This window comes from Nonomuraea sp. NPDC003214 (assembly GCF_053590035.1).
Genome location: NZ_JBSFSX010000010.1, coordinates 1 through 56,464, shown reverse-complemented (window position 1 = coordinate 56,464; position 56,464 = coordinate 1). Strand labels below are relative to the sequence as shown.

Genomic DNA, 56,464 nt, shown 5'->3' with positions numbered 1-56,464 from the left:
TGGGCGTTCGGGCCGGGCGGTGCTGGGTCGGCGAGCACGGGTGGGGCGGTCGCCAGGGCGGCGCCGGAGGCGGCCAGCAGGACGGCCGCGATGCGGGTGAATGCCATGGAAGCAGCTCCTATGTCGATGAAACTCCTCCTTGCATCGCATTTCCGACCCCGGACGGGAATGCGCCGCACAGCCGTATGACCGAATGCGGGTCCACGGCTTACCCGCACACATGAAAGCGAGGACACCGGAGATGATCCGGCGCCCCCGCGTTAGCTCTGCCCGGAACCCCGGGCCGAGATGATCGGTTTACCAGTGGCCACCGTGGTTGTGGCGGATCTTCAGGCAGCCGCGACGGTGCACGGAGCGGACCTTGTCCTCGGCCAGGTTGAGGAACACCTTGACACGGTTGACGTAACGGCCGTGGCCGTGACGGTGGCCGTGGTGGCCCCAGCCCCAGCCGTGGCCGTGGCCGCGACCCCAGCCGTGGCCGTGGCCCCAGCCGTGGCTGCGGTGCCAGCGGCACCAGCGCGGGTGAGCGACGAAGTTGGAGACGTTGGTGGCCGCGCCGACGCTGGTGGAGGCGTTGGCGGTGGTGGTGGCGGAGGCCGCCTCGCCGACACCCACCATGCCGCCGGTGAGGGCGGTGGTCAGCGTGGCGGCAGCCATCATGGTCTTGAGCTTGGACATTGTGCTTCCCCCTGAACGGTTCCTTGCACTTGCGGCAATTTCCGTGATGACGGAGAGTGCCTGAGATGTCACGCTGGGTGTCATCTGGTTGTCATACTTTCCGGGGGTTGCAGGCCATAAACGGCGATCAAGTCCTTTTGCCGCACGCTTGGCCTGTCGTTAGATCAATTAGAGATGTATGAAGCGATATAAGCTGAAATGTCCAGAAACCCGTGTGTGAGGAGGAGGCATGGCAGAGCCGGTCCCGCACTGGCCGGGGCGCATGGTCGGTGACGTCCACGTCAGGTCCACCCCGCTCGGCGCCCCCGAGCAGGCGGTCTTCGTACACGGTCTGGCAGGGGCGGCCACCAACTGGACCGACCTCATGGACGAGCTGAAGGACGACGTCACCGGGCACGCGATCGACCTGCCGGGCGCCGGGCACTCGCCCGCGCCCGCCGACGGCGACTACAGCGTGGCCGCGCACGCGGCCGCGGTCGTCCGGCTGCTGGAGCAGGTCGGCCCGGCGCACCTGTTCGGCAACTCGATGGGCGGGGCGGTCTGCGTGCGCGTCGCCGCCGGACGCCCCGAGCTGGTGCGCTCGCTCACGCTCATCTCGCCGGCGCTGCCGGACCTGCTGCCCCGCTCCGGCCCGGTGCGGGTGGCCGCCGCCGCGACGCCCCGGCTGGGCGAGTGGGTGGCGAGCCGGCTGAAGCTGATCCCCGCCGAACAGCGGATCAACGCCTCGTTCGCGGTGGTCTGGGCGGACATGGCCGCCGTGCATCCGGTACGGCTGCGCGAGGCGATCGAGGAGCAGCGGCGCCGCGACGAACTGCCGTACTCCACGGCCGCCATGATCGGCTCGGCCCGGGGCATCGTGGCGGAGTACTTCCGGCGCGGCGCGGACAACCTGTGGCGCCAGGCCGAGAAGGTCCAGGCCCCCACGCTGATCATCCACGGCCGCCACGACCGGCTCGTCCGGCCCGCGATGGCCGCCAGGGCGGCGCGCGCGTTCCGTGATCTGAGACTGGTGCTGCTGCCCAGGGCCGGGCACGTGGCGATGATGGAGGTGCCGCGCGTGGTGGCCGCCGAGGCGCGCCGTCTGATCCGTGAGACGCGATTGGGGAATGCCCCACTGCCCGGCTAGGTTTCACATGGAGATAGAGACCCCCTGAAACGGGAGCGTAGAAAGTGTCGTTGCCACCGCTGGTAGAGCCGGCCGCCGAGCTCACCGTCGACGAAGTGCGCCGTTACTCGCGTCACCTGATCATTCCCGACGTGGGGATGGCCGGGCAGAAGCGGCTCAAGAACGCCAAGGTGCTGTGTGTCGGCGCCGGCGGTCTCGGGTCGCCGGCGCTGCTCTATCTCGCCGCGGCGGGTGTGGGCACGCTCGGCGTCGTCGACTTCGACGTCGTGGACGAGTCCAACCTGCAGCGCCAGGTCATCCACGGCCAGTCCGACGTGGGCCGGCTGAAGGCCGAGAGCGCCGCGGCGTCCGTCCGGGAGATCAACCCGCTGATCGACGTCGTGATCCACAACACGGCGCTGACCACCGAGAACGTCATGGAGATCTTCTCCGGCTACGACCTGATCCTCGACGGCACCGACAACTTCGCCACCCGCTACATGGTGAACGACGCCGCGGTGCTGCTGGGCAAGCCGTACGTCTGGGGCTCGATCTACCGCTTCGACGGCCAGGCGAGCGTGTTCTGGGCCGAGCACGGCCCCTGCTACCGCTGCCTCTACCCGGAGCCCCCGCCTCCCGGCATGGTGCCGTCGTGCGCCGAGGGCGGCGTGCTCGGCGTGCTGTGCGCGTCGATCGGCTCCATCCAGGTCAACGAGGCGATCAAGCTGCTCACCGGCATCGGCGACCCGCTCGTCGGCCGCCTGATGATCTACGACGCCCTGGAGATGAAGTACCGCGACGTCAAGGTCCGCAAGGACCCCGAGTGCGTGCTGTGCGGCAAGAACCCGACGGTCACCCAGCTCCTGGAGGACTACGAGGCGTTCTGCGGCGCGATCTCCGACGAGGCGGCCGAGGCGGTCAGCGGCTCCACGATCACCGCCCAGGAGCTCAAGGCCATGCAGGACAACGGCGAGAACATCTTCCTCGTCGACGTCCGCGAGCCGAACGAGTACGAGATCGTCTCCATCCCGGGCGCCACGCTGATCCCCAAGGGTGAGTTCCTCAACGGCTCGGCCCTGGAGAAGCTGCCGCAGGACAAGCGGATCGTGCTCCACTGCAAGTCCGGCGCCCGTTCGGCGGAGGCGCTCGCGGTCGTCAAGAACGCGGGCTTCGCCGACGCCGTCCACGTCGGCGGTGGCGTGCTGAGCTGGGTCAAGACCGTCGACCCGAGCCTGCCGTCTTACTGAGTCTGCTTTCCGACGGATGACACGGGGTCGCCCGCATTAAGGTCGATCCCGTGGACAACGCCCGCCTCTGGCCTTCCCTGCTGGTGGCCTCCGCGCTGACTCTGGTCTGCGCGGTGGCCGCCGGGGTCGCGGCCGGTTCGGCGAGCGGCGAGCTGACCCGGGGTCCCACCGCGGCCGAGCTCAGGGCCGCCGCCGAGCGCGAGGTCGCCGAGCGCTGGCGCACCTGGGCGGCCGGGCGCGTCTTCCCGTCCAGCCTCGCCTACTCGGCCGAGCAGGGCGGCCGCGAGCGGGCCCGCCGGATCGGGATCTCGCCGCGCACCGCCTGCCACGACGCCGTCGACGCCGAGGCCGCCGCCGCGCTGGCCGCCGCGGGCTGCCGCGCCGTGCTGCGCGCCACCTACATCGACGCCCTGCGCGGCGTGCTCGTCACCGTGGGCGTGGTCGCGCTGCCCGACGAGCCGCGCGCCGCCCGCGCCAGGTCCGCCTTCCCGGGCAGCGGCGCGCCCGTTCCCGGCCTGCGCCCGCTGGCCTTCCGCGGCACGGTGTCCGACCGGTTCACCCCCGCCGTGCGGCAGTCGGGCTCGGTACGGCAGGCGGGCCCGTACCTGGTGCTGACCACGGCGGGCCAGGTCGACGGCCGGCCGGCGAGCAAGTCGGGCGAGCAGCGGCCGGCGGTCTTCGCCTTCGCGACCGAGATCTCCGAGCGCGTCCTGGCCGACCTGAGCAGGCCCCGGATGCCCAACTGCGCGGCCGAGGAGTGGCGGTGCTGAGCCGCGGGCCGCTCGTGCGGGCGGCGCTCCTCGCCGGGCTGCTGCCGGCGGTCACCGCCCCGGCGTGGGCGGACGAGGTACGGTCCGGGCAGGAGCGGGTCATCAGGACGCTGGACCTGACCAAGGCGTGGCGGATCAGCGAGGGCGACGGCGTCACCGTGGCCGTGCTCGACTCGGGCGTCGACCCGGGCCACCGCGACCTGGCGGGCTCGGTCACCGTCGGCCGCGACTTCACCGCGGGGGCGAACCCGCCGGGCGTCGCGCCCCGCCGCCTGCACGGCACGTACATGGCCTCGCTGATCGCCGGGCACGGGCACGGCCCGGACCGGAAGCGGGGCGTCATCGGGGTCGCGCCGCGCGCCCGGGTGCTGTCGGTGCGGGTGATCCTGGAGGACGAGGAGCCGGGGTTCCGCACGTTCAACACCGACGAGCGGTTCGAGAACGTGGTCGCGCGCGGCATCCGCTACGCCGTCGACCGCGGGGCCGACGTGATCAACCTGTCGATCTCCAAGGAGCTGGCGACCCGCCAGGACCGGGCGGCCGTGCGTTACGCGGTGTCCAAGGGGGTCGTGGTGGTCGCGGCGGCGGGCAACGAGGGCACCCGCGAGGTCGAGGGCGGCGGCGCGGCGCCGTACTCCTACCCGGCGGCCTTCCCCGGCGTGGTGTCGGTGGGGGCGACCGACGGGAGGCTGCGGCGGGCGACGTTCTCCAACTGGAACTCCTCGGTGGTGGTGGCCGCGCCGGGCGTCGACATCATGGGCGCGGGGCCGGGCGACGCCTACTGGGTGGGCCGGGGGACGTCGCAGGCGACCGCGCTGGTGTCGGGGGTGGCCGCCCTGATCAAGGCCGAGTATCCGGACCTGTCGCCGCCGCTCGTCGTGCGGGCGCTCGCCGCCAGCGCCGACGACCGGCCGCCGGGCGGCTACGACACCGGCACCGGGTTCGGCGTCGTCAACGCCGCCAGGGCGCTGGCCGAGGCGGAGCGGCTGGCCGGGCACACCGAGACCGCGGCGGGCGCGCAGGCGGCCGACCCGGACAGGCCGCTGGGCCAGGCGCCGCCCGCCCCGATCCAGGTCGTGCACCGCGACGGCGCGCACATCCTGCTGCACGGGAGCCTCGCGGCGGCGCTGGCCGTGGTGGCGCTGGGATCGCTGGGAGCCATCGTCGCCCTGGTCAGAAGGGGCCGACGCCCACACAATGACCAAGAGGCATGATCCGCCCCGTTAGGGGGACGAAATAGACACGAAGCCGAGCTGGGAACGAGGCGGTGGTGAAGGCACGTAGGCCCACCTCAGGACTACCGCGCGTCGGGGGACGATCCACGCCGGGACGGAGCAATCCGCTCGGCGCCACCACCGGCCGCCGGTCGCGCGTGCGCGACTGGCCCACGGCGGGCATGCGGAGCAGGCGGGCGGCGGCCGAACGCGCCGAGACCGACTCCCTCCAGCAGGGCGTCCGCTACCGCCGCATGTTCGTCGCGCTCCTCACCGTCATCGTGGCCGTCTCGGCCGTCGTCGTGCTGCTCGGCACCGCCGGCCTGTTCAAGGAGACCCGGTCGCGCCCGCTGACCGCCGAGGAGCAGAACCGCTACAAGCAGGAGGAGATCGCCCGCCGCTGGCAGGCGTGGCCCACCACCGGCGTCTTCCCCGAAGAGGTCAAGTACCTCGGCCTCGACCGCGCCCAGCAGTACGCCAGGCGCGTCGGCATCGCCCCCGAGACCGCCTGCCGCGACGCCGTCGACCCGTCCGTGGCCGGCATCCTCGACGAGTACGGCTGCGTCTCCATGCTGCGCGCCACCTACGTCGACCAGACCTCCACGTTCGTCATGACCGTCGGCGTGGCCGTGCTCAAGGACGAGGCGGCCAGGGCGTCCGTCACCGACCAGCTCAGCCAGGACGACCGGGTCGGCGTGCTGCCCGTCGCCTTCCCCGGCACCGTGACCGAACGGTTCGGCGTGCAGCAGCGCCAGCGCACCGGCTGGGTGGGCGCCGGGCCGTACATCGTGTTCTCGACCGCCGGCTACGCCGACGGCCGCACCCGGGCCGCGGTCCCGCCCGAGGAGATCCTGCACCCCGAGCTCTGGCCCGCCGCCAAGTCCGTCGGCAACCAGATCGCCTACTTCCTGGCGGACCCGCCCAAGGTCCCGCCCTGCACCCAGGGGAACGTGTGCTGACCGTCGTCCGCGTCCTCACCGCCGCGATGCTGGCCCTGCACGCCCCCGCCGACCCGCCCATCCGCGAGCAGCAGCAGTGGGTGCTCGACGCGCTCAACGTCGAGCAGGCGTGGAACGTCACCAAGGGCGCCGGCGTCACCGTCGCCGTGATCGACAGCGCCGTCGACACCCGGGTCAAGGAGCTGCGCGGGCGCGTCACCGTGGGTCCCGACATGAGCTCGGGCGCGGCCCGCCCGCGCGAGGTCGAGCCCGGCGAGCACGGCACCGCCATGGCCGCGCTGATCGCCGGGTCGGGAGCCGGGGACGGGTTCGTCGGCGTCGCCCCGGAGGCCCGGGTGCTGTCGCTGCCGCTGGCCCTGGACGAGAACCCCGAGGACCAGATCGCCCCGCCGCTGCTCACCGACCCCGGCGCCACCGAGAGCCCGCTCGCCCGCGCCCTGCGCTACGCCACCAACCACGGCGCCAAGGTCATCAGCATGTCGATCGGCAACTACGGGCCGCACAAGTCCGAGCGCGAGGCCGTCTCCTACGCGCTCGGCAAGGGCGTCGTCCTCGTCGCCGCCGCGGGCAACGACGGGCAGACCACCTACACCAAGGACAACGAGACCTCCTACTGGAGCTTCCCCGCGGGCTACCCGGGCGTCATCGGCGTCGCGGCCGTGGACAAGACGAGCAAGCCCGCCCCGTACAGCAGCGACAACCTGTCCGTGCTCGTCGCCGCGCCCGGCTCCGGGGTGCCCGTGGTCCAGCGCGGCAGCGGCTACGCGCTGTCCGACGGCACCAGCTCGGCGGCGGCGCTGGTGGCCGGGGTGGCCGCGCTCGTCAAGGCGCGCTACCCCGACCTGCGGCCCGAGCAGGTCGCGCAGGCGCTCGCCACCGGGGCGCGGGGCCGTCCCGCCGCCGGGTACGACGACAGGACCGGGTTCGGCGTGGTCGACGCGGGCGCTGCGCTGAACGCCGCCGAACGGCTCACCGGCCACAAACGCCAGGTCCCCGTACCTGCTGACCAGCACTTCGGGCAGGGCGAGGACACCCCGCAGCCGTCGGCCCCCGGACCCGACCCGTGGCGGCTCTGGCTGTACGGGATCGGCGTCCTGGTGGCCCTCGTCATGTTCTGCGGGGCCATCGTGCTCCTCAATCAGCGGAGGGAGTAAAGATCCGCTATGGTCCCCCGTCATGGGATACGAGCTACGCGTGGTTCGTGAGGCGCCGCTGGCCTTCGCGGAGGTCGCGAAGGCGATCGCGCCGGCGGGTTTCGAGCTGCGCGGATCGCACGAGATCGTCGCCAGGCACGGCGACGGCACGCACGCCGTGGGAGCATGGCGTGAGCAGGTGATCGGGGCGCCCGGCTCCGACTGGCAGGTGGCCCAGCTCGTCCGGCTGGCGGGCGTGCTCGGCGCCCGGCTCATCGGCGAGGACGGCGAGGTCTACGGGCTGCGTGAGGGCGTGGTCGAGGTGGTCGCCGACGGGTCGGTGATCGAGCTCGGCAAGCTGGACGAGATGATCGACGCGGGACCGGCGGCGTGGAGCCGCTGAAGCCGTTCGCCGAGCGCGTGCTCGACCTCGTCGAGCGCATCCCGCCCGGCAAGGTCATGTCCTACGGCGACATCGCCGAATACCTCGGCGAGGGCGGCCCCCGGCAGGTGGGACGCGTGATGTCCGTGTGGGGCGGCGGCGTCCCGTGGTGGCGCGTGGTGCACGCCGACGGCAGCGGTGTGGCCCCTGACCACCTGCAACGCTGCCTGGCGCACTGGCGCGAGGAGGGCACCCCGTTGCGGGGGGAGCGCGTGGACATGCGCGGCGCCCGCTGGGACGGGCGTTCAGCCGATTCTCAGGAAGGCCGCTGACCTGCCGGTTCCCTGAATGGGCGATTTGGTAGTAGGTGACTCCTATTACCATGGGCAGAACACTGACGGCAGCCTGAAAGGCGGTGCCTCCCCGATGGCTACCGGCGTAACTGCCCAGAGCCCGGGCGGCGATGCGGTCCCCGACCGACTCAAGGCCGTCCAGGACCTCTGCGACCGTGGCGAGCCACTCGACGCGGTCATGCGCGCCGTCGGGCCGGGCGGCCGCGACGCGGCGTTCGACGCCGAGGTGCTCAGCGGGCCGCTCGGCGCGCGGATGGACCTCGCGGTCAAGCGCGGCGCCGCCCGCAGGCGCGAGCTCGTCGACCTCGTGCGCCCCTACCTGGCGGGCGTCGCCGCGGGGGTCAAGCGTGAGCTGCCCGTGGCCCGCCGCCTCATCTGCCACCTGATCGAGCACCGCCCCGACGACGAGCTCGTCGAGGGCGAGACCCTCGCCAAGGTCGTGGCGGCCGCCGCCGAGCCGTCCAAGCGCATCCGCAAGGGCCTGCGCTGGTACGCCGACCTGCCGTTCCGCGACGAGCTGCCCGCCGAGCTGTTCCGGCTGCGCCGCGCCGACCTGGTGCCCGTCACGCACATCGACGACATCGTGTGGGTCGACGGCAAGCTGCGCATCACCGGCTTCGCCTACCTGGCCGGCCTGTCGGTGCGCAGCCGCCGCTTCAACCGCGCGAGCGTGGTGCTGCGCGGCCCGCGCTGGCTGCCGCCGGTGCGGCTGCGCACCCGCCGCGTGCTCGCCCCCGAGGCCACCCACGGGGCCCGCGAGCCCGGCTGCAACTACGACTGGTCGGGCTTCCACGCCGAGCTGAGCCCGTGGGCGCTGCGCTGGCGCGGCGCCGTCCGCGGCCTGGTCTCCGGCGTTCGCCGCCGCCTGCGCCGCCGTCCCGCCGTGCGCGACACCACCACGTGGCGGGCCGAGATCGTGTTCTGGAGCCGGGGCGCCCGCGCCACCGGCCTGCTGCGCGGCGCGTCCATCGGCCGCAGCGAGCGCCCCGCCGGCCGCCAGCTCAAGCCCGGCTGGTGGGCCCGGCCCGTCTGGACCTCCGACCGCGCCCTCCAGGTGGTGCTCCAGCCCAACCGGGCCGAGCTCACCGGCGTCACCGTCGACGACGAGCGCCTCCAGCTCAAGATCCACCTGCCCGACCGCGTCGTCACCAAGGGCCATGCCCGGCTGGGCGGCCACCGCATCGCCGCCGACTTCAGCCCGGCGGGCAAGGGCACCGACGTGCTGCTCACGCTCGCCGTGCCCGCGCTGCTGCAGGAGAAGGACGGGCGGCGGCTGTGGGTCGAGCCCAAGGGCGACCCGGCGGCCTCCGTCATGCTCGGCGACCTCAAGGGCACCAGGGCCGTGGCCGGCGACCGCGAGATCACCGTGCTCGGCGACCGCCGCGACCGCGTGGTCGTCTCCGCCCACCGCATCCGCCCGGTGATCTCCTCGGCCGTCTGGGACGGGCCCACGCTCGTCCTGCGCGGCCACTACCCCGACGCCGAAGGGCCGCGCTCGCTCACCCTGCGCCACCGCTCCGGCCTGGCCTACCAGGTTCCGATGGAGCGCGCGGGCGAGGAGTTCACCGTGCGCGTCCAGCCGGGGTTCATGGACCGCTTCGGCGAGGCGGTGCCGCTGTCGTCCGGCACCTGGCAGATGTCCGTACGGCACCCGTCCGGCGAGATCGTGCCCGTGCGCATGGACCACGCCGCGCTGGAGACCCTCGACGAGGACCCGCGCGTGCTCGGCGGCCACTCCTTCCGCATGGTCTCCACCCGCTTCGACGTGCCGGTGGTCGTCTCGGAGGAGGAGCGGCCCGCCGCCGAGAAGGGCGTCGCCGGCACCCACGTGCTGCGCCGCGTCTTCTACCCGGCCCAGCGCACCGAGCCGCTCGACGAGGCCACCGTCTACGTGGTCAACGACGGCCGCCTGTACGCCGACAGCGTCCGCGCCATCTACGAGGAGCGGGTGCGGCGCGGCGACGACCGCCCGCACATCTGGATCGTCAAGGACGGCGCGTTCACCCCGCCCGACGGCGCCACCTCGGTGCGCGCGGGCAGCCGCGAGCACCACGCCGCGCTGGCCCGCTCGCGCTACATCGTCACCAACGCGTTCCTGCCCGTCTGGTTCCGCTCCCGCGAGGGCCAGGTCGTCGTGCAGACCTGGCACGGCACCCCGGTCAAGCACATCGGCAACGACCAGGCCCACATGCGGCGCGACCCCAAGCCGCCGGTCTGGCACCGCCAGGCCGCCGAGGTGCGCGGCTGGGACGTGCTGCTGTCGCAGTCGCCGTGGGCCACGCCGGTGCTGCGCAAGGCGTTCGGCTACCAGGGCGAGGTGCTGGAGAGCGGGCTGCCGCGCAACGACGTGCTCACCTCGCCCGACCGTGACGAGCTCGCCGCCGCCGTGCGCGAGCGGCTCGGGCTCGCCGAGGGCAAGCGCGTGGTCCTGTACGCGCCCACGTGGCGCGATTACGACCGCAAGAACGCGATGGTCAAGCTCGACCTGGCCAAGGCGCGTGAGGCGCTGGGCGCCGACCACGAGCTGCTGGTACGGGCGCATCCCATGCAGGCCATGCCCGCCGTTCCCGACATCGCGCGTGACGTCACGACTTATCCGGATATCGCGGATCTGCTGCTCGTGGCCGACGTCCTGGTGACCGACTACTCGTCCGTCATGTTCGACTTCGCGGTCACCGGGCGGCCGATCGTCCTGTACGGCTACGACCTGGCCAAATACTCCGCCAAGCGCGGCATCTACGTGGACCTGCCCGAGGTCGCCCCCGGGCCGGTGCTGTCGACCTCCGGCGAGGTCATCGAGGCGCTGCGCTCCATCGACGAGGTCGCGGCCGCCCACGCCGACCGCTACGACGCCTTCCGGGCCACGTTCGCGCCGCGCGACGACGGCAAGGCGACGGCCCGCGTGGTCGACCACGTTTTCTGAGCGCGTACTGACGACGGCGTGTCGGGGCAAATCCTCTAATTTGCCCCGATTGGCCCCGATAACGTGGGCGTCCGCGCGGGGAGACCGGGCAACTCGGCACGATCTACCCCTGTGGTCTGGTGGAATCTAGTGCTGTGAGTGGTCAGACCTGGCGATTGGTGCGCCGCGGCAGCGGGAGGCCTGTTGAGGCCCCTGTGCTTGATGAACATCAGCGCGCCGTGGTCGAGCACCCCGGCGGCCCCCTGCTCGTCCTCGCCGGGCCCGGCACCGGCAAGACGACCACGATCGTCGAGAGCGTCGTCGACCGCATCGAACGACGCGGCGCCGACCCCGAACGCGTCCTCATCCTCACTTACAGCCGCAAGGCCGCCGGCGAGCTGCGCGAACGCGTCACCGGCCGGCTCCGCCGCACCACCCGCACCCCGCTGGCGCTCACCTTCCACTCCTACGCCTACGCGCTGCTGCGCCGCGAGGCCGTCCTCGCCGGCGAGCCGCCGCCCCGCCTCCTCACCGGCCCCGAACAACTCCTCGAAGTCCGCCGCCTCCTCCACGGCGAACTGGAGGACGGCGCCCTCGACTGGCCCGAAGACCTGCGCGAACCGCTCAAGACCCGCGGCTTCGCCGAAGAGCTGCGCGACTTCCTGTCCCGCGCCGCCGAACGCGGCCTCGACGGCGAGCGCGTACAGGAGCTCGGACGGCAGCACGGCCGCGCCGACTGGGTCGCCGCCGGCCGCTTCGCCCAGCGCTACCAGCTCCGCTTCGACCTCGACCCCGACCCGGCCATGGACTACGCCGAGCTGATCCGCACCGCCGCCGGACTGCTCGCCGACCCCGACGTACGCCGCCGCGAACGCGCCGCCCACGACGCGCTGTTCGTCGACGAGTACCAGGACACCGACCCCGCCCAGGAGTTCCTCCTCCAGCAGCTCGCCGGCGACGGCCGCGACCTGGTGGCCGTCGGCGACCCCGACCAGTCCATCTACGGCTTCCGCGGCGCCGACGTACGCGGCATCCTCGCCTTCCCCCAGCGCTTCCGCACCCGGTCCGGCCACGACGCGCCCATCGTCGCCCTGCGCGTCTGCCGCCGCAGCGGCGCCGACCTCCTGGAGGCCTCCCGCCGCGTCGCCGACCGCCTCCCCGCCACCCCCGCCCCCTCGGCCGGCCCTCCCGCCGACGGCATCCCCCGGGCGCGCGGCCACCGCGACCTCGTCCCGCTGCCCGACACACCCTCCGGCGAGGTACGGGTGCTGCTCGCCGACAGCACCAGCCAGGAAGCCGCCGTCGTCGCCGACACCCTGCGCCGGGCCCACCTCATCGACGGCGTGCCCTGGCACCGCATGGCCGTCCTGGTCCGCTCCGCCACCCGACAGGTGCCGCTGCTGCGCCGCGCCCTCGTCACCGCCGGGGTCCCCACGATGATCGCCGGAGACGAGGTGCCCATCGCCCAGGAGCCCGGCGTCCGCCCCCTCCTCACGCTGCTGCGCGTCGCCCTCGACCCCGCCGCCCTGGACGAGGGCGTCGCCGAGGAGCTCCTCACCGGCCCGCTCGGCGGCACCGACATGATCGGCGTCCGCCGCCTCCGCCGCGCCCTGAAGATCGCCGAAAACGAAGCCCACACCGCCCTCACCCCGCACCCGGCAGACCCTCCGGCCTCCGCAACCCCGGAAGGTGACGCCCCCCAACCTGGCGCCCAGGCCGGCGCGCCCCAGGGCGACCCGCAGCCCGGCACCCTGGCGGACTCCAAGGCGGCACCGGGCCGCGAGCCCACCGCGCCGCCACCGGGTGAGCCGCAGGACGGCCCTCTGGCTCCGGAGGCCGGTGCGCCACAGGACGGCGTCCCGGCCGCCCCCGAAGCCGCGCCGGCGCGCGCGTCTGGTGCGGCGCAGGACGGCCCTCTGGCTCCGGAGGAGGAGCCGCTGCCCACGGACGCCCCCCGTGCCGCCGTGGCGGAGGTCGCGCCGCAGGGCGGCCCGGGCGGGCCCGGAGCGGCGGCGGACTCTGGGGAGGGGGTGCGGTCGTCGGGCGAGTTGCTGGTGGCGGCCGTGAACGACCCGCGGGAGCTGGTGCGGGTGGAGCCGCACGTGGCCGTTCCGGCGGAGCGGGTGGCGAGGCTGCTGGCCACGGCGAGGGAGGCGCTGCGGGAGGGCGCGACGGCCGAGGAGGTGCTGTGGGCCGTGTGGCAGGCCAGCGGCCTGGCGGAGCGGTGGACGGACCTGAGCCTGAGCGGCGGCCAGCGGGGCGCGCAGGCGGACCGGGACCTGGACGCGGTCGTGGCGCTGTTCGACCATGCGGCGAAGTTCGTGGACCGGATGCCGAAGGCGGGCCCGGAGGTGTTCCTGGACGATCTGGCGTCGCAGGAGATCCCGGGTGACACGCTGGCGGAGCGGGCGCCGGACGGTGACGCGGTGCGGGTGTTGACGGCGCACCGTTCGAAGGGCCTGGAGTGGGACGTGGTGGTCGTGGCGGGCGTCCAGGAGGGCGTCTGGCCGGATCTGCGGCTGCGGGGCACGATGCTGGGCGTGGAGGACCTGGCGGAGGTGGCCGAGGGGGGCAGGCCGAGTGCGGCGTCGCTGGCGTCGAAGCTGCTGGCGGAGGAGCGGCGGCTGTTCTACGTGGCGGCGACGCGGGCGCGGCATCGGCTGGTGGTGACGGCGGTGGGCGGTGAGGACACCGACGAGCGGCCGTCGCGGTTCCTGTCGGAGCTGATGCCGGGCGCGGTGGACGAGGCGACGGTGGAGGACCGGTCGCGCTGGCTGAGCATGCCGTCGCTGGTGGCCGATCTGCGGAGCGCGGTGACGGATCCGACGAAGCCGGCGTCGATGCGGCGCAGGGCGGCCAGGCAGCTGGCGAGGCTGGCGGCGGCGGGGGTGCAGGGCGCGCATCCGAACGACTGGTACGCGTTGACGACGATGACCGATGACCGGCCGTTGAGCTGGCCGGACGACGTGGTGAGCATCTCCCCGTCGGCGGTGGAGAGCTTCACCAAGTGCGGCCTGCGCTGGCTGCTGGAGACGGCGGTGGGCGCGGCCGGGACGAGCACGGCGCAGGGGCTGGGCACGGTCATCCACGCGCTGGCGGTGCTGGGCGCCACGGATCTGTCGGACGAGAACGCGCTCGGCGACCGCCTGGACGGCATCTGGAACGAGCTCGACTTCGGTGGCGTATGGTTCAACCGCAAGCAGCGCCGGGTGGCCGAGCAGATGATCGGCCGGTTCCTCCGCTGGCAGCAGGACAACCCGCGGGAGCTCGTCGCCCTGGAGGAGGCGTTCGTCGCCATGGTGGGCGACGGCGTCCAGATCAAGGGCCGGGTCGACCGCGTGGAGAAGGATGCGGAGGGCCGGGCGGTGATCATCGACCTCAAGACGGGCGGCTCGAAGCCCAAGCCGGGTGAGCTCGATCGCCATCCGCAGCTCGGTGTCTATCAGTTGGCGGCGCTGCTGGGCGCGTTCGCCCGGCACGGCATGGCGGAGCCCGGCGGGGCGGCGCTGGTGCAGCTCGGCAAGGCGGCGGGCAAGACGGCGGCGGTGGAGCAGAAGCAGGGTGCGCTGGCCGACGACGCGAACCCGGGCTGGGCGCGGGATCTGGTCGACACGGTGGCGATCGGCATGTCGGGCCCGTTCTTCCAGGCGAAGGTCAACGACGGCTGCCGTACGTGCGCGGCCAGGGCGAGCTGCCCGGTCAACGACAGCGGGGGACAGGTGTGCTGACCCCGGTCGAGCTGGCCGGCAAGCTCGGCATCCTGCCGCCCACCCGGGAGCAAGCCGCCGTCATCGAAGCGCCGCTGGAGCCGATGGTCGTCATGGCCGGGGCGGGTTCGGGCAAGAGCGAGACCATGGCCGGGCGGGTGGTCTGGCTGGTGGCCAACGGTCTGGTGAAGCCGTCGAACGTGCTGGGTCTGACGTTCACCCGCAAGGCGGCGGCGGAGCTGGCGACGCGGGTGCGGGAGCGGCTGGCGGGGCTGGCGGAGGCGGGCCTGGTGGAGCCGTCGATGCTGGACGAGGAGCCGACGGTCTCCACCTATCATGCGTACGCGGCCCGCCTGGTCACCGATCACGCGCTGCGTGAGGCGCTGGAGCCGACGATGCGGCTGGTGACGCCGGCGGTGTCGTGGCAGCTCGCGTCGCGGGTGGTGGCGATGTACGACGGGCCGATGGACCGGGTGGAGCTGGGCCCGCCTTCGGTGACGGCGGCGGTGCTGGAGCTGGCGGGTGAGCTGTCGGAGCATCTGCGCGCCCCGGGTGACGTGCGGCGGGTGGGGGAGTGGCTGGACGAGCGTCTGGCCGAGCTGCCGGGCCGCACGGTGCAGGCGCAGCGCAAGCCGATCGCCGTGCAGGCGGCCAGGGAGCAGTTGCTGCCGCTGGTGGAGGCGTACGAGAGGTTGAAGCGGCGGCGGGAGGTCATCGACTACGGCGACCAGATGTCGCTGGCGGCGAGGATCGCCGCCAATCACCGCGAGGTCGGTCAGATCGAGCGGGAGCGGTTCGCGGTGGTGCTGCTGGACGAGTATCAGGACACCAGCCATGCGCAGCTGGTGTTGCTGCGTTCGCTGTACGGGGGCGGCCATCCGGTGACGGCGGTGGGCGACCCGTGCCAGTCGATCTACGGCTGGCGGGGGGCGTCGGCGGGCAACCTGCGCCGGTTCGCCGAGGACTTCCGGACGGGGGCGGGCGATCCGGCTCCGGTGCGGCAGCTCAGCGTCAGCTTCCGCAACGGTGACCGGGTGCTCGACGTGGCCGCCCGGGTGCAGCTTCCGCTGCGGATGGAGGCGCGTGAGGTGCCGGTGCTGGTCCCGGGCCCGAACCGGGTCGACCGGGGCCGTGTCACCTGTGCCTTCCACGAGACGGCCGAGGACGAGGCGAAGTGGGTCGCCGACTGCGTCGCCCGGCTGCTCGGCCAGGAGGTCGCCCCGGACGGCCTGCCGTGGGGGGACAAGGAGCGCAAGAAGACTCTTTCGCTGCAGCCGCAGGACGTGGCGATCCTGGCGCGCAAGCGGTCGCAGTTCCCGGCGTTGCGCAGGGCGCTGGAGGATCGTGACATCCCGGTCGAGGTGGTCGGGCTGGGCGGGCTGCTGACGGTGCCCGAGGTGACCGACATCGTGGCCACGTTGCGCGTGCTCTACGACGCGACGGCGGGTGACGCGCTGGCCAGGCTGCTGGCGGGGCCGCGCTGGCGGATCGGCCCGGCGGACCTGCGGGCGCTGGGGGAGTGCGCCCGCGAGCTCAACCGGGAGATGCGTGACGGGCAGCGCGTGCAGGACCCGCTCGACCAGGTGGTGGCCGATCTGGCGGAGGAGCGCGGCAGCCTGGTCGACGCGCTCGACGAGCTGCCCGACCGGGAGGAGTGGCTGGAGGCGTTCTCGCCGCTGGCCGCGACCCGGCTGGTGGCGCTGGCCCACGAGCTGCGCCAGCTCAGGGCGCACACGGCGCAGCCGCTGCCCGACCTGATCAGCGAGGTGGAGCGCAAGCTCGGCCTGGACGTCGAGGTGGCTGCGCGGGGCGGCACGGTGAGCGCGTTCGCGGCCAGGGCCGATCTCGACGCGTTCCTCGACGCGGCGTCCCGGTTCGCGGGCGACGCCGAGGATCCGACGCTGGGCGCGTTCCTGGCCTATCTCCAGGCGGCGGAGAGCGAGGAGTTCGGGCTGGAGGCGGGCCGGGTCGGCGACAGCAACAGCGTCAAGCTGATGACCGTGCACGCGTCCAAGGGCCTGGAGTGGCCGGTCGTGGTGGTGCCGGGCCTGTCGCAGCTCCTCAACACGAAGGGCGCGGTCGCGACGGGCAGCGTGTTCCCGGCCACGCCGGTCATGAACAGCCGCTGGACCGACAACCCGCGCAAGCTGCCCTACCCGCTGCGCGGCGACGCCGCCGACCTGCCCCGGCTGACGGGGTTGAGCAAGGACGAGCTGGCCGCGTTCGACGAGCGGTGCCGCGAGCGCGACCTGATGGAGGAGCGGCGGCTGGCGTACGTGGCGGTGACGCGCGCCCACTACCACCTGATCGCCTCCGGCTACCGGTGGGGCAGCGCGTCCAAGCCGCTGGAGCCGTCCGACTTCCTGCGGGAGATCGCGCAGAGCGCCGACCGGATCGCGGTCTGGGCGCCGGAGCTCGCCGAGGGCGCCACCAACCCGCTGCTGGCCGAGCCGGCCGCCGCGGTGTGGCCGGTCACGCCCGAGGGGCTGCGGTACGAGTCCGTCCTCGACGGCGCCCGCCTGGTGGAGGACGCGCTGGCGGGCACCCTGGAGGACGACGAGGAGGAGCAGCCGCTGCGCGCCTTCGAGGAGGAGCGGGTGCGCGCCTGGGACCGCGACACCGAGCTGCTGCTGCGCGAGCGGGAGCTGCACCGGCGGCGCGGCTCCACGACCGTAGAGCTGCCGTCCAAGCTGACCGTGTCGTCGCTGGTCACGCTGGCCACCGATGCCCGCGAGCTGGCGCGCAGGATCCGCCGCCCGGTGCCGGTCAAGCCCGCGCCGCTGGCCCGCCGGGGCACCTCCTTCCACAAGTGGCTGGAGACGCGCTGGGACCAGCAGCGGCTCATCGACGACTTCGACCTGGACCTGGAGCACGAGCCGGAGGAGGCGGACGTGCGGCTGGCGGAGCTGCAGGAGCGCTTCGAGGAGAGCGAGTGGGCCGAGCGGCGTCCGGTGGACCTGGAGGTGCCGTTCGAGACCATGATCGCCGACCGGCTGGTGCGCGGCCGCATGGACGCGGTGTTCGAGCTGCCCGGCGGACGTTACGAGGTCGTCGACTGGAAGACCGGCGACCCGCCGACCGGCAAGAAGGCCAGGGCCGCCTCGGTGCAGCTCGCCGCCTACCGGCTGGCCTGGTCGCACCTGGCGGGCGTGCCGCTGGAGCGGGTGAGCGCGGCCTTCCACTACGTGCGCGCCAACCGCACCGTGCGCCCGGTGGACCTGCTCGACGCCGACGGCCTGGTGGCGCTCATCGAGGCGGTGCCGGAGGTCAGTCGCGCAGATGGTGGAAGCCGGGCTTCGGGTGCATGAGGAAGTCGTGGTGTGAGATGTTCCAGGCGTAGGCCCCGGCCATCCCGAACACCACCGTGTCCCCCACCCGTACCGTTGTCACGATTTTTCGTGCGAAGACGTCTTTCGGCGTGCAGAGCTGCCCGACGAGCGTGACCGGCTCGTCCGCCACGCCCGGCCCGTCGCCCGTGGGCAGCACGGTGAAGGGCTGGTCGTGGCCCTTGGTCACCGGGGTCCGCAGGTGGTGGGTGCCGCCCAGCAGGACGGCGTACGCCTCCCCGCGCACCCGTTTCACGTCTACGACCCGGGTCACGTAGAAGCCGCAGTAGGCGGTCAGCGCCCGCCCCGGCTCGATCCTGACGAGCTGCCCCGGCCGCCGCAGCCGCGCCAGCCCCGCGCCGTAGGCGGCCCAGTCGAAGCGCTCCGGCGAGCCGTAGGAGACCGCCATGCCGCCGCCCAGGTTCACCTCGGGCTGGCCGGTGTCCAGCAGCACCGCCGCCAGCCGCAGCAGCTCTGGCGCGGCCAGCCCGCTCGCCAGGTGCGTGTGCCTGCCGCGCAGCCGCACCCGGTCCGTGAACAGCGGCAGGCACTCCTCGACCCCCGCCTCGTCCATCCCGAACGGGCCGCTCATGGTCAGCGCCGCGCCCTCCACCGCCAGGTCCGGGCTGACGCGCAGCAGCACGTCCGCCTCCAGCCCGGTCGCCACCAGCCGCCGCAGCTCGTACGGGGACTCCACGTGGATGCGGTGATGCGGCAGCCGCAGCTCGGCGTCGGTCTTGCCGGGGCCGCCCAGGGCCAGCGGCCTGCCCGGCAGCAGCGCCGACACGTGCGCGTGCTCGCCGCCGGACGACACCTCGAACCCGTCGACGTGCGCGTCGAGCACCCGCAGCAGCTCGGCGTCCGGATTGGCCTTGACCGCGTAGTACAGCTCGACGCCGGGCAGCGCGGCCCGTACCGCGGCCGCGTGCTCGTCCAGGGCGGGCAGGTCGTACAGGTAGGCCGGGGCGGCCAGGCGGGGGGCGGCCTCCAGGACCCTCGCGGTGATCATGCGAGCGGGTTCGCGATCGGGACGTAACCGGCGGACCGGTCGGCGGCCCTGGCCCAGCGGACGCCCAGGTTGGCCTTGGCCGGCAGCGGCGCCCCCGCGAGCAGGTCCGACAGCGGCACCGGCCCGCCCAGCTCGGCGGCCTGCTTGGCGAGCACCTCGCGGGCGGCCCGCCACAGCTCGCGCAGCAGCCCGTCGTCGCCGTCCGAGACGGTCGCCGCGATCTCCACCAGGTGGTTGACCAGCAGGCAGTAGACCACCCGGGCCCAGCCGCGCTCGGCGTCGTAGGACATGGCCTCCGCGACCCGGGCCGGCACGCCGCCGAGGTCGTGGCGGCCGGTGACGAGCTTGGCGCCCTCCAGGTCGCGGAAGACGGCCTCCACGGGCAGGCCGGAGCCGTCGAGGCCGACGAGCACGTTCTGCAGGTGCGGCTCCAGGATGACGCCGTGCGTGAAGTACAGCTCCAGCACCGGTGGCGCCACGGCCGTCACGTACGCCGTCCACCAGGCGAGCGGGTCGGGCGGCGGCGGCCCGGCGGCCAGCGCCCCGGCCAGGATCGGGGTGACGCCGGGCGAGCAGGCCGCCCAGGGGCTCTCGCGGACGATCACGCCCAGCCCCTCCAGCAGCGGCGTCGCGGAGCGGTAGCCGGGCTCGGGCAGCCACCGGGCGCCGGGATGCTTGGCGGCCACCTCGGCGAACACCGGCGCGAGCCGAGAGGTCAGCTCCACCGCCCCGGCCAGCTCGTACCAGGCGTTCTTGCGCACGCAGTTGGTGATCCGCACGTCGAGGCTGAACTTCAGGCACGCCCCGGCCGCCGGGGCGTACACGGTGCGCACCGACGAGGTCGGCATCACGACCGGCCCCGGCCCCAGGTCGATCAGCTCGCCGCCCAGCCGGGGCCGCAGCAGGCCGAGCTGCCACGGGTGCGCCGGCAGCAGCCGGTGGCCGGGCGGCGCCTCGCCCAGCGCGTCGAGCGCGCGCACGTCGCCCTCCTCGGCGACCGCGTCGTCCCGCACGCCGAGCAGCCGCAGCGGGAACTCGGCGTGCGCCTCGGGCGCGTAGGCCAGCCAGCCGTCGCCGCCGCGCGCCTTCGGGCTCGGATGGAACGGGTGCCCGTACACCAGCGCCTGCTCCGAGGCCAGCCACGGATCGGCGGGCGGCACGGCCTCCGCCCTGGCCCGCAGGATCGCGGCCACCGCCTCCCGGCTGGCGGCCACCTGCCCGGCGAACTCGTCGTTGCGCCCCGCGCCCAGCTCCGCCTCGGCCAGCCGGACCAGCTCCGCGGACGTCAGCGGATGCCAGGCGCCCGCGTCGAGCCGTTCGGGACGGCCGTCGAAGCGCAGCGCGGCCCCGCCGTGGGTGCGCACCCGCAGCAGCGTGCCCCCCACGCGCAGCAGCAGCAACGGCGGCGCCGGCCAGACCAGGCCGCGCGGCCCGGCCACCTCCCGCACGCAGCAGCGCAGCAGCGCGGCGAGCGTCGCCTCCTCGGCCGGCCCGGCAGACGAGGTGAGGGCCAGACCGTGCATTCAAGCTCTCCTCAGGTAGTTGGGCCCGCTGGTGCCGTAGAACTTGTTGATGTCACGCGCGCCCGACCGCTGCTTGGCCACGAGGGTCCCGGCGGTGACCATCGACTTGCCGGTGAGCCTGGCCGCCTCCAGCGTCCGGGCGCGCAGCAGCCTGGCCATCGGGTCGTCGCCGTAGGGCTCGAGCGCCGCGGCCAGCGTGTCGCGCAGCAGCGCGGACGCCTCGGCGTGGGGCAGCGCGCCGAACGTGATCGCGGCCGCCGCCAGGTGCAGCGTGATCGTCACGAACACGTCGGCCAGCGCGTGCGGGTCGTCGGTCAGCATCCGCGCGTCGCCGAACGCGGGCACCGCCACCCCGGCCGCCGCCAGCCTGGCGGGGGAGGCGAGCAGCCCGTCGTTGTCCTTGACCAGCAGCTTCATGGCGCCGTCGGCGAAGACCAGGGCCAGGTTCTGCTGGTGGGCCTCCAGCGCGACGCCGTACTCGACGAACAGCCGCACGTTCCAGCCGAACAGCAGCCGCAGGTAGGCGGGCAGCACGTCGCCCAGCTCGGCCAGCACCCCGGGCACGGCCAGCGCCGCCACCGGGACGATCTTGCCGGGCGGCAGCCTGCGGACCATCCAGGCCAGGTACTCGTGCCCGGCGTGCGCGTACGCCTGCTCGTCGGCGATCAGCACGTCCGGGCCGGCGAGCTCGCGGAGCAGCAGCTCGGCCCGCGCGCCGTCGCGCAGCGTGCCCGGCCTGATCGAGCGCCGGTTGCGGGTGCCCAGCGTGGCCGTGGGCAGCGGCAGCTTGAGGTGGACGCGCGGCCCGACCTCCACCGTCCGCATCGACAGCGTCGGGCGTACGGTCACGCGCGGCTCGTCCAGCACCCGCACCCCGTCGATCTTGGCGACCTCGGCGACGGTCAGCGGGTGCACCGGGAACAGCCCCTCGCCGTCCGGCAGCACGTCGGCGGGCAGCGGCGACGACCCCGCCATCAGCAGCTCGCCGGGCACCCGCGCCCACCGCAGCGGGAACGACGGCGCGAACTCCGGCGCGTACGCCAGCAGGTCCGCCTCCGACAGCCCCGTCCGCGCCCGCGCCGTCGGGTAGACCGGGTGGTCGGTGAAGGCGGCCAGCGACTCGTACGACGGCTTCCTGGCCAGCACGCCGGGCAGATGGGCGTCGTGCAGCTCCAGGGCGGCCAGCGCGGCCAGGCACTCGTCGAAGAACGCGGCCACGCCCTCGGCGTCCGCCGGGTCGGCGATCTCCGCCAGCGTCTCCAGCACCTGTTCGAGGCCCAGCAGCTCGCCCGGCGCCACCACGAAGTCCTGGAAGAGCGATCCGGGAGCCAGCCGCACCAGCCGCCCGTCGGCCATCGTCAGCGCGACGCCGTCGCGGTCGCGGGTGACGCGGGAGGAGAGCCTGCCGTAGTCCTCGCGCAGCAGCGCGTTGAGCACCCGGGCGGCCAGGTAGGAGTCGCGGGAGCTCATCCGACGACCCACGGCCTGGACGCCCGGTAGCCCTCGACGGCGGCCTCGACGCGGGCCCGGTCCGGCCCGACGGCCCTGATCACGCCCAGGTAGTCGCGGTTGGTGTGAGTCAGCTCCACCCGCTCGCCGGCCTGGCGCAGCGGCCGGTGCCACAGCGTGACGCCGTCGTGCTCGGTCTCCTCGGCCCCGGGCGCGGTCAGGATCGTGCCCGGCCGGTCGGCCACCAGGCTGACCGCCGTCCCATACCTGGAGGATTCGGGCATCGAGGGCATGGGTTCGCCCAGGTGCACGCGCAGGATCCACTCGAACAGCGGCACCCCCAGCACGTCGGCCAGCAGGAAGTCGCAGTGGTCGCCGATCACCCGGTAGTTCACCTCGACGATCCGGGGCCCGGCCGGCGTGACGACGTACTCGGTGTGGCACGCGCCGAACCCCGCCCCGATCGCCCGCAGCGCCGCCAGCACGTGATCGTGCGGCCCCTCGGGCGCCCAGTCGAGACGCTCCTCGACGAAGTGCGGCAGCGGCCCGAGCGTCGTCGCGAACCCGCCCAGCACGCCGATCCGCGAGCCGTCGCCCAGCGTCTCCAGCGTGCGCAGCGGCCCTTCCAGGTACTCCTCGACCACCACCGCCTCGCCGGGCCGCCGCGCCCGGACCGCCTCCACGGCCTTGGCCAGGTCCGACTCGACCAGCAGCACGTCCTCGCTGGCCACCCCCTCGCGCGGCTTGACCACCAGTGGGTACGGCAGGTCGTCGGGCACCGGGTCGCCCGGGGCCAGCCGCGCCGAGAACACCCGCTCCACGCCCGCCTCCGCCAGCCTGCGCCGGGTCAGGAACTTGTTCTTGGCCGTCAGGCAGGCCCGCCAGTCCTTGCCGGGCAGCCCGAAGTAGCCGGCGGCCAGCGCGGTCTCCGCCTGGAGGTGGTCGGAGTTGGAGAAGATCGCGTCCGGCCTGCCGAGGTGCTCGATCGCGTCGATCAACGCGCGCGGGTCACGCACGTCACAACCGACGGCGTACGGATGCCGCTCCGGCCGGTCGGTGAGGATCGTCACCTCGCACCCCAGCGCCCGGGCGGCGGGCAGGAACCCGTCGGTCACCGAATCGGTCGGTTTGAGCGCGGTCAGGTAGAGCCGCAACGCGAAGGCACCCCCGGATGATCAGGTAAGGCTAACCTAACCCGAAAGATCCTAGCCCCTCCAAGATCCCACCGCTGCAGGGAAACCGTAATCGGCGGCTAACCCTGAGGTCATAGGATGACATGGGATTTGGGAAGGGTGGGGCCTTGGATACGAGGGCGGAAGACCAACTCATCGGACCGCTGCTCCTCGCACGCGGCACCATCGACAGATCGGCGGCGCTCAGGGCCGACCGCGCCTGGTTGGAACGTGCCTGGGCCGACCCATCGACCCGGGTGCTGGTCATCGACAACGGCCACACGCTCGTCCGCCGCGACGGCGACGAGGTCCACGCCGTCCTCTACCCCACCGCCGACGCCCCCGACGGCGAGCGCTACCTGCTCGGCGTCGAGGACGACGTCGCCTACTTCGCCGTCGCCGCGCCGCTGCCCGGCACGCCCGCCGGCGACGTCAACGGCCGCGTCACCGTCCCCATGAGCCTGCGCGACACCCCCGACGGCCAGCCGGTCCCGGCCGGCCTGCGCCAGGCCGGCGGCCTGCTCGGCGACCGCGACGCCGGCCTGCTCGTCTACGCCGTCGCCCTGGAGGCCTGGCATGCCACCCACGAGTTCTGCCCCCGCTGCGGCACCCGCACCGCCGTCCAGGCGGGCGGCCACATCCGCGTCTGCCCGCACGACTCCAGCCAGCACTTCCCCCGCGTCGACCCGGCCGTCATCATGCTCGTCCGCGACGCCGACGACCGCTGCCTGCTCGCCCGCGGCCCCCAGTGGCCCGAAGGCCGCCTGTCGATCCTCGCCGGCTTCGTCGAGCCCGGCGAGTCCCTGGAGGCGGCCGTCGCCCGCGAGGTCGCCGAAGAGGTCGGCGTCACCGTCACCCGGCCCCGCTACCTCGGCAGCCAGCCCTGGCCGTTCCCGCGCAGCCTCATGCTCGGCTTCTTCGCCGACGCCCTCACCACGGAGCTCACCCTCGACCCCGAGGAGATCGCCGAGGCCCACTGGTTCTCCCGCGCCGACCTGGCCAGGGCCATCGAGAAGGGCGACGTGCGCCTCCCGCCCCCGGTCTCCATCGCCCGCCGCCTCATCGAAACCTGGTACGGCGAACCCCTCACCGGAGACTGGTGACGTATCGTAAAACCCGTTCGAGCCCCCGGCCAGTGGTCCGGGGGCTCGTGGTGTGTCAGGTGTGTCAGGAGACGCCCAGGAGGTCCTTGACCTCGCGGGCCGACGGGTTGGTGCGCACGACACGCCCCTTCGGCGTGTCGATGACGACAGTCGGCACCGTCTGGTTGCCGTCGTTGACGCTCATCACGAACGCGGCCGCCTCCGGGTCACGTTCGATGTCGATCTCGGCGTAAGCGATGCCCTCGCGGGCCAGCTGGGACTTCAGCCGCTTGCAGGGGCCGCACCAGGTGGTGCTGTAGACCGTGAGCGCCATGTCAGCGATTCCCTCCAAGGTCAAGGAAACAGGCGCTCCGTGCAACAACCCCGGTGCCCCGGTTAATCCCTACCCGACGCGCGAGGTGATCCACTCGTGGACGCGCTCGGCCACGCCGGGGGTGCGGTAGAGGGCGCTGCTGTGGGCGATGCCCGGCACGCTCCAGGTCGTGACGGCCACCCCGGCCTTGCCGAGCATCTGCTTGAGCAGCTGGCTCTGCACCGGCGGCACGAACTCGTCCTGCGAGTGGACGGTCAGCATCGGCGCGTCCTTGGCGCTGGCGTGCCAGGCGACCTCCATGCTGGCCCACACGCGCGAGCACTTGCCCTTGGGGGCGCAGCCGCCGGCGAGCCGGACGGCGGCCGAGCGCAGCTTGCGCTTGTAGGGGTCGAGCGACTTCTCGCCGTCCTTGAACGCGCGCAGCGGCGAGATGATCGGCGACAGCCCGACGACGCCCTTGAGCCCTGCCATCCCGTTGCCGTAGGTGCCGACCGAGGCGGCGATGTGGCCGCCGGCCGAGAAGCCGACCACGACGTAGTTGTCGGGGTCGAGCGCCCAGCGCTCGGCGTGCTTCTTGGCCTTGGCGATGGCGGCGAGCGCGTCGGTGCGCTGCGCGGGCCAGGCCGCTTCGGTGGAGAGCCGGTAGTTGAGGTTGAAGACGGTGTAGCCGCGGTCGGCGTACTCGCGGGTGATGGCCGTCATCTGCCGTTTGTCGCCGCTGGACCACCAGCCGCCGTGGATCAGGAAGATCCCCGGCCGCTTCATCCCGTCGGGGGTCCACCACACGTCCATCTGCTGGTGGCGATGCCTTCCGTACGCGATCGTCTCGCTGGAAAGGCCGCCGATGCCGTCGGGGTCGGTGATCGTGGTCGGCCCCGGTGCGGGGTCACCCGACGCGTGCGCGGCCACGGGAGTCAGCGCGACTAAAGCGAGCGCGACAGCGCTCAGGGAAACCGCGGTTCGCACAGCCTGCCCTTCTCTCCCATGCTCAGGTCGGCCCCATTGTGATGGAAGAGACCACTTCTTTGCATCTCAGCGACATTGAAACGATTGACTGCCGCATGTTGCCAGAGTGGCGCCCGGAGCGCCACCTGCTGGGAGGATGGTGGGGTGAACGGCGTGGATGACGTGCTGGCCGGGCTCGATCCGGAGCAGCGGGAGGTGGCGGAGACCCTGCGTGGGCCCGTGTGCGTGCTGGCGGGCGCGGGCACCGGCAAGACCAGGGCGATCACCCATCGCATCGCCCACGCGGTGCGGTCGGGGGTGGTCGACGCGCGCAGCGTGCTGGCCGTGACGTTCACCACACGGGCGGCGGGGGAGCTGCGGCAGCGGTTGCGGGCGCTGGGCGCGCCGGGGGTGCAGGCGCGTACGTTCCACGCGGCGGCGCTGCGGCAGCTGACGTACTTCTGGCCGAGGGTGATCGGCGGCGAGGCGCCGTCGGTGATCGAGTCGAAGCTGCCGGTGCTCGTGGAAGCCTGCCGCCAGATCCGGAAAAATCCGGACCGGTCCGAGCTGCGCGACATCGCCGCCGAGGTCGAATGGGCCAAGGTCACCCAGATCGGCCCCGACGACTACGTGGCCGCCGCCGCGAAGCACAACCGCACCCCGCCGGTGCCCGCCGACGAGGTGGCCCGGCTGTACGAGGCGTACGAGCGGATCCGGCGCGAGCGCCACCTGGTCGACTTCGAGACCATCCTGGAGCTCACCGCCGCGGTGATGACCGAGCACCAGGAGGTCGCGAGCCAGATCCGCCAGCAATACCGCTACTTCGTCGTCGACGAGTACCAGGACGTCAACCCGCTGCAGAAGCTCCTGCTCGACACCTGGCTCGGCGGGCGCGACGACGTGTGCGTGGTCGGCGACCCCAACCAGACCATCTACTCCTTCACCGGCGCCAGCCCCCGCTACCTGACCGGCTTCGCCGTCGAGCATCCCGGCGCCGCCGTCATCAAACTGGTCCGCGACTACCGCTCCACGCCGCAGGTCGTCGACCTGGCCAACCTGGTGATCGCCAAGGGCCGCTCGCCGCACCGCCTGGAGCTGGTCGCCCAGCGCCCCGACGGCCCCCGCCCGGTGTTCGCCGACTACGACGACGAGCCCGCCGAGGCCGCCGGGGTCGCCCGCGCCATCAGGAAGCTCCTCGACCGGGGCGTCCCGTCCCGCGAGATCGCCGTCCTGTTCCGGACGAACTCCCAGTCGGAGTCCTACGAGGAGGCGCTGTCCAAGGCCGAGATCCCGTACGTGCTGCGCGGCGCCGAGCGCTTCTTCGAACGCCCCGAGGTGCGCCAGGCGGTCGTGCTGCTGCGCGGCGCGGCCCGCTCGGCCGCGCACGAGCCGCTGGCCTCGGAGGTCCACCAGATCCTCACCGGCATCGGCCTGACCCCGTCGCCGCCCGGCGGCGGCAAGGCGCGCGAGAAGTGGGAGTCGCTCAAGGCCCTGGCCGACCTGGCGGAGGACATGGCGGCCGAGGGCGCCGACCTGCCCGCGTTCGTGGCCGAGCTGGAGCGCCGCGCCTCCGAGCAGCACGCGCCGCCCGTCGAGGGCGTCACACTGGCCTCGCTGCATGCCGCCAAGGGCCTGGAGTGGGACGCGGTCTTCCTGGTCGGGGTGACCGACGGGATGATGCCGATCATCTACGCCGAGACGCCCGAGCAGATCGAGGAGGAGCGCCGCCTGCTCTACGTGGGCATCACGCGGGCGCGCGAGCACCTGACGATCTCCTGGGCGCTGGCGCGCGCCCCGGGGGGCCGCAAGGGCCGCCGCCCGTCGCGGTTCCTCGACGGGCTCACCGGCCGTTCCGCCGCCGCGTCCCGCCCGGCGGCCACGCCCGCCCGCGAACGCCGGGCCGTCGCCGCGCCGGTGAGCTGCCGGATCTGCGCCAAGACGCTGAGCGCGGCGGCCGAGCAGAAGCTGGGCCGGTGCGCGACCTGTCCGGCCGACTACGACGAGGGCCTGCTGGAGAGCCTCAAGGCGTGGCGCACCGCGACCGCCAAGGAGGCGAAGATCCCCCCGTACGTGGTCTTCACGGACGTGACGCTCCAGGCGATCGCCGAACGGGTGCCTACCAGCGAGGCGGAGCTGCTGTCGATTACCGGCATCGGCCGCGTCAAGGTCGACCGCTACGGGGAGGCGGTCCTTGACCTGTGCCGCTCGGCCGTCGCGTAGGCTGTGCTGCCGCCTCCGCAACGGGCGTGCGACCATATACCTGGTCATACCCGAGGGGGATAGGTGAACGAGGCGCTGAAGGAGCTCCTCGACCTGCTCGACCTGGAGCAGATCGAGCTGGACATGTTCCGGGGCCGCAGCCCCGAGGAGCGCATCCAGCGCGTCTTCGGCGGGCAGGTCGCCGCGCAGGCGCTGGTCGCGGCCGGCCGCACGGTGCCCGCCGACCGCAACGTGCACTCGCTGCACGCCTACTTCATCCGGCCCGGCGACCCCTCGGTGCCGATCGTCTACAACGTCGAACGGGTCCGCGACGGCAGGTCGTTCACCACCCGCCGGGTGCTGGCCATCCAGCACGGCAAGGCGATCTTCTCGATGTCGGCCTCGTTCCACCTGTTCGAGGAGGGCGTGGAGCACCAGGCGTCCGTCATGCCGGTGGTGCCCGACCCGGCGACGCTGCCCACGTTCCAGGACCGGATGGTCGAGCTGGTCGGCGAGCACCACGAGCTGCGCGAGTGGCTGTCGCGTCCGCGTCCCGTCGACGCCCGCTACGCCTCGCCGCTCACGTGGGAGGCGTACGAGAACCCGGAGCTGCGCAGCGCCACGACCAACGTGTGGTTCCGCTACGACGCCGACCTGCCCGACGATCCGCTGCTGCACGTCGTGCTGGCCGCCTACGCCTCCGACTTCACGCTCGTCGACACGATCCTGCTGGCCCACGGCATGGCCTGGGGCGCCTCCAACGTCATGGGCGCCTCGCTCGACCACGCCATGTGGTTCCACCGGCCGTTCCGGGCCGACGACTGGCTGCTGTACGCCCAGGAGTCGCCCTGGTCGGGAGGGGCCCGCGGGCTCGCCCGTGGCGAGATGTTCACCGCCTCCGGCGAACTCGTGGTGTCCGTGGTGCAGGAGGCCATGATCCGCGTGACAAAGTAACAAAATCGCAGGTAGAAAATAAGTTGCCCAGTCCCGGGCTACCGGTTTAGGGTCATGGTCAAGCGAGTCGGGCAATCAGCTCGACGATCTTCAGACGGAGGTGAGTCCCAGTGATCAGCAGCAACATGATGTCGGCCACGCAGTGGCTCGCTTCCGCATGCCGTGACGCGGTCAGGCTCGCCGATGGGCCGGCCAAGCTGCGGCAGCCGAAGTCTGCCCGCCGCCAGGAGATGGCTTTCTACGCGCACGCCCACTCGGGCGCCGCCGCCATGAGCGCTCCTGTCCGCATCGCAGGCGCCGAAGTGCCGACCCAGCCGAACACCAAGGGTGGAGTGCGCGGTCCGCAACCCTGGAGGGATGTGCCGGTCATAACCTGACCGGCACATAGCAGCCCCCAGGCCGCGGATCCGCACACAGGATCCGCGGCCTCTTTGTTTGTCCGTGATCCCCCCAACACCCACGAGGTGCCCGAACCAGAGCAAACAGCCCGATCAAAAGGAGAAACCAGATGGGGGCGAAGACGATCATGGACCTGATCGACGAAGCCGAGATCCCCTGTCGTACCGACCCTGACCTGTGGTTCGCCGAGTCGCCGGACGACGTCGAGTTCGCCAAGGCGCTCTGCGGTGGCTGCCCGATCCAGAAGGCCTGCCTGGCCCGCGCGCTGGAGCGCGAGGAGCCCTGGGGCGTCTGGGGCGGGGAGCTGATCCTCCGCGGGACCGTCGTTCCTCGCAAGCGTCCGCGCGGCCGTCCGCGCAAGCACCCGGTCGCTGCCTGACCTTCCGCACGTCCGCTACACACAGAAAGAAGACTGAGATGAACACCTTCCCGACGACCGACCTGACCGCGCCGTATCTTTACCAAGAACTGGTCAACGACCGAATACAAACCCTTCACCGCGAGGCGCGCGAGTACCGCCTCGCCGCCCGCATCAGCCGAGTACAGCGGGCGCGGCGCGGGGTCCGGAAGGCGAACGAGCGCCTTCTGCGCGCCCTGAGCCTGGAGGGCTGATCCGGGAGGTCCTGCCGCCGGCGCAGGATCTCCCGGGATCCCTCCCCTGACCCATCAGCCGCCCCGGGCACCCGCCCGGGGCGGCTTCCGCCTTTCCGGCCTCCCGGCCCTCCGACCGGTCCTCCGATTCGCAGCGGGCCGGTACGGTTTCTCCAGGTCAGCGGGCCGGTACGGTGCTCCGGGGCCAGCGGGCCGGTACGGTTTCTCAGGGTCAGCGGGCCGGTACGGGCCGCGGCTCCTCGGCGGCGCTCCACAGCCGGCCGGCCATCCACGCGACACCCGCCGACGCCACGACCAGCCCGCCCAGGTAGACGGACTCCGGCACGAGGTTGCGCAGCGAGCCCGGGACCATCCCCGCGGCATACAGCCCCACCGCCGCGTACGGCAGCGCCCCGCTCCTGACCGCGGCCGCCGCGAACACCAGCACCCCGGCCACCAGCACCGCCGACGTGACCAGGAACGCCATGCCCGTCCCGCCCGCGAGCAGCCCCATCACCGTGGCGCCGCCCAGCCCCGGGAAGACGAAGTGCAGCGTGTACTCGATGGCGAAGGCCCCGGCCAGCCCCGCCGCGTTGAGCAGGTAGCCGGCCAGCCCGAGCCCGCCGGCCGCGTCACGGATGAGCAGATAGAGCCCGGTGATCGCGAACAGCCCGGTCAGCGCGGCGAACGGCGCGATGGCGTGCGTGACGGCGTTCTCCGGCAGGACGCCGCCCCGCCGCAGCACGTTCACGACCAGCAGCGCCGCGCAGACGAACCCGGCGGCGGCACTCGTACGAAACAGAAGCACGATCTTTCACCCTTTCCTGGAGAGGTCCTTGGAGAGGCCCCTGGGGAGCTCCCGGGAGAGTTCCCGGGAGAGCGGGAGGACTGGGGACCAGCGGGAGGACTGGGGGACTGCCCGCTATCATCCGCGCCCGCAGCGCCCGGGCCGAGAGCTCATGCCCCTCCGTAAGCACCCCGAAAGGACTCCCTACGGCCGTCCCGCCCAGCGTTGGAACCGCCGCATATCGGGGTAGGTCACCGCTCGGTCCCCCCGCCCGAACCCGCGCCGGCCGGGGACCCGTGCCGTGCGCGACGCTGCCCGCAGCCGTCGACCCGTCACGAGGAGAGCACCATGACCAGCACCATCAGCAGGCGCGTGGTGTTGGAGAAGGCCGCCCAGGACTTCGCCGACGCCAACGCCAAGCCGCCGTTCATCTACGAGCTGCCGCCGGAGCAGGGGCGGGAGATCCTGGAGAAGCTCCAGTCCGACCCCGCCGTGCCGCGCCCCGACATCGACGAGGAATGGATCCAGATCCAGGGCGGCCCCACCGGCGTCGTCCCCGTGCGCATCGTCAAGCCCAGAGGCAGCACCGGCACGCTCCCCGTGATCTTCTACATCCACGGCGCCGGCTGGGTGTTCGGCTCCGCCCGCACCCACGACCGGCTCGTCCGCGAGCTCGCCACCCGGGTCAACGCCGCCGTCGTCTTCCCCGAGTACGACCGCGCGCCCGAGGCCAAATACCCCACCCAGATCGAACAGAACTACGCCGCCGCCCGCTGGGTCATGGAACACGGCAAGGAGAAGGACCTCGACGCCTCTCGCATGGCCGTCGCCGGCGACTCGGTCGGCGGCAACATGTCGGCCGTGCTGGCGATCATGGCCAAGGAACGCGGCGACGTGCACCTGCGCGCCCAGGTGCTGTGGTACCCGGTCACCGACGCGAACTTCGACACCGAGTCCTACCAGCAGTTCGCCACCGGCTACTTCCTCAACCGCGACGGCATGAAGTGGTTCTGGGACCAGTACACGACTGACCCCGCCCAGCGCGCCGAGATCCACGCCTCACCCATGCGCGCCACCCCCGACCAGCTCCGCGACCTCCCGCCCGCCCTCGTGCTCACCGGCGAGGCCGACGTCCTGCGCGACGAGGGCGAAGCCTACGCGGCCAAGCTCCGCGAGGCCGGCGTCGAGGTCACCGCCGTACGCCTCGGCGGCATCATCCACGACTTCGCCATGATCGACCTGCTCCGCGACACGACGCCAACCAGACGGCCCTGGACCTCGCCACCACCACCCTCCGCACCGCCCTCCACCCATCAGGCGAAGTAGCCACCCCCCACTGACCGCCCACCACCGCCAAGGACCTCGGCGGCGACCAGCCCACACGCCCCGGAGGTCTCCTCCAACTGGCCCGCCACCAACTGGCCCGCCACTGACCGGCCTACGGCTCAAGGGGCGGGCCGCTGACCGCCCGCCATCATCGGCCGTTACCGAGGCGATCGCGGGGCCCTCGTCTCGCGGCCCTCCGCCGTACGTGAGCGCCTGCAACCGGCTGGCCCGCCACAGGCTGGCCCGGCTGCCAACCGGCCTACGGCTGGTCGGCCGTCCAGGGCGGGGCCGCTGGCCGCCCGCCACCATCGGGCGGCCCGTTGCCGACGCGGTCGCGGGGCCCGCCGCGGCCCTCAGCCGTGCGTGAGCGCTCGCCGCCGCCCCCGGCCGCGCCACGCGGCGATCACCGACTCGGCCATGCCAGCATCCACCCCACCCGTGGTGTCGACCTCGAAGTCATAGGGCCCGAACCCGTGAATGCCGTCCTCCTCGACATGAGACCGCCCTTCCCCGACGCGCCGATCCCCACGGGCCAGCTCCCGCCGATCGATCTCGTCGAGCGAGCAGTGCACCCCCACCAGGAACACATCGAACCCGCCCAGCAACTCCGCCAGCTCCCTGCGCCAGGCCGCGAACTCGATGACATGCTCCACGATCAGGTCGTTCCCGGCCCCGGCCAGCGCCGGCAGGCACCGATGGAAGCCCTTGAAGAACCGTGGCCGCATCTCCTCCCACCACGCGAACGGCCCCTCCGGCTCCCGCCGATCCGGCAACATCCCGGCCGCCACCAGCTGATCGGCCGACACGTACAGGAACGGCTCGTCCATCGCCCGCCGCACCATCCTGGCGAGCGTCGTCTTCCCCGAGCTGGACGCGCCGTTGAGCACGATGATCCGCCCAGCCCCCCGCTCCACCGGCCGAGGCTCCTCCATGCCCCCCACCCCCGTACGTCGCCGCTCCACCAAGCACCCAGACCCCAACGCACCACCATGCAAGCACGCAGGCCGTCACGCATACGAACGATTTATCGCGCCCACCCCCACGCAAGGCATCGCCCTGATCCCGCGCACTCCATAGCCGCCGCCCCACCAGGGGCAGCCTCATGCCACGCGGCCTCCCCGCCCGAGCGCCGCCCCCTGCTCAAGCGCTGCCGCAAGTGCCCGGGCGCCGCCGCTGAAGGCATCACCCCGCCGCGTCAGGACGGGCGGGACGCTCGGGTTGGGTGGCAACGCGAGCGCCCGAACGCCGCCCCCTGCTCAAGCGCTGCCGCAAGTGCCCGGGCACCGCTGCTGAAGGCATCACCCCGCCACATCAGGACGGGCCGGGGTCAGGTGGCAAGGCGAGTGCCCGAGCGCCGCCGCAGGTGGACGCACCACCGCGGCATGGACGGGCCGGATTGCCCAGGTCAGGTGGTGACGAGGGCTTCCTTGTCGTCCGTGTCCGTGTCGTCGTCGGTGAAGCCCGGGACCCAGCGGACGACCTCGTCGCGGAAGCGGGCCGTGGCGCCGAGCTGGCAGAGGACGCCGACGCCCGCCGCGTGCACCCGGTGGATGAGCACGTACGAGACCGGCAGGTTGAGCTGGCGCACCACGTTGGTGGGACGCAGGTCGGTGACGCTGGCGAACTGGTCCTGCAGCCACTCCCGGCTGAACGTGAACTCCTCGACGGCCGTCGGCTCGACGTAGGGCGACAGGAAGGCGCGCAGGGCGTCGTGGTCGACCTCGATGCCGGGCCGGATGAAGCCCTCGTCGCGCAGCCCCTGGACCACGGTGGCCATGTCGCCCTGGTTGAAGATGCGGGTGAGCTGGCCGAACACCATGGGATAGCCGTCGGGCATGCGGTTGACGGCGCCGAAGTCGAGGATGCCGAGCTTGCCGTTGGGGAGCATGCGGAAGTTGCCCGGGTGGGGGTCGGCGTGCAGCATGCCGACACGGGCGGGGGAGCAGAAGAGGAAGCGGACGAACAGCAGGCCCGCCCGGTCGCGCTCCTCCTGGGTGCCGCCGGTGATGATGCGGGACAGCGGGGTGCCGTCCATCCACTCGGTGACCAGGACCATCTCGTTGGCGGCGATCACGTCGGGGACGTGGAAGTCGGGGTCGTTGTGGAACTCCAGGGCGAAGGCGTGCTGCGCCTCGGCCTCGCGCAGGTAGTCGAGCTCTTCGGCGATGCGCTCGCGCAGCTCGGCCAGCACCGCCTTGATGTCGAGGCCGGGCAGCAGCGCGCCGAACAGCTTGCCGAGGCGGGCGAGCTGGGCGAAGTCGCCCAGCAGGGCCTTGCCCGCGCCCGGGTACTGGATCTTGACGGCGGCCTCGCGCCCGTCGTGCCACACGGCCCGGTGCACCTGGCCGATCGAGGCGGCGGCGGTGGGCTGGTCGTCGAAGGAGAGGAAGTGGTCACGCCAGTCGTCGCCGAGCTGCTGGGCGAGCACCTTGTGGACCGTCGAGGCGGGCAGCGGGGGCGCGGCGTCCTGGAGCTTGGTGAGGGTCGCCCGGTAGGGGCCGACGATCTCGGCGGGCAGGGCCGCCTCGAAGATGGACAGCGCCTGGCCGAGCTTCATCGCCCCGCCCTTGAGCTCGCCGAGGACCTTGAAGATCTGCTCGGCGGTGCGCTGCTGGATCTCCTCGGCGACGATCTCGGCCGGTTTGCCGCCGATGCGCTTGCCGAGCCCCAGAGCCGCACGCCCGGCGAACCCGAGCGGAAGGGAGGCCAGCTTCGCCGAGCGCGTGACGGCGCGACGCGGAAGATCGCTCACACTGATGCGCGGTATCCCTGGTAGGGATGCCACTTCCCCCCTTCGTGGTTGGCAGCTCTGCACGTCAGCCGCTTGAAGCCGACATGACCATTGTTAGCGGATATGGATTGTTTCGCATACAACGACATTGCGGGTGCCTGTCCCATGCTTGCCTTTTCCACTGCCAATCAGGCAAGACGTGCACTGTGCCGTTGGTCACAACGGGCTCCCGGCCGTCCAGATACGCCAGGGCGTGACCGGTCACCGCCGCCGCCACCAGGCCGGCAAGAGGGGTGTCGCAGGCGATCTCGCCTGGCGGATAGCCGCCGAGCCGGGCGGTGACGATCGGCCAGTCGGGGTCGCGGTCGCGACGCGCCAAGTCTAGGCAGTGCAAGCAAGCGCTTTGTCCGGGCAGGACCAGCGGCCCCACGCTCCCGTGCCCCTCGAACGCCGAGCCCAGCAGGTGAGGCAGGCCCAGCTCGTACAGCTCGTTGACCAGCACGCCGTCGAGCGGTCGCACCGGGGTGAGGATCACCAGGTCGGGCCGGTGCGACCGATCGCTCAACGGCGGCCCGCCCGCCCGCACATCGACCCCCGGCTCGTACCGCCGCCCGGCATCCCGGCCCGCCCGGCGCGCCCGCTTGCCGTCCCTTCCGCCCGGCACGCCGGACCTCTCGCCTGGCATGCCGGACCGGTCAGGCACACCAGCGGCGCCGGGCCGCTTCACCACACCAGAGTGGCTGCGGGCCTCCAGGCCCCTGCGCCCTGCGGGGCTTGCACGCCGCTCAGGGGCATGGGCGCTGTCGCGTCCCGGGGTGGCGACGGCGGGGTGCGGCCGGTGCTCGGGGCCTTCGTCCGCCTGGCCGCCTTCCGACCAGGTCAGTCGGCGGGCGGCGCGTACGGCGCCTCCCTCGCGCGAGCTTCCCACCTCCTCCCAGCTCAGCCCGCCGGGGGTGAGGTCCTGGGGCCGGGCGGTGCCGGGGTCGATCACCCGGATCGTGCCGACGCCCGCCGCGGCGAGCAGGCCGACGACCTGGGCGCCCACTCGTCCGGCGCCGTAGACGCGGACGTGCGCACGTCGTCGGCGGCGCAGGGCCTCTACGCCGCCGCCTGGCGCATGGGAGGCCAGGTCCAGGGCGTCGAGGTCCGGTCGCAGCCGGTCGAGCTCGGCCAGCGGCAACGACGGCGGCGTCACCGAGGCGTCGTGCAGCACCCCCGTACGCGTGAGCGAGTCGAGGAAGGCGGCAGGCTCCGGCACGCCGGCGGCGACGCCCTCCCGGAGGGCCTGGTCAAGGTCGCGGGTGCCGTCGAGGCTGTCGATCCACCTGCGGACCCGCCGGGTGAGGTCGCGCAGGACGACGGCCCGGCCGGGATGCGCGCCGAGCTGGAGGGTGCGCTCGTCGTGGTCGATGCGGAGGAGGGCGGGTTTCACTCGTGGCCTCATGCCGCGAAGATTCGCACGCCACGCCAAGATCCCGAGCGGCTTTCCCGCCGCCTGTGGACAACCCCGCACCCGCCCCTACCCCCTGTGGACAACCCCGCACCGGGCCCGCCCCCTGGGGGCCACCGCTACGCACCCGACCCCCGAGATCTCTGACAGCCGACCCCCCGCCGCCCCGGGTTACGCTCTCCCGCATGAGCGAGCTCTTGATCGACCGCCACGACGACGGCGTGGTGCTGGTCACCCTCAACCGCCCCGACGTGCGCAACGCCATGACCGACGGCATGACCGCCGCCTGGCGTGACGCCATGACCGCACTCGCCGCCGACCGTGACGTCCGCTGCGTCGTGGTGACGGGCGCGGGGACGGCGTTCTGCGCCGGGGGAGACCTGTCCTGGCTCGGCGAGCGCGGCGTGGAGCCGGTCCCCGAGCTGCGCGACAGGATGCTCGCCTTCTACCGCTCCTGGCTGTCCATCACGGAGCTGGAGGTGCCGACGATCGCCGCCGTCAACGGCGCGGCGGTCGGCGCGGGGCTGTGCGTGGCGCTGGCGTGCGATCTCGTGTACGCGGCGGACGAGGCCAAGCTGCTGGCCCCGTTCACCTCGCTGGGCCTGCACCCGGGGATGGCCGCCACCTACCTGCTGCCCCGTCGCGCGGGCACGGCGCTGGCGCGGGAGATGCTGCTGACCGGCCGTACCCTGCGCGGAACCGAGGCCGCAGATAAAGGTCTGGTAAATCAAGCTTTCCCAAGAAATGATCTGCTGGCGCAAGTGATGACCATCGCCCGGCAGGTCGCGGCGAACGCCCCCATTGCCACCAGGCTCACCAAAGCCGCGCTCAAACAGGATCACCAACACCTGGAAGCCGCGCTCAGTTGGGAGTCCCTGGCCCAGCCCGTGACCATGACCTCGGCGGACATGATCGAGGGCCTGGCGGCGCATCGGGAAAGGCGTGTGCCCAAATTCACCGGCTCTTAATCATCTGACCAGCGAAAACAACGCCCGCCCTCTGTGGAATTCCGCCAGTCTCGGCTAACGTGCATATGTGCCCCCCGAGACAGTCGAGGTCCGTCGCAGTTCTCGTCGCCGGCGTACGGTCTCCGCCTACCGCGACGGCGACAAGACGATCGTGCTCCTGCCCGCCTGGCTGAGCGGCGAAGACGCGGATGAATGGGTGAGCCGGATGCTCGATCGGCTTGCGGCGAAGGAACGCCGGCGACGTCCGACCGACGAGGCCCTGCTGGAGCGGGCCAAGGAGCTGTCGGCGAAATATCTCGACGGCCGGGCCGTCCCCGCGAGCGTGCGCTGGGTCGACAACCAGCAGCACCGGTGGGGCTCCTGCACGCCGGAGAACGGCACGATCCGGATCTCGACCCGCATCAAGGGCCTGCCCGAGTGGGTCATCAACTATGTGATCATCCACGAGCTGGTGCACCTGATGGTGCCGAGCCACGGCCCGCGCTTCTGGGCGCTCGTCGAACAGTATCCCAAGGCGGAGCGGGCCCGTGGGTTCCTCGAAGGATTCTCCGCCGCCGCCAATTCCGCACCGGAGGAATGTTGACCCGTCTCGCCGCCGTCCTGGTACGTCAGCGCATGGCCGGGGCGGCGCCGCCGGGCGTCGACGGCCGGGCGTGGCTGGAGGCCGTGGCCGAGGACACGTACGAGATGGTCGCCGGGCTGGAGCTGGTCACGCCGGTCCTGCTGACCAGCGTGCCGGAGCTGTCGGAGATCGTCTGGCCGGGCACGGAGGTGATCGCGATCGGCGAGGACGAGCCGCTGCGGGACATCCTCAAGAGGCTCGACGGCGAGCAGGCCGCGGTGATCTCGGGCGACGCGCCGGATCTGCCGCCGCTGCTGGTGGGCAAGCTCTTCCGCGAGCTGGGCCGCGCCCGGATCACCGTGTGCCCGGCCGAGCGGGGCGGCGCGGTCGCGCTGGCCTGCGGGCTGCCCGCGCCGGGCTGGGCCGATCCCGACCTCGACGCCGCCGACCCGGTGGCGGCGCTGCGCGCGCAGGCCCCCGGCCCCCGCATGGTGGCCGCCACCCCGGGCTGGCACCGGCTGCGCGCCCCGGACGACGCCGCCCGCCTGGACCCCGGCCTGGAAGGCTGGGACAACACCCGCGCCCTCCTCGCCGCCCGCTGAGCCTTACGCGGGCCCGTACGGCACGCTGAGCTCCGCGAACACCGCCCGATGGTCGGTCCCCGGCACGTCGTGCACGCTGACCGCCCGGACCCCGACCCGCTCGTCCACCAGCACGTGGTCGATCGTGATGATCGGCGGCATCCGCCTGTTCGCCGGCCAGGTCGGGATCAGCCCGGCCCCCACCTGGTCGGCCGCGTCCTTGTAGCCGCGGGCGAGCAGCCGCCGCATCGGCGCGTGGTCGAGCGAGGCGTTGAAGTCGCCCGCCAGGATGCGCACGGTGTCGGCCGAGGCGGCGGGCAGGGCGTCGAAGACCGCGTGCCAGTCGGCCAGCTTGGCGCCCAGCGGCGGCACGGGATGCACGTCGTAGAACTCGACGGGCGCGGCCCCGGGGAGCGCCAGCGCGGCCACGGGCATGTGGTGCCCGGGCAGCGGCGGCAGCGCGTCAGGCAGGGGCCGGAGCGGATATCTGGAGAACAGGCCGCTCCCGCTGGCGTTCCACTCGGCCTGGAGCACCCGGTGCGGCATGAGCTCCTTGAGCCCGGCCAGGTCGAGCTCCTCGACCGCGCCCGGCGTCAGCTCCTGCGTGTTGAGCACGTCGGCGTCGTACGCGCGCACCAGCTCCATGACCGACCGCGTGTCGGCCTTGCCGAACAGCAGGTTGACCGACAGCACCCGCAGCGGCCGGCCCGCCGTCGCCTCCGCCGTGCCGAACCACCGGGGCAGCACGCTGAACCCGAGCGCCGCGGTGGTGAGCAGCGCGACCGCGGCGGCGGCCCGCCTGCGTCCGAGCGCGGCGATGAGCAGCGGCACCAGCGAGCCCGCCGCCGCGTAGGGCGTGGCGGTCATGAGCTGGGTGGGGATCGAGCCGCGTTCGAGGCCGGCCAGCCGGGTCACGGCCCACGCTGCGAACGGCGTCACGGCCAGCCAGGTGAGCGTGGTCCCCGTACGCCCGCGGCGCCGGGGACGGGCAGGCGTGACGATCGTGCCGCCGATCGGGCTCTCCGCCGATACGCCCACGGGTCAGCCCAGCGTGGCCAGTGTCGCGCGCCCGCGTGCCGCCAGCCGGCGGGTCGCCTCGTCGGACGGCTCGGGGATCTCCTCGACGGGGAACCAGCGCAGGTCCAGCGACTCGTCGCTGATCACGGCCTCCGCCCCGGCGGGGGCCACGGCCGCGTACTCCACGTCCAGGTGCCAGCTGTGCGGCGGATGGCACCAGACCTGGTGCCTGTCGAGCGCCAGCGGCCCGGGCAGCAGCTCCAGGCCGGGGATGCCGGACTCCTCCACGGCCTCGCGCAGCGCCACCTCGGCCAGCGTGCGGTCACCCGGCTCGCAGTGGCCGCCCATCGGCAGCCACATCCCGGCCTTGGGGTGGAGCGTGAGCAGCACCCGCCGGCCGTCGTGCGAGAGCACCGCCGTGGTCGCCGTCAGGTGGCCGGGCGCGCACGCCCGCAGCATCGCGTCGTCGTGCGCCCGCAGGTGCTCGACGAAGCTCTCCCGCAGCGCCTCCTCCTCGGCGGACGGGGCCGTCCAGGAGGAGAGCACCGCCAGCGCGTCGCCGTGCAGGCTCAACTCCTGCCGTCCTCGCCCTGCTCGTCGTCGGGCTTGCTGTCGAGCTGCGAGATGTCCCAGGCCGTCTCGCCCGCCACGAACACCTCGGGGTGCGCCAGGTCGTCGGCCGTCGGCATGAGGTCGGGATGGCCCCACAGCGCGTCGCGGCCGTCGACCCCGCGGGCGCTCTCCAGCGCCTGCCACAGCGCCGCCGCCTCGCGCAGCCTGCGCGGGCGCAGCTCCAGGCCGACGAGCGTGCCGAAGGTCAGCTCGGCGGGCCCGCCGGTCGCGCGGCGGCGGCGTACGTTCTCCGCCAGGGCGGCGGCGGAGGGCAGCTTGCCCGCGGCGGCCTGGTCGACCACCGTGGACACCCAGCCCTCGACCAGGGCGAGCATCGTCTCCAGCCGGGCCAGCGCGGCCTTCTGCCGCTCGGTCTCCTCGGGCTTGAGCAGCGCGCCGCCGCTCAGCGCCTCCTGGAGCGCCTCGGGGTTGTTGATGTCGAGGCCGCGGATCTGCTCCTCCAGCGCGGAGGTGTCGACCGTGATGCCCCTGGCGTACTCCTCGACGGCGCCGAGCAGGTGCCCGCGCAGCCACGGCACGTGCTGGAACAGCCGGTGGTGCGCGGCCTCGCGCAGAGCCAGGTAGAGCCGGATCTCCTCGGCGGGGTGCTCCAACCCTTCGCTGAAGGAGGCGATGCCGCCGGGCAGCAGTGCCGCGGTGCCGGACAGGGGCAGCCCGATGTCGGTGGTGCCGATGACCTCGCGCGCCAGCGAGCCGAGCGCCTGCCCGATCTGCTGGCCGACCATCATGCCGCCCATCTGCTTGAGCATGCCCATGAGCGGCCCGGCCATCTGCTGGGCCTCGGGAGGCAGCCCCGAGCCGCCGAGCGCGCCGCCCATGGTCTCGACCATGCGCTCGGCGATCGGCTCGGCCAGCTTGCGCCAGACGGGGATCGTGTTCTCGATCCACTCCGAACGGCTCCACGCCTGCGGATTGGACACGCCGCTGGGCAGCGTCGTGGCCTCGTTGAGCCACAGGTCGGCCAGCTCCAGCGCCTCGACGATCTGGCGCCGCTCGCCTTCCATGACGCTGGGATCGCCCTGGGCGACCACGGCGTGCCGGGCGATGTTCTTGGCCATGTCCCAGTTGACAGGGCCGGAGCCCTGGGGCGCCGACAGCATGTCGGCGAACTGGCGCATCGCCTGAGCCATCTGCTCAGGGTTGCCGAACATGGCGAACGGGTTCTCGTTGGGGTCGTTTTCGCGACCTGGCAGGTCAGTCACCGCTCTACCTCGTGCAGGATGGAGGAGTCCACATCCGCCACGTTAGTCGTCCTACGGCGGATCAGTGCAAAGTGAGGACCTGGTGCCTACCTCGAAACGCCCGCGCCAACCCGTCGTAGCCGTCACCGGCGCCGCCTCCGGTCTGGGCCGCGAGCTGCTCGCCAAGCTCGTGTCCGCCCCGGATTTCCGCAGGGTGGTGGCCATTGACGAAGAACGCGGCGACATCCAGGAGGCCACCTGGAGAGTGATCGACGTACGCGATCCGCTCTTGGCGAACCGGATCTCCGACATCGACGTCCTGGTGCACCTGGCGGGTGACTACGCCGTCGACTCCGACCCGAAGGAACGCAGGGCCTACAACCTGCGCGCCGCCCAGACCGTGCTCACGGCGAGCGCGGCCGCGCGCGTCCGCCGTGTGGTGCTCGTCACCAGCGCGATGGTGTACGGGGCCGCGCCCGACAACGAGGTGCCCTTGGCCGAGGACGGGCCGGTGGCGGCCGAGCCCGACACGGGCGTGGTCGGTGACTTCCTGGAGATCGAGGCGCTGGTGCGCCGGTCGCTGCGCAGCCATCCGGGCCTGGAGGTCACCGTGGTGCGGCCGGCGGCCGTGGTCGGTCCCGGCGTCGACACTGTGATCACCCGTCACTTCGAGTCGCCCCGGCTGCTGACGGTCAAGGGCTGTGAGCAGCGCTGGCAGTTCTGTCACATCGAGGACCTGCTCTCGGCGCTGGAGCTGGCCGCGCGCGGGCAGGTCACGGGCGTGGTGGCGGTGGGCTCCGACGGCTGGCTGGAGCAGGAGCAGGTCGAGGAGCTGTCCGGGATCCGCCGGTTCGAGCTGCCGGCGGGGCTCACGTTCGGCACCGCGCAGCGCCTGCACCGGCTGGGCATCACCCCGGCGCCCGCCACCGACCTGCACTACGTGGTCTACCCGTGGGTCGTCGACTGCACGGCGCTGCGCGAGGCGGGCTGGAAGCCGGCGTGGACGAACGAGGCGGCCTTCGCCCAGCTCCTGGAGCTGCGCGAGAACCGTACGACGGTGGTCGGCAGGCGACTGCCCGTCAAGGAGGCGACGCTCACGGCGGCGGGCGCCACCGTGGCGGTCATCGGCACCGCGGCGATCGTCAGGCAGGTGCGCAAGAAGCGTCGCGGGTGAAGACTCTGTAGTCTCTTTTCGTGGACGTCATCCGGTTGCTGGCCATTCGTGACAGCGCGCTGTCCGTCGACGAGGTGATGGCCGCGGTGGGCGACCACGCGGCGGGCGGCACCTCGCTGTTCGTGGGCACCGTCCGCGAGGAGGATCACGGCAAGGCCGTGACCAGGCTCTCCTACTCCGCGCACCCCTCCGCCGAGAGCGAACTGCGCTCGGTGGCGGAGAAGGTGGCCTCCGACTTCCCGGTGACCGCGCTGGCCGCCGTCCACCGCGTCGGCGACCTGGAGCTCGGCGACGTCGCCGTGATCGTGGCCGTGGCGTGCCCGCACCGCGACGAGGCGTTCCGGGCCGCGCGCAGGCTGATCGACGATCTCAAGTCCCAGGTGCCGATCTGGAAACATCAGGTGTTCGCCGACGGGTCGACCGAGTGGGTCGGCGCCTGCGAATAAGCTCGATCCATGTCACGACGCGCCCTGACCCTGCTCGTATCGGGCTTCCTGGTGCTCGCGCTCGGCATCGTGGGGGCGTTCGTGGACGTGCCGTACGTCGTGCTGAGCCCCGGCCCGACGGAGAACACGCTGGGTGAGGTCGACAAGAAGCCCGTGATCACGATCAGCGGGCGGGAGACCTACCCGACCAGCGGGTCGCTGAGGCTCGTGACCGTCGCCTACCAGGGCGGCCCCAACTCCAAGATCGACCTGCTGACCGCGCTGCGAGGCTGGATCGACCCGTCGGTCGCCGTCGTGCCGCAGGAGACCATCTTCGCCCCCGACCGCACGCAGAAGCAGGTCGAGGAGGAGAACGTGGCGGAGATGACCAGCTCGCAGGACAACGCGACCGCCGCCGCGCTCAACGAGCTCAAGATCCCCTACTCGACCGTCATCTCGGTGCGCACGGTCCAGAAGGGACAGCCGGCCGACGGCAAGCTGAAGGTCGGCGACAAGATCACCGCTGTCGACGGCAGGCCGATGGTCGACGTGGAGGAGGTCGGCAAGGCCGTCCGCGAGCACAAGCCCGGCGAACCGGTGACGTTCACCGTGACCAGAGGCGACGACCAGCTGGACGTGACCCTCCAGACCGCCAAGGGCGAGCAGGGGCAGAGCCGGGTCGGCGTGACCATGCAGCGGGAGTACAAGTTCCCGTTCGACGTCGACATCAACGTGGGCGACGTGGGCGGGCCGAGCGCGGGGCTGATGTTCTCGCTCGGCATCCTGGACAAGCTCACCAAGGGCGAGCTGACGGGCGGCAAGCAGATCGCCGGCACCGGCACCATCACGCCCGAGGGGCAGGTGGGGCCGATCGGCGGCATCGCGCAGAAGATGGTCGGCGCGAAAAAGGCCGGCGCGACCGTCTTCCTGACGCCCGCCGGCAACTGCGCCGAGGCCGTGAAGGGCGCGCCGGACGGGCTGCGCCTGGTCAAGGCCGAAACGCTGCACAGCGCGGTGCAGGCGCTCGACGCGCTGCGCACCGGCAAGGGAAAAGTGCCGTCATGCGACGCGGGATGAAACTTCTTGTGATGGTCGTGCGTTAGCCGTACGGATGGCCCTGCGGTGTAGGTTGCCAGACACGGACCGTTTCTTCATCACGACGAGGGGTTGGCCTTGAGCTTCCGGACCCCAGGAGCCGGTAGGGCGATGCGCTTGCCCCGCCGACCGCGACTGCTTCTGCCTGTCGCGATCGCACTAGTTGCGATTGTGGCGCTTTTCTTCCTTTTTTCGGGGATTTATACCGACTATCTATGGTTCAACGCGATCGACTTCATGCCGGTGTTCTCCGGCGTGCTGCTGACGGAGATCGTGCTGTTCGTCATCGGCGCGGTGCTCATGGTGGGCATCGTCGGCGGCAACATGCTGCTGGCCTTCCGGACCAAGCCGATGTTCGGGCCCGCGATGTTCGGCGGCGCTAGCGGGGCCGACCGCTACCGCATGGCGCTCGACCCGCACCGTAAGCTGATCTTCCTCGTCGGCATGGCGATGCTCGCACTCTTCGCGGGCTCGTCCTTCGCCGGGCAGTGGCAGACCTGGATGAAGTTCGCCAACGGCGAGACGTTCGGCAAGACCGATCCGATGTTCAAGATCGACCTGTCGTTCTTCATGTTCGACCTGGCGTTCATCCGGATGGTGCTGAACTTCCTGTTCGCCGCGGTGATCATCTCGACCGTGCTGGCGGCGATCACGCACTACCTCTACGGCGGCTTCCGGCTGCAGTCGCCGGGCGTGCACGCCTCGCGCGCGGCCCGGGTCCACCTGTCCGTGCTGCTGGGCGTGTTTGTGCTGCTCAAGGCCGTCGCCTACTGGATCGACCGCTACGAGCTGGTCTTCTCCGAGCGCGGCTTCGTGCACGGCGCCTCCTACACCGACGTCAACGCGGTGCTGCCCGCCAAGACCATCCTCGCGATCATTGCGCTGATCTGCGCCGCGCTCTTCTTCGCCGGCATCTTCCGCCCCGGCGGCATGCTGCCCGGCGTCTCCTTCGGCCTGCTCGTGCTGTCGGCCGTGCTGATCGGCGGCGTCTACCCGCTGCTCGTCGAGCAGTTCCAGGTCAAGCCCAACCAGCAGGGCAAGGAAGCCGCCTACATCGCGCGCAACATCGAGGCCACGCGGCAGGCGTACGGGATCGACGACGTGAAGGTCGAGCAATACTCGGCCGAGGCCGACCCCGCCAAGGTGCAGCAGGCAGGCGACACGTCCGTGACGGGCGTGCGGCTGCTCGACCCCGCGCTCGTGTCCGCCACCTACGAGCAGACGCAGCGCATCAGGGGCTTCTACGAGTTCGCCGACCAGCTCGACGTCGACCGCTACCCCGACGCCAACGGCAAGCCCGTCGACCACATCGTCGGCGTCCGCGAGCTGAGCGGCCCGCCGGAGGGCCAGAACAACTGGATCAACCGGCACCTCGTCTACACCCACGGCTACGGCATCGTGGCCGCGCCGGGCAACAAGGTCGACTCCGGCGGCCTGCCCGACTACGACGCCAAGGACATGCCCGTCACCGGCCCGCTGACGCAGACCACCGGGCTCAAGGAATCGCGCATCTACTTCGGCGAGCACCCCAACAACAACGAGTACGCGATCGCCGGCGGCAACCCCCAGCGGCCGCAGGAGCTCGACTACCCGGAGACGGGCGGCACCGGCCAGGCGAACACCACCTACACCGGCAAGGGCGGCGTGCCCGTCGGCTCGTTCATCAACCGGCTGTTCTACGCCGCCAAGTACGGCGAGGTGAACATCCTGCTGTCGGGCGACATCAACGACAACTCCAAGATCCTGTACGAGCGCAACCCGCGCGCCAGGATCCAGAAGGTCGCCCCGTTCCTGACGCTCGACTCCAACCCCTACCCGGCGATCGTCGACGGGCGGGTCACGTGGATCGTCGACGCCTACACCACGTCCAACGCCTACCCCTACTCGCAGAGCGAGAGCCTCGGCGAGATGACCCGCGACACGGCCACCGACCGCTCGCGCGTCATCGCCCAGCAGCCGCAGGACCAGGTCAACTACATGCGCAACTCCGTCAAGGCCACGGTCGACGCCTACGACGGCACGGTCACGCTGTACGCCTGGGAGCCTGACGACCCGGTGCTGAAGACGTGGAGCAACGCGTTCCCCGGCGTCATCCAGCCCAAGGAGCGGATGTCCGCCGACCTCAGGGCGCACGTCCGCTACCCCGAAGACCTGTTCAAGGTGCAGCGCTACACCCTGTCGCGCTACCACATCACCGACGCCGCGGCCTTCTACAGCGGCCAGGACTTCTGGAACGTCCCCAACGACCCGTCGCAGGGCGACCGCAACATCAAGCAGCCGCCCTACTACCTGACGGCCACGATGCCGGGCGGCCAGCCGACGTTCTCGCTGACGACCACGTTCGTCCCGAGACAGGGGCCCAACCTGGCCGCCTTCATGGCGGTCGACTCCACCGACGGCCCCAACTACGGCCAGCTCCGCGTCCTGCGGATGCCGTCCAACGCCCCGATCCCCGGCCCCGGCCAGGCGCAGAACGCCTTCCAGAGCCGCTTCGCGGGTGAGCTCAACCTGCTCGGCGTCGGCGCCTCCTCGGTCCGCTACGGCAACCTGCTGACGCTGCCGTACGCGGGCGGGCTGGTCTACATCGAGCCCGTGTACGTCCAGGTCGCCGCGGGCGGTGGCCAGGAGCCGTACCCGATCCTGCAGCGCGTCCTGGTCTCGTTCGGCAGCAAGATCGGCGTCGGTCGCACGCTGGAGGAGGGCCTGGCCGAGGTCTTCGGCGGCGAACAGCAGGAAACCACCGAAAACAAGCCCGCCGAGGAGAACCAGCAACAGCAGCCGGCCCAGACCACCGCTCTGGCGACGGCCATCTCCGAGGCCCAGACGGCCTACGAAGACGCCCAGAAGGCCCTGCAGGCCAGCCCGCCCGACTGGGACGCGTACGGCAAGGCTCAGGAGCGGCTCGACGCGGCGCTGGAGAAGCTGAAGTCGCTCGGCGCCCAGCCGGCGCCGAACGCCTCACCCACGGCCTCGCCCACGGCGTCACCGTCGGCCACGCCCACCGGTTCGCCCCCGGCCACGCCGACGGCCTCACCCACGGCGACGGCCACCGGGGGGACGTAGGTCAGTCAGTTTGCGTAAGCCCCGTGTCAGGGATAGTCTTTAGACACACACCGACGCGGGGTGGAGCAGTTCGGTAGCTCGCTGGGCTCATAACCCAGAGGTCGCAGGTTCAAATCCTGCCCCCGCTACCAAAAGAAAAAGTCCTCCGGGAGTTTCTCCTGGGGGACTTTTTCGTATGCGCAATTCCGCGACTTAATCACCTGAAAGCCTTCAGCGCCGGGTCCGCCGGAAGACGCCGAACTCCACCGCCAGCCCCGCCAGCGCGCCCCCGCCGAAGGCGACGAGCTCGTCCAGCCCGAGCCCCTCGTCCCTGGTCGTCAGCAGCGCGAGTGCCACGTTGGCGACGACGACGCCCGCGAGCATGAGGATGACGAGCCGCACCGCCGGCCAGGCGGATTCCCGGGCCTCACTCATGATCAAGCCTCCTCCATATGTAGACCACCTACATGTAGCCAGCCTACTCTAACGGCCGGCCGGGCGCGCTGGCATGGTGCGTGCGCGCCTTCCGCCGTACGGGTTCCGCGCGACCCGGCATCATCTGGTGCTCACCGCCCGCCGCTGTGGCTGTCGCACGTCGCCGCCCAGGCCGAACGGCGCCGCCGGGAGAAGGCACGGGTCGTCCGGGGCCCGGTCGTGGGACGACGACCGCTGGCGACAGGTCCGCGAAAGAACGTGGAGGACCCCCGAGGGTTGGCACCCCTGGGAACGGCGGATCCGCCCATTGTCCTTCGACTCCGGTGACTAATCAGGCAAGATCGGTGTATGAGTGCATTAGTCAGGGCCGCGCTCGTGGGCGCCGTGGTCGGAATCGCCGAAGCCATGCTGTACGTGTTCGGCGACGCCGACGAGATACCGGTCGTCCTCGCGATGGCCCTGCTGCCGTTCCCGCTGGGCATGTTCCTGAGCTGGTTCGGCAGGCTGCCGCTGTCCTGGGCGGTGTCGACGCTGGCGTCCTTCCTGCTGTACGTGCTCATGCTGGCGTTCGCCGCCTTCGGGCTCACGCTCTCGACGGCCATGGACTTCGGCGCCGTCATCGGCACCGCCGCCTTCATGGCGCTCGGCGTCATCGGGTACGTGGCCGCCGCCGCGATCGTCATGCCGGAACCGGCCAAGGCCAGGTCGCTGGCCGCCGGCTTCGTCGCCGTGACTTGCCTCGGGCTCGGCCTGCCGCACGACCTGATCGCCGCCGGCGCCCAGGCCGAACGGCTGCACCGCGCCGGCGTGCCCCTGGTCGGGCCGGGCCTCGACGGCTTCCGCCTGTTTCACGCCGACGACGACTACACGGGCCATCCCGACGAGCCGGAGCTGCACCTCACGTACGAGGGCGAGGGGACGGTGATCCGGGTCAGGGTGCTGCGTCCCGACCTGACCGGCCCGTACCTGGCCTGCGAGTACGACAGCGGCGCGGACTGCCGGCAGGTGCGGGACGGCGTCTGGATGGACGACTACAGGGGCATGTACGCGAGCCGCGGCGGCACCACGGTGCGGCTGGAGGGCGAGACAGCCTCCTATGACACCCTGCTGGCCATGCTGGACACCTTCCGCCCGATCTCCCTGACGGAACTGGCAGCAGCCGACCGCCCATGACTCCGGCATAGCCGCGGAGATATCGAAATATCAACTTTTGAAACGGCGTCTTGTCGGCGCGGGACCACAGCGGCATAGTGGTGCAGATCACAGCGCGCATCCGTCGCGGCGTGCACTTCAGGCACTGCCGCCCCCAGGCAGACCGACTATGCGCAGGAAAGCGCGGATTGGACGAAGCGCATGAGATCCGCCCCGCCGATCCGCCGCAAGATCCTGCGGATTCTCCTGGTGCCTCTGGTGTCGCTCGTCGGCCTGTGGGGCTACATCGCGTACAGCATGGTGTCGGAGACGACGGGGTTCGCGCAGAGCCGGGGCGAGTGGGACGCGGTCGGCGCGCCGTCGCGTGAGCTGATCATCGCGCTCCAGCGGGAGCGGCTGCTCACCGCCGAGCTGGCGGGCCGGGCGGCGGGTGACACGCAGCTCGCGACGCAGCGGCACGTCACCGACCAGGCGGTGGCGCGGGTGCGGGACGTGGCGGCCGGGCTGGCCGAGCAGCCGCAGGCCGGCACCGCGCCCGAGACCGTGCGGGCGCTGCTCAAGGCGCTGGACGGGCTGGCGGGGCTGCGCGCGGCGGCCGATCTCGGCGACGAGGCGGCGCTGACCACGACCGAGAAGTACAACGTGATGATCGGCGTCGCCAACCAGCAGTTCGGCGGCGCCGAGCGGCTCACCGAGGTCTACTCCTACCGGGTGCTGCGCGGCCTGTCGGCCTACAGCTCGGCCGCCGAGTACGCCTCCAGGGAGGCCGCGGTGCTGGCCCCGGCGCTGGAGCGCGGGCAGATGACCTCGACCGAGCACGCGGCGTTCGTGGCGGCGATGACGGCGCGGCGGGTGCAGCTCGCCGACGCGCTGCGCGACATCGGCCCGGAGCTGCGCGCCCTGCACGAACGGCTCGTCGCGACCCCGTCCTACCAGCGGTTCGAGCAGGCCGAGGACGCCGTCTACGCCTGGAACGCGCGCGGCATGCCGCCCGTGACCGCCACGGCCTGGCGGCTCGACGCGGCCGAGGCGTTCGCCGGGCTGAGCGGCAACTCCAGCCAGGAGGTGCGGCGGGCCACGCTGAAGGGCGAGACCCGCGTCATGGAGGGCCTGGTGCGCATCGGCGTGGTGCTGGGCCTGGGCCTGCTGGCGGTGCTGCTGTCGATCGTGCTGTCGTACCGGTTCGGCCGATCCATGATCGACGAGCTGAGGAAGCTGCAGGCGTCGGCGGTCGAGCTGGCCGAGGTCCGGCTGCCCAAGCTGGTCGAGCGGCTGCGCAGGGGCGAGGACGTCGACCCGGCCGAGACGACCGCCGAGCTGGAGAAGGCCAGGACCGCCGAGGTCGAGCGGGTCGTGCAGGCGTTCTCGGCCGTGCAGCGCACCGCCGTCGAGGCCGCGGTCGGCCAGGCCACGCTGCGCAAGGGCGTCGGCCAGGTCTTCCTCAACCTGGCCAGGCGCAACCAGGCGCTGCTGCACCGCCAGCTCACGCTGCTCGACGCGATGGAGCGCAAGGCGGAGGACCCCGACACGCTGGAAGGGCTGTTCAAGCTCGACCACTTCACCACCCGCATGCGCCGCCACGCGGAGAACCTGATCATCCTGTCCGACGCGGCGCCCGGCAGGCGCTGGCGTGACCCGGTGCCGATCCACGACGTGATCCGCAGCGCCGCGCTGGAGGTCGAGGACTACACGCGGGTCACCATCCAGCCGATGCCGCAGGCGCCGATGCTCGCGGGCGCCGCCGTCACCGACGTCATCCACCTGATCGCCGAGCTGATCGAGAACGCCACCTCCTTCTCCCCGCCCAACACCAGCGTCCAGGTGCGCGGCCTGGCCGCGGCCAACGGCTTCGCCATCGAGGTCGAGGACCGCGGCCTGGGCATGAACACCGCCACGATGGCCGAGCTCAACGCCCAGCTCGCCACGCCGCCCGAGTTCGACCTGGCGGGCAGCGACCGGATGGGCATCTTCGTGGTCTCCCGGCTGGCCGCCCGCCACGGGATCAAGGTCACGCTGCGCCAGTCGCCCTACGACGGCACCACGGCGATCCTGATGGTCCCGGTGAGCGTGCTCACCGAGCCCGTGCAGGCCCGCCCGCACACCACGGTCTCGCTGTTCGAGCCGGCCTCGGCGCCGCCGGTCCGGCAGGTCCCGACGCCCTCCGCCGTGCGAACCCTGCCCCCGCCGCCCTCGCCGGCGCGCTACGAGACCGACGACGACCTGGACGGACTGCCGGTACGGGTACGGCAGGCCAGCCTCGCACCACAACTCCGCAAGACGCGCCCACGGCAGGAACCCGACATCTCCACCCGCTCCCCGCAGGAGCTCCACGACCTGATGACCTCCATGCAGGAGGGCTGGCGGCAGGGGCGCAGGGAGGCGGAGGAGAGCCGTGACATGCGCGATGAAAGGGATGACCATGGCCGACGCGAGATCTGAGCTGAGCTGGCTGCTGGACGACCTGACCCACCGGGTCCCGGGCGTACGGCACGCCGTGCTGCTGTCGGCCGACGGCCTGACGATGGGCGGCTCCCAGGGCATGACCCGGGAGGACCACGAGCATCTGGCGGCCATCGCGGCGGGCAGTCACAGCCTGGCCGTGGGCGCCGGGCGGCACTTCGGGCTCGGCGGCGTACGCCAGACGATCATCGAGCTGGAGGGCGGCTTCCTGTTCGTCTCGGCCGCCGGACAGGGTGCCAGGCTGGCCGTGCTGACGGCGGCCGACGCCGAGCTGGGCCTGATCACGTACGAGATGGCGCTGCTCGTCAAGCGCGTCGGCGAGCACCTCTCCACCCAGCCGAGAGGAGCCGCGCCCGCGCCTGTCTGGAACGGGACGGCACCGTGACCGACGACGATCCGGGGCCGCTGATCAGGCTGTACGGGCTCACCGGCGGCCGGGCGCGGCCCTCGGGGGAGGCGTTCGACCTGGTCGCGATCGTCACGACGATCAGGACGCCCTTCGAGCTGCCGGGGCTGAACCCCGAGCACCACGCCATGCTGGCCATCTGCCGCCGGCCGACGCCGGTGGCGGACGTGGCGGCGCAGCTCGGCCTGCCGCTCAACATCACCCGTGTGCTCCTCGGCGACCTGCGGCGCGAGGGCCTGGTGAACATCGACCCGCCGCAGCCTCCCGACCAGACGATCGACGAACGCACTTACAGGGATGTACTGCATGGAATTCGCAGGCTTTGACCGCCCCCGGCCCTCCGGCGGGACGCTCACCGCGACGGCCCTGAAGATCCTGATCGCGGGTGGATTCGGCGTCGGCAAGACGACGATGGTCGGCACCATCAGCGAGATCCGCCCGCTGCACACCGAGGAGCTGCTCAGCGACCGCGGCGTCGGCGTGGACGACCTGTCGGGCGTGGAGACCAAGGTCGCCACGACGGTGGCGCTCGACTTCGGGCGCATCACCATCCGCGAGGACCTGTGGCTCTACCTGTTCGGCACGCCGGGCCAGGACCGGTTCTGGTTCATGTGGGACGAGCTGGCGCTCGGCGCGCTGGGCGCCGTCGTCCTCGCCGACACCCGCCGCCTGCAGGACTGCTTCCCGGCGGTGGACTACTTCGAGCAGCTCAAGCTGCCGTTCGTGGTCGCGGTCAACTGCTTCGACGGGGCCCGCCGTCACGATCCTGCGAAGGTACGGCGGGCCGTCGGGCTGGACGAGGGCACCCCGGTCGTCCTGTGCGACGCGCGCAACCGCGCCTCGGTCAAGGACGTGCTCACCACGCTCGTCACCCACGCGGTGAGCCGGAGGTAGCCGTCAGGACGTCGTGCAGCTGATCGGCGACGGCGTGCTCGTGCCGTCCCCGTTGGCCAGGAAGCCGAACGTGGTGGTCGCGTCGGGGCCGACCGAGCCGTTCCAGCCCAGGTTGGAGACGGTCACGCTGCCGCCGCTGCCGGACACCGAGCCGTTCCAGAGCTGCGAGATCGACTGACCGCCGGCGAACGTCCAGCCGACCCGCCATCCGCTGATCGGCGCCGTGCCGGTGTTGCGCACGGTCACCTCGGCCTGGAACCCGCCCTGCCACTTGTTGACCAGCTTGTACGTGGCGGTGCAGCCGGGCGTGCCCGTGGGGGTGACTGTGGGGGAGACGGTGACCGTCGGCGTGACGGTGACGGTCGGGGACACGGTCGGCTGCGGCGCGGCCATGGCCAGGTCGTACGCCCGCTGCGGCACGAACTGTCCCGCCGAGGCGATGCAGCCGTCGGCCTCGCCGGGCGGCTTCACCCACAGGTACGCGTCGATCGCCGGGTCGCCGGTGTCCGTCGTGCTCCAGGTGCCGGTGGCGCGGCCCGCCGGGTCACACCATTCGCTGCCCGCCGGGCCGTTGCCGTTGCGGCTGGTGTCGATCACCGCGCCGAGCCCGGAGACGCCGGTCGCGGCGATGACGCTCTTGGCGTAGGACACCAGGCCGGGCGTCGAGCGGTAGTTGGAGGTGTTGACCGCGATGCCGTCGGCGCTGGTGCCGACCTGGGCGCCGTTCAGCCGCGAGGCGGCCTCCGACGGCGACAGCCAGGCGTCGTGCCCGATGTCGAAGTACACCTTGACCTGCGAGGACGTCGCCTTGAACCGCTGCCCGGCGTAGGCCATCGAGGCCTTGACCTCGGCCTGCTCGGCGGAGTTCATGCAGTTGGACATGATGGCCAGCGCGTCGGGCTCCAGCACGATCGTGGCCGGGCGGCCGCCCAGACCGGCGGCGATCTGGTCGATCCAGCCTCGGTAGGCCGCGTGGTCAGGGGCGCCGCCGGCGCTCGGGCCGCCGCAGTCGCGGTTCGGCATCGCGTACACGGCCATGATCGGGATCTTGCCGGCCGCCGCGGCGGCGCCCACGTACGCGTCCACCTGACCGCGCACGACCGACGGGTTGTAGCTGGCGAACCAGCGGCCCTGCGGCACGGCCGCGATCCGGTCCCTGATCACGGCGGCGCGGCTGTCGCCGGGGTTGGCGGCCACCCACTTGGCGGCGTTGGTCTGCGGGTCGACGTAGAACGCGGAGTCGGCGGCCTGGACGGCGGAGGAGGTGAAGACGGCCGCCCCCGCCACCGCCGTGACGGCCGCGGCGACGATGGCGGCCACCAAGGGCCTGCTGCGAGACATGGATACTCCGTCCGGTGATGTGGGAGCGCTCCCACGGGGTTCACTCGGATGGTAGGGAGCCGGTCGCCGTTCCCAGAAGGGTCCGCACCGGCCGCGACGAGGGCGTCCGGTGAAAGCCACAGGCGGGACAGGCTGTTCGGCTGTGCGGAAGGGTGAAACTTTCAGCAGCCGCCTTGCTATGGTCCCTGGTGTGCATGGGCCAGGGGGACCGGTCAGGCGTAGGGATATGCGGTGGTTGTGGCTGGTGGTGCCACCGAGCATCGCGGCCACGGCGAGCGTGATCGGGGCGATATTTCCCGGCGGCAGCCTATATATCTGGTCCTATGCGCTGATGTTCTGGATCTTGGCGGCCGTCGCCTGGGGCGTGCTGTTCTTCCTGCGCCGCTACCGCAAGCTGTCCGCCGTCGGCCCGCTGCTCGCCGTCGCCACCTTCGCCGTCGTGGCCGCCGACCTGCCGATCCGGTTCGCGTTCGCCGTCTCCGAGCACGCCCTGTCGACCTATGTACGGTCCCTGCCCATGCATCCGGAGAGCGTCACCGTGGGCGACGTCGAGGCCGGGCTGGGCGTCGAATGGGTCGGCCTCTTCCCCGTCGGCCGTGCCGTACGCCATGTCGGCAGCACCGACCTGGGCGTCGTCGGCTCCGGGGGATGGCTGGAGTTCTGCGGGCTCACCTACTCCACCGGGACCATCCGCGCCACGTCGGCCGACCATCTCTCGGGCCGCTGGTACGTCACGTGCGAGGCTTTCTGAAGACCAGCAGATACCGCCAGAAGAGCAGACGGCGGATCCGGGCCCCGGGCAGGAGCTCGGCGGCCCGCTCCCTGATCTCCGGCAGCGTCATCGCGGGCGGCCTGACCGGCGCCCGCACCGGCGAGTGCGCCGCCCTGCCTGCCAGGGCCAGCCTGATGGCGGCGTTCGCCGGGACGGCCGCCCCGCTGATCAGGCGGTCGGACCAGGTGCTCTCGCGATAACAGCCCAGCACCGCGAGCACCCCGCCGGGAGCCAGCGCCTCCCGCAGCCGGCTCACCGTGCCGAACGGCACGTGATGCAGGCTCGCCAGGCAGGACACGAAGTCGTAGCGTCCGCCCGGCAGCTCCATCGCGGTGATGTCGCCGGGCGTGAACGTCACCCCGGGAGCCTGACCGGCGGCCCGGATGACCGCCTCGTCCGGATCGACGGCGTCCACCGCCGGCCCGCGCGCGGCCAGGGCCCGCGCGAACGCCCCCGTCCCGCACCCCACGTCGAGCGCGTGCCGGGCACCCGGCGGAAGCTGTTTCAGCAGCAGGCCGTGGTAGTGGTCGTTATGGTCGAACATCTCGGAATTATGGGCTTGTCCGCCATTGTTGATCAATGATTACATGATTACATGACTGAAGAGAACGTGCCCACGCTCTACGAATGGGCCGGCGGCATCGAGGCGTTGGAACGGCTCACCGAGGTCTTCTACGGACACGTCGTCAAGGACGAACTCATCGGGCCGCTGTTCGCGCACATGGACCCGGGGCACCCCAAGCACGTCGCCATGTGGCTGGCCGAGGTGTTCGGCGGCCCGTCGCGCTACACCGACGAACGCGGCGGATACGCGCACATGCTCTCCTACCACCTGGGCAAGGCCATCACCGAGCCGCAGCGCCGGCGCTGGGTCAGCCTGCTCATGGACGCCGCCGACGAGGTCGCGCTGCCCGACGACCCCGAGTTCAGGGCCGCGTTCTTCGGCTACATCGAATGGGGCACCCGCATCGCCCGGCACAACTCCCAGCCCGGCGCCACGCCTCCGCCCCAGGCGCCCGTGCCCCACTGGGGCTGGGGAGTCGCGCCGCCGTACACGCCGTAGTCACTCGAAGTAGCACTCCGGCTCGGCGAGCGGGTCGACGTGCGCGTCGGACTCGCGCACGTCCTCCTCGCGCGTCCACCGGGAGATCCCGCGGGCGGCCGCGTCGTCGATCCGGTGCCGCTGCGGGAGCCGGTCCAGGTACATCGCCGCGAACGACGCCTGCGGGTCGTCCCCCAGGTCCTGACTGACCTCGTACGGTTGCTCGCTCATCGAACTCACGCCTTGCCGATCATGATGGCCGCTTTCCACCCGGCCCATCCGAGCAGGAACAGGGCGAACACCACCTGACCGGCGCGCATCCAAAAGGCAGAGGCCACGTCCGCGTACACCACGACACCCAGCCACATAACGCTGAATGTCCCGACAAAGGCGATTGCCGCCCAGTTCATCCCGCGTTGCCACATATGCGCAGTCTCCCAGGCCGTCCGCCAAGCGCGGGTATGTCCCAGGTCGTCATCCGGTGATACACGCGCGCTCTATCCCGCGCCGCTTCTACGGGCCGCCGCTGTAGGGGCCGGGTCGCACGCCTCTCGTCCGGTGCGGCCCAGCAGTGGGCCCCTTCTTCTGACCGGCGCAGCAGCGGCACCCATTCCCGGCCGCCCGGGTGTGGCGCCTCTCCCTTGGCCGACCCCGGCGTGGTGCCCCTCCCCGACCGGCCCGGAAAGGGGCGCGTCGGGGTCAGCGCGGCAGAGTGCGGACGGAGCCGACGCAGCGGCGCAGCCGGATGCCGGCGCGGGGCCTCGGCCGGGCGTGCTGCTCCAGGCAGGCCAGCAGCGCCGCCGCCGTGCGGGCGTCGGAGAGGATGCGCTGCACGGCCTCGCCGTTCGCCGGAAGCTGGCCGTGCTCACCCAGCTCGTGCGTGAGGAACGCCATCGGCTCGGGCGCCCCCACCGAGTCGGCCGCCACCGTGGCGCGGGCGGCGGTCAGCAGCCGCAGATAGTGGGTGCGCATGACGGCCTCGCGCATCCGGGCGTGCTCAAGGTCGTCGACGAGCGTCCGCGCGATGCGCAGGAGATCTTCCGGCTGCGTGGCGTCGTCGGCGAGGAAGGCGCGGATGTCGTCGAACTCCGAGCGGGTCATGGCGGATACCTCCGAGAGCGCAGTCTGCTCGTACGTACTTCGTACCTGGGAGCGATTGCGGATGACTTGCCGGGCACTTGCGCGTTCCGCCGGATCGGGGGGTGCGCTCCCGGGCCGGCCCTTGCCATGCGCGTGGAGAGGTTTGGCGGTTGCCTGGGGAGGGAAGAACGTCATGATTACCCGAGACGGGCCACGGTGGTCTTGGGGGCTGCTAGAGTTGCTGAGGCGCGGGCGACGAGGGGCTGATCAAGCTCCGGAGGTGCCCGGCGAATCCCACTCTCTGGCGAGACATCCGGACGGTTCGAAGCTGTCCGAATGGCTGGTAAGTTAGCGGGGCGTCGAAATTCCAGCAGGTCGAGCGAGTCCGGTCAATTTGACAGAGACTTGAACGGCTGAAAGAATTAAGACACAACGAAATGAGCGCCTCTCGCAGGACTGGGGAGCAAGCGTCCGTTT

General features: G+C 72.1%; 53 protein-coding genes and 1 tRNA gene (1 of these 54 cut by a window edge). 33 read left to right on the top strand and 21 right to left on the bottom strand.

Going from position 1 to position 56,464, the window contains the following annotated elements:
• A protein-coding gene (locus ACWDXC_RS30605) for a hypothetical protein (RefSeq protein ID WP_449987436.1) crosses the window boundary here: on the bottom strand, nucleotides 1–107 show its 5' end (the start). Its footprint begins 667 nt before the window's first position; 107 of the gene's 774 nt are visible here — the first part of the coding sequence; its start codon is at nucleotides 105–107; the stop codon falls past the left edge of the window.
• Nucleotides 108–297: 190 nt separating this feature from the next.
• Complete coding sequence (locus ACWDXC_RS30600) at nucleotides 298–678, bottom strand: hypothetical protein (protein ID WP_219504816.1); 381 nt, start codon at nucleotides 676–678, stop codon at nucleotides 298–300.
• A gap of 229 nt (nucleotides 679–907) precedes the next feature.
• Here ACWDXC_RS30600 and ACWDXC_RS30595 point away from each other — a divergent pair, with 229 nt between their 5' ends.
• From ACWDXC_RS30595 to ACWDXC_RS30545, 11 genes are all read left to right on the top strand, one after another.
• Nucleotides 908–1,804 carry an alpha/beta fold hydrolase gene (locus ACWDXC_RS30595; protein WP_449987434.1) on the top strand — a complete coding sequence of 299 codons (897 nt, stop codon included), beginning with the start codon at nucleotides 908–910 and terminating at the stop codon, nucleotides 1,802–1,804.
• Between the two features lie 44 nt (nucleotides 1,805–1,848).
• Entirely contained in the window at nucleotides 1,849–3,030 is a 1,182-nt protein-coding gene (moeZ, locus tag ACWDXC_RS30590; protein WP_219504820.1) for an adenylyltransferase/sulfurtransferase MoeZ, read from the top strand.
• A 50-nt stretch (nucleotides 3,031–3,080) separates the two neighbouring features.
• Nucleotides 3,081–3,800, top strand: coding sequence for a hypothetical protein (locus tag ACWDXC_RS30585; protein WP_364176576.1), 720 nt, complete (start codon nucleotides 3,081–3,083; stop codon nucleotides 3,798–3,800).
• On the top strand, nucleotides 3,794–5,014 hold the full coding sequence (locus ACWDXC_RS30580; protein WP_449987431.1) for a S8 family serine peptidase: 1,221 nt from the start codon (nucleotides 3,794–3,796) through the stop codon (nucleotides 5,012–5,014). The genes ACWDXC_RS30585 and ACWDXC_RS30580 overlap by 7 nt, the downstream gene beginning before the upstream one ends.
• A 56-nt stretch (nucleotides 5,015–5,070) precedes the next feature.
• Nucleotides 5,071–5,973, top strand: a complete 903-nt coding sequence (locus ACWDXC_RS30575) for a hypothetical protein (RefSeq protein ID WP_449987428.1) — start codon at nucleotides 5,071–5,073, stop codon at nucleotides 5,971–5,973.
• Entirely contained in the window at nucleotides 5,967–7,127 is a 1,161-nt protein-coding gene (locus ACWDXC_RS30570; protein ID WP_449987425.1) for a S8 family serine peptidase, read from the top strand. The genes ACWDXC_RS30575 and ACWDXC_RS30570 overlap by 7 nt, the downstream gene beginning before the upstream one ends.
• A 22-nt stretch (nucleotides 7,128–7,149) precedes the next feature.
• Nucleotides 7,150–7,509: a hypothetical protein gene (locus ACWDXC_RS30565; RefSeq protein WP_219504825.1), complete on the top strand. Its 360-nt coding sequence runs from the start codon at nucleotides 7,150–7,152 to the stop codon at nucleotides 7,507–7,509.
• Nucleotides 7,497–7,820 carry an MGMT family protein gene (locus ACWDXC_RS30560; protein ID WP_219504827.1) on the top strand — a complete coding sequence of 108 codons (324 nt, stop codon included), beginning with the start codon at nucleotides 7,497–7,499 and terminating at the stop codon, nucleotides 7,818–7,820. Before ACWDXC_RS30565 ends, ACWDXC_RS30560 begins: the two co-directional genes overlap by 13 nt.
• Before the next feature lie 94 nt (nucleotides 7,821–7,914).
• Nucleotides 7,915–10,764: a CDP-glycerol glycerophosphotransferase family protein gene (locus ACWDXC_RS30555; protein WP_449987422.1), complete on the top strand. Its 2,850-nt coding sequence runs from the start codon at nucleotides 7,915–7,917 to the stop codon at nucleotides 10,762–10,764.
• A 194-nt stretch (nucleotides 10,765–10,958) separates the two neighbouring features.
• Nucleotides 10,959–14,471, top strand: a complete 3,513-nt coding sequence (locus ACWDXC_RS30550; protein WP_449987419.1) for a UvrD-helicase domain-containing protein — start codon at nucleotides 10,959–10,961, stop codon at nucleotides 14,469–14,471.
• Nucleotides 14,465–17,758: an ATP-dependent helicase gene (locus ACWDXC_RS30545; protein WP_449987416.1), complete on the top strand. Its 3,294-nt coding sequence runs from the start codon at nucleotides 14,465–14,467 to the stop codon at nucleotides 17,756–17,758. Before ACWDXC_RS30550 ends, ACWDXC_RS30545 begins: the two co-directional genes overlap by 7 nt.
• Here ACWDXC_RS30545 and ACWDXC_RS30540 read toward each other — a convergent pair.
• Genes ACWDXC_RS30540 through ACWDXC_RS30525 form a run of 4 tightly spaced genes read right to left on the bottom strand, consistent with a single transcriptional unit; the run spans nucleotide 17,718 to nucleotide 22,911 of the window.
• Complete coding sequence (locus ACWDXC_RS30540; RefSeq protein WP_219504833.1) at nucleotides 17,718–18,785, bottom strand: type III PLP-dependent enzyme domain-containing protein; 1,068 nt, start codon at nucleotides 18,783–18,785, stop codon at nucleotides 17,718–17,720. The two genes, ACWDXC_RS30545 and ACWDXC_RS30540, sit on opposite strands and share 41 nt — an antisense overlap.
• Nucleotides 18,782–20,308 (bottom strand): IucA/IucC family protein, encoded by a 1,527-nt coding sequence (locus tag ACWDXC_RS30535; RefSeq protein WP_449987413.1) that lies wholly within the window; start codon nucleotides 20,306–20,308, stop codon nucleotides 18,782–18,784. Before ACWDXC_RS30535 ends, ACWDXC_RS30540 begins: the two co-directional genes overlap by 4 nt.
• A complete protein-coding gene (locus ACWDXC_RS30530; protein WP_449987410.1) occupies nucleotides 20,309–21,778 on the bottom strand; it encodes an IucA/IucC family protein in 1,470 nt (489 codons plus the stop codon).
• Nucleotides 21,775–22,911, bottom strand: a complete 1,137-nt coding sequence (locus ACWDXC_RS30525; RefSeq protein ID WP_449987407.1) for a siderophore biosynthesis protein — start codon at nucleotides 22,909–22,911, stop codon at nucleotides 21,775–21,777. The genes ACWDXC_RS30530 and ACWDXC_RS30525 overlap by 4 nt, the downstream gene beginning before the upstream one ends.
• 146 nt (nucleotides 22,912–23,057) lie before the next feature.
• Here ACWDXC_RS30525 and nudC point away from each other — a divergent pair, with 146 nt between their 5' ends.
• On the top strand, nucleotides 23,058–24,032 hold the full coding sequence (gene nudC / locus ACWDXC_RS30520) for an NAD(+) diphosphatase (RefSeq protein WP_449987404.1): 975 nt from the start codon (nucleotides 23,058–23,060) through the stop codon (nucleotides 24,030–24,032).
• Between the two features lie 64 nt (nucleotides 24,033–24,096).
• On the opposite strand, the gene ACWDXC_RS30515 is transcribed toward nudC, so the two are convergent.
• Both ACWDXC_RS30515 and ACWDXC_RS30510 read right to left on the bottom strand, forming a co-directional pair.
• Nucleotides 24,097–24,345 (bottom strand): mycoredoxin, encoded by a 249-nt coding sequence (locus ACWDXC_RS30515; RefSeq protein WP_246644793.1) that lies wholly within the window; start codon nucleotides 24,343–24,345, stop codon nucleotides 24,097–24,099.
• A 69-nt stretch (nucleotides 24,346–24,414) separates the two neighbouring features.
• Nucleotides 24,415–25,254 (bottom strand): alpha/beta hydrolase, encoded by an 840-nt coding sequence (locus ACWDXC_RS30510; protein ID WP_449987401.1) that lies wholly within the window; start codon nucleotides 25,252–25,254, stop codon nucleotides 24,415–24,417.
• Between the two features lie 210 nt (nucleotides 25,255–25,464).
• Between ACWDXC_RS30510 and ACWDXC_RS30505 the strand changes: the two genes are divergently transcribed.
• From ACWDXC_RS30505 to ACWDXC_RS30485, 5 genes are all read left to right on the top strand, one after another.
• On the top strand, nucleotides 25,465–27,510 hold the full coding sequence (locus ACWDXC_RS30505; RefSeq protein ID WP_219504916.1) for an ATP-dependent DNA helicase UvrD2: 2,046 nt from the start codon (nucleotides 25,465–25,467) through the stop codon (nucleotides 27,508–27,510).
• A gap of 63 nt (nucleotides 27,511–27,573) precedes the next feature.
• Entirely contained in the window at nucleotides 27,574–28,443 is an 870-nt protein-coding gene (locus ACWDXC_RS30500) for an acyl-CoA thioesterase (protein ID WP_219504843.1), read from the top strand.
• 110 nt (nucleotides 28,444–28,553) lie between these two features.
• Entirely contained in the window at nucleotides 28,554–28,820 is a 267-nt protein-coding gene (locus ACWDXC_RS30495; RefSeq protein WP_449987398.1) for a hypothetical protein, read from the top strand.
• A 131-nt stretch (nucleotides 28,821–28,951) separates the two neighbouring features.
• A complete protein-coding gene (locus tag ACWDXC_RS30490) occupies nucleotides 28,952–29,221 on the top strand; it encodes a WhiB family transcriptional regulator (protein WP_049571282.1) in 270 nt (89 codons plus the stop codon).
• A 38-nt stretch (nucleotides 29,222–29,259) separates the two neighbouring features.
• Nucleotides 29,260–29,454, top strand: coding sequence for a hypothetical protein (locus ACWDXC_RS30485; protein WP_219504847.1), 195 nt, complete (start codon nucleotides 29,260–29,262; stop codon nucleotides 29,452–29,454).
• A gap of 211 nt (nucleotides 29,455–29,665) precedes the next feature.
• Here the strand turns inward: ACWDXC_RS30485 and ACWDXC_RS30480 are convergent, their stop codons facing one another.
• Entirely contained in the window at nucleotides 29,666–30,241 is a 576-nt protein-coding gene (locus ACWDXC_RS30480) for a hypothetical protein (protein ID WP_449987395.1), read from the bottom strand.
• 327 nt (nucleotides 30,242–30,568) lie between these two features.
• Here ACWDXC_RS30480 and ACWDXC_RS30475 point away from each other — a divergent pair, with 327 nt between their 5' ends.
• Nucleotides 30,569–31,546: an alpha/beta hydrolase gene (locus ACWDXC_RS30475; protein ID WP_449987393.1), complete on the top strand. Its 978-nt coding sequence runs from the start codon at nucleotides 30,569–30,571 to the stop codon at nucleotides 31,544–31,546.
• Between the two features lie 353 nt (nucleotides 31,547–31,899).
• Here ACWDXC_RS30475 and ACWDXC_RS30470 read toward each other — a convergent pair whose 3' ends face one another.
• From ACWDXC_RS30470 to ACWDXC_RS30460, 3 genes are all read right to left on the bottom strand, one after another.
• A complete protein-coding gene (locus ACWDXC_RS30470; RefSeq protein WP_449987390.1) occupies nucleotides 31,900–32,478 on the bottom strand; it encodes a chloramphenicol phosphotransferase CPT family protein in 579 nt (192 codons plus the stop codon).
• A 473-nt stretch (nucleotides 32,479–32,951) separates the two neighbouring features.
• A complete protein-coding gene (locus tag ACWDXC_RS30465; RefSeq protein WP_219504854.1) occupies nucleotides 32,952–34,298 on the bottom strand; it encodes an ABC1 kinase family protein in 1,347 nt (448 codons plus the stop codon).
• Between the two features lie 64 nt (nucleotides 34,299–34,362).
• Complete coding sequence (locus ACWDXC_RS30460) at nucleotides 34,363–35,721, bottom strand: ThiF family adenylyltransferase (protein WP_449987387.1); 1,359 nt, start codon at nucleotides 35,719–35,721, stop codon at nucleotides 34,363–34,365.
• 191 nt (nucleotides 35,722–35,912) lie between these two features.
• Between ACWDXC_RS30460 and ACWDXC_RS30455 the strand changes: the two genes are divergently transcribed.
• The 3 genes from ACWDXC_RS30455 (at nucleotide 35,913) to ACWDXC_RS30445 (ending at nucleotide 37,859) form a co-directional block, all read left to right on the top strand.
• On the top strand, nucleotides 35,913–36,695 hold the full coding sequence (locus tag ACWDXC_RS30455) for an enoyl-CoA hydratase/isomerase family protein (protein WP_449987384.1): 783 nt from the start codon (nucleotides 35,913–35,915) through the stop codon (nucleotides 36,693–36,695).
• A 67-nt stretch (nucleotides 36,696–36,762) separates the two neighbouring features.
• Nucleotides 36,763–37,278 carry a M48 metallopeptidase family protein gene (locus ACWDXC_RS30450; protein WP_219504858.1) on the top strand — a complete coding sequence of 172 codons (516 nt, stop codon included), beginning with the start codon at nucleotides 36,763–36,765 and terminating at the stop codon, nucleotides 37,276–37,278.
• Entirely contained in the window at nucleotides 37,272–37,859 is a 588-nt protein-coding gene (locus tag ACWDXC_RS30445; RefSeq protein WP_449987382.1) for a DUF2064 domain-containing protein, read from the top strand. Before ACWDXC_RS30450 ends, ACWDXC_RS30445 begins: the two co-directional genes overlap by 7 nt.
• Before the next feature lie 3 nt (nucleotides 37,860–37,862).
• Here ACWDXC_RS30445 and ACWDXC_RS30440 read toward each other — a convergent pair whose 3' ends face one another.
• From ACWDXC_RS30440 to ACWDXC_RS30430, 3 genes are read right to left on the bottom strand one after another with little or no spacing between them, the layout of a single operon-like run.
• The gene (locus tag ACWDXC_RS30440) at nucleotides 37,863–38,876 is read right to left on the bottom strand and encodes an endonuclease/exonuclease/phosphatase family protein (protein WP_449987380.1); all 1,014 of its coding nucleotides are present in this window, start codon (nucleotides 38,874–38,876) and stop codon (nucleotides 37,863–37,865) included.
• A gap of 3 nt (nucleotides 38,877–38,879) precedes the next feature.
• The gene (locus ACWDXC_RS30435) at nucleotides 38,880–39,428 is read right to left on the bottom strand and encodes an NUDIX hydrolase (RefSeq protein WP_219504860.1); all 549 of its coding nucleotides are present in this window, start codon (nucleotides 39,426–39,428) and stop codon (nucleotides 38,880–38,882) included.
• Entirely contained in the window at nucleotides 39,425–40,639 is a 1,215-nt protein-coding gene (locus ACWDXC_RS30430) for a zinc-dependent metalloprotease (RefSeq protein ID WP_449988036.1), read from the bottom strand. The genes ACWDXC_RS30435 and ACWDXC_RS30430 overlap by 4 nt, the downstream gene beginning before the upstream one ends.
• A 130-nt stretch (nucleotides 40,640–40,769) precedes the next feature.
• Between ACWDXC_RS30430 and ACWDXC_RS30425 the strand changes: the two genes are divergently transcribed.
• The 5 genes from ACWDXC_RS30425 (at nucleotide 40,770) to ACWDXC_RS30405 (ending at nucleotide 46,557) form a co-directional block, all read left to right on the top strand.
• The gene (locus ACWDXC_RS30425) at nucleotides 40,770–41,843 is read left to right on the top strand and encodes an NAD-dependent epimerase/dehydratase family protein (RefSeq protein WP_375073994.1); all 1,074 of its coding nucleotides are present in this window, start codon (nucleotides 40,770–40,772) and stop codon (nucleotides 41,841–41,843) included.
• Between the two features lie 20 nt (nucleotides 41,844–41,863).
• Nucleotides 41,864–42,289 (top strand): molybdenum cofactor biosynthesis protein MoaE, encoded by a 426-nt coding sequence (locus ACWDXC_RS30420; RefSeq protein ID WP_219504862.1) that lies wholly within the window; start codon nucleotides 41,864–41,866, stop codon nucleotides 42,287–42,289.
• A 9-nt stretch (nucleotides 42,290–42,298) separates the two neighbouring features.
• Nucleotides 42,299–43,345 (top strand): YlbL family protein, encoded by a 1,047-nt coding sequence (locus tag ACWDXC_RS30415; RefSeq protein ID WP_449987376.1) that lies wholly within the window; start codon nucleotides 42,299–42,301, stop codon nucleotides 43,343–43,345.
• A 129-nt stretch (nucleotides 43,346–43,474) separates the two neighbouring features.
• Entirely contained in the window at nucleotides 43,475–46,426 is a 2,952-nt protein-coding gene (locus ACWDXC_RS30410) for a UPF0182 family protein (protein ID WP_449987373.1), read from the top strand.
• A gap of 54 nt (nucleotides 46,427–46,480) precedes the next feature.
• A tRNA-Met gene (locus ACWDXC_RS30405) sits at nucleotides 46,481–46,557 on the top strand.
• 79 nt (nucleotides 46,558–46,636) lie between these two features.
• Here ACWDXC_RS30405 and ACWDXC_RS30400 read toward each other — a convergent pair.
• Nucleotides 46,637–46,840, bottom strand: coding sequence for a hypothetical protein (locus tag ACWDXC_RS30400; protein WP_449987370.1), 204 nt, complete (start codon nucleotides 46,838–46,840; stop codon nucleotides 46,637–46,639).
• Between the two features lie 348 nt (nucleotides 46,841–47,188).
• Between ACWDXC_RS30400 and ACWDXC_RS30395 the strand changes: the two genes are divergently transcribed.
• From ACWDXC_RS30395 to ACWDXC_RS30375, 5 genes are all read left to right on the top strand, one after another.
• Entirely contained in the window at nucleotides 47,189–48,013 is an 825-nt protein-coding gene (locus ACWDXC_RS30395; protein ID WP_449987367.1) for a hypothetical protein, read from the top strand.
• Between the two features lie 180 nt (nucleotides 48,014–48,193).
• Nucleotides 48,194–50,431, top strand: a complete 2,238-nt coding sequence (locus tag ACWDXC_RS30390; RefSeq protein WP_449987364.1) for a sensor histidine kinase — start codon at nucleotides 48,194–48,196, stop codon at nucleotides 50,429–50,431.
• Entirely contained in the window at nucleotides 50,412–50,837 is a 426-nt protein-coding gene (locus ACWDXC_RS30385) for a roadblock/LC7 domain-containing protein (RefSeq protein ID WP_364176495.1), read from the top strand. The genes ACWDXC_RS30390 and ACWDXC_RS30385 overlap by 20 nt, the downstream gene beginning before the upstream one ends.
• Nucleotides 50,834–51,184 carry a DUF742 domain-containing protein gene (locus tag ACWDXC_RS30380; RefSeq protein WP_219504879.1) on the top strand — a complete coding sequence of 117 codons (351 nt, stop codon included), beginning with the start codon at nucleotides 50,834–50,836 and terminating at the stop codon, nucleotides 51,182–51,184. The genes ACWDXC_RS30385 and ACWDXC_RS30380 overlap by 4 nt, the downstream gene beginning before the upstream one ends.
• Nucleotides 51,165–51,752: a GTP-binding protein gene (locus ACWDXC_RS30375; RefSeq protein WP_219504881.1), complete on the top strand. Its 588-nt coding sequence runs from the start codon at nucleotides 51,165–51,167 to the stop codon at nucleotides 51,750–51,752. The genes ACWDXC_RS30380 and ACWDXC_RS30375 overlap by 20 nt, the downstream gene beginning before the upstream one ends.
• Before the next feature lie 3 nt (nucleotides 51,753–51,755).
• Here ACWDXC_RS30375 and ACWDXC_RS30370 read toward each other — a convergent pair whose 3' ends face one another.
• Nucleotides 51,756–53,093 carry a glycoside hydrolase family 6 protein gene (locus ACWDXC_RS30370; protein ID WP_449987360.1) on the bottom strand — a complete coding sequence of 446 codons (1,338 nt, stop codon included), beginning with the start codon at nucleotides 53,091–53,093 and terminating at the stop codon, nucleotides 51,756–51,758.
• A gap of 331 nt (nucleotides 53,094–53,424) precedes the next feature.
• On the opposite strand from ACWDXC_RS30370, the gene ACWDXC_RS30365 reads away from it, so the two are divergent.
• Nucleotides 53,425–53,844, top strand: coding sequence for a hypothetical protein (locus ACWDXC_RS30365; protein WP_364176488.1), 420 nt, complete (start codon nucleotides 53,425–53,427; stop codon nucleotides 53,842–53,844).
• Here the strand turns inward: ACWDXC_RS30365 and ACWDXC_RS30360 are convergent.
• Nucleotides 53,825–54,409 (bottom strand): class I SAM-dependent methyltransferase, encoded by a 585-nt coding sequence (locus ACWDXC_RS30360; RefSeq protein WP_449987357.1) that lies wholly within the window; start codon nucleotides 54,407–54,409, stop codon nucleotides 53,825–53,827. The two genes, ACWDXC_RS30365 and ACWDXC_RS30360, sit on opposite strands and share 20 nt — an antisense overlap.
• A gap of 51 nt (nucleotides 54,410–54,460) precedes the next feature.
• Here ACWDXC_RS30360 and ACWDXC_RS30355 point away from each other — a divergent pair, with 51 nt between their 5' ends.
• Nucleotides 54,461–54,928 carry a group II truncated hemoglobin gene (locus tag ACWDXC_RS30355; protein ID WP_219504890.1) on the top strand — a complete coding sequence of 156 codons (468 nt, stop codon included), beginning with the start codon at nucleotides 54,461–54,463 and terminating at the stop codon, nucleotides 54,926–54,928.
• On the opposite strand, the gene ACWDXC_RS30350 is transcribed toward ACWDXC_RS30355, so the two are convergent.
• The 3 genes from ACWDXC_RS30350 to ACWDXC_RS30340 form a co-directional block, all read right to left on the bottom strand.
• A complete protein-coding gene (locus tag ACWDXC_RS30350; RefSeq protein WP_449987354.1) occupies nucleotides 54,929–55,138 on the bottom strand; it encodes a hypothetical protein in 210 nt (69 codons plus the stop codon). It abuts the gene before it with no gap.
• Nucleotides 55,139–55,143: 5 nt separating this feature from the next.
• Entirely contained in the window at nucleotides 55,144–55,332 is a 189-nt protein-coding gene (locus ACWDXC_RS30345) for a hypothetical protein (protein ID WP_219504895.1), read from the bottom strand.
• A gap of 274 nt (nucleotides 55,333–55,606) precedes the next feature.
• Nucleotides 55,607–56,008 (bottom strand): hypothetical protein, encoded by a 402-nt coding sequence (locus tag ACWDXC_RS30340; RefSeq protein ID WP_219504897.1) that lies wholly within the window; start codon nucleotides 56,006–56,008, stop codon nucleotides 55,607–55,609.
• Nucleotides 56,009–56,464: the final 456 nt, after the last annotated feature.

Coding starts and splice junctions, on each gene's coding strand:
- ACWDXC_RS30600 (WP_219504816.1), bottom strand. CDS start 678: ATGTCCAAGCTCAAGACCATGATGGCTGCCGCCACGCTGACCACCGCC.
- ACWDXC_RS30595 (WP_449987434.1), top strand. CDS start 908: ATGGCAGAGCCGGTCCCGCACTGGCCGGGGCGCATGGTCGGTGACGTC.
- ACWDXC_RS30565 (WP_219504825.1), top strand. CDS start 7,150: ATGGGATACGAGCTACGCGTGGTTCGTGAGGCGCCGCTGGCCTTCGCG.
- ACWDXC_RS30555 (WP_449987422.1), top strand. CDS start 7,915: ATGGCTACCGGCGTAACTGCCCAGAGCCCGGGCGGCGATGCGGTCCCC.
- ACWDXC_RS30540 (WP_219504833.1), bottom strand. CDS start 18,785: ATGATCACCGCGAGGGTCCTGGAGGCCGCCCCCCGCCTGGCCGCCCCG.
- ACWDXC_RS30535 (WP_449987413.1), bottom strand. CDS start 20,308: ATGCACGGTCTGGCCCTCACCTCGTCTGCCGGGCCGGCCGAGGAGGCG.
- ACWDXC_RS30530 (WP_449987410.1), bottom strand. CDS start 21,778: ATGAGCTCCCGCGACTCCTACCTGGCCGCCCGGGTGCTCAACGCGCTG.
- ACWDXC_RS30515 (WP_246644793.1), bottom strand. CDS start 24,345: ATGGCGCTCACGGTCTACAGCACCACCTGGTGCGGCCCCTGCAAGCGG.
- ACWDXC_RS30490 (WP_049571282.1), top strand. CDS start 28,952: ATGGGGGCGAAGACGATCATGGACCTGATCGACGAAGCCGAGATCCCC.
- ACWDXC_RS30485 (WP_219504847.1), top strand. CDS start 29,260: ATGAACACCTTCCCGACGACCGACCTGACCGCGCCGTATCTTTACCAA.
- ACWDXC_RS30475 (WP_449987393.1), top strand. CDS start 30,569: ATGACCAGCACCATCAGCAGGCGCGTGGTGTTGGAGAAGGCCGCCCAG.
- ACWDXC_RS30470 (WP_449987390.1), bottom strand. CDS start 32,478: ATGGAGGAGCCTCGGCCGGTGGAGCGGGGGGCTGGGCGGATCATCGTG.
- ACWDXC_RS30460 (WP_449987387.1), bottom strand. CDS start 35,721: ATGAGGCCACGAGTGAAACCCGCCCTCCTCCGCATCGACCACGACGAG.
- ACWDXC_RS30455 (WP_449987384.1), top strand. CDS start 35,913: ATGAGCGAGCTCTTGATCGACCGCCACGACGACGGCGTGGTGCTGGTC.
- ACWDXC_RS30445 (WP_449987382.1), top strand. CDS start 37,272: ATGTTGACCCGTCTCGCCGCCGTCCTGGTACGTCAGCGCATGGCCGGG.
- ACWDXC_RS30430 (WP_449988036.1), bottom strand. CDS start 40,639: ATGTTCGGCAACCCTGAGCAGATGGCTCAGGCGATGCGCCAGTTCGCC.
- ACWDXC_RS30415 (WP_449987376.1), top strand. CDS start 42,299: ATGTCACGACGCGCCCTGACCCTGCTCGTATCGGGCTTCCTGGTGCTC.
- ACWDXC_RS30410 (WP_449987373.1), top strand. CDS start 43,475: ATGCGCTTGCCCCGCCGACCGCGACTGCTTCTGCCTGTCGCGATCGCA.
- ACWDXC_RS30400 (WP_449987370.1), bottom strand. CDS start 46,840: ATGAGTGAGGCCCGGGAATCCGCCTGGCCGGCGGTGCGGCTCGTCATC.
- ACWDXC_RS30395 (WP_449987367.1), top strand. CDS start 47,189: ATGAGTGCATTAGTCAGGGCCGCGCTCGTGGGCGCCGTGGTCGGAATC.
- ACWDXC_RS30390 (WP_449987364.1), top strand. CDS start 48,194: ATGAGATCCGCCCCGCCGATCCGCCGCAAGATCCTGCGGATTCTCCTG.
- ACWDXC_RS30385 (WP_364176495.1), top strand. CDS start 50,412: ATGGCCGACGCGAGATCTGAGCTGAGCTGGCTGCTGGACGACCTGACC.
- ACWDXC_RS30375 (WP_219504881.1), top strand. CDS start 51,165: ATGGAATTCGCAGGCTTTGACCGCCCCCGGCCCTCCGGCGGGACGCTC.
- ACWDXC_RS30370 (WP_449987360.1), bottom strand. CDS start 53,093: ATGTCTCGCAGCAGGCCCTTGGTGGCCGCCATCGTCGCCGCGGCCGTC.
- ACWDXC_RS30365 (WP_364176488.1), top strand. CDS start 53,425: ATGTTCTGGATCTTGGCGGCCGTCGCCTGGGGCGTGCTGTTCTTCCTG.
- ACWDXC_RS30360 (WP_449987357.1), bottom strand. CDS start 54,409: ATGTTCGACCATAACGACCACTACCACGGCCTGCTGCTGAAACAGCTT.
- ACWDXC_RS30355 (WP_219504890.1), top strand. CDS start 54,461: ATGACTGAAGAGAACGTGCCCACGCTCTACGAATGGGCCGGCGGCATC.
- ACWDXC_RS30350 (WP_449987354.1), bottom strand. CDS start 55,138: ATGAGCGAGCAACCGTACGAGGTCAGTCAGGACCTGGGGGACGACCCG.
- ACWDXC_RS30345 (WP_219504895.1), bottom strand. CDS start 55,332: ATGTGGCAACGCGGGATGAACTGGGCGGCAATCGCCTTTGTCGGGACA.
- ACWDXC_RS30340 (WP_219504897.1), bottom strand. CDS start 56,008: ATGACCCGCTCGGAGTTCGACGACATCCGCGCCTTCCTCGCCGACGAC.